General features: G+C 64.4%; 48 protein-coding genes and 1 pseudogene (1 of these 49 running past the window's edge). 24 read left to right on the top strand and 25 right to left on the bottom strand.

Annotated elements, in window-relative coordinates; all coding sequences use genetic code 11:
* The 7 genes from GXB81_RS11745 to GXB81_RS11715 form a co-directional block, all read left to right on the top strand.
* A protein-coding gene (locus GXB81_RS11745) for a nicotinate-nucleotide adenylyltransferase (RefSeq protein WP_167048004.1) crosses the window boundary here: on the top strand, nucleotides 1-571 show its 3' portion. The gene continues 206 nt to the left of window position 1, outside the view; only the last 571 of its 777 coding nucleotides appear in the window; its start codon lies off the left edge, out of view; its stop codon occupies nucleotides 569-571.
* A gap of 4 nt (nucleotides 572-575) precedes the next feature.
* The gene (gene rsfS, locus GXB81_RS11740; RefSeq protein WP_205989199.1) at nucleotides 576-1,028 is read left to right on the top strand and encodes a ribosome silencing factor; all 453 of its coding nucleotides are present in this window, start codon (nucleotides 576-578) and stop codon (nucleotides 1,026-1,028) included.
* Between the two features lie 45 nt (nucleotides 1,029-1,073).
* Nucleotides 1,074-1,544, top strand: coding sequence for a 23S rRNA (pseudouridine(1915)-N(3))-methyltransferase RlmH (rlmH, locus tag GXB81_RS11735; RefSeq protein ID WP_008919684.1), 471 nt, complete (start codon nucleotides 1,074-1,076; stop codon nucleotides 1,542-1,544).
* Between the two features lie 340 nt (nucleotides 1,545-1,884).
* A complete protein-coding gene (locus GXB81_RS11730) occupies nucleotides 1,885-2,514 on the top strand; it encodes a Maf family protein (RefSeq protein ID WP_205989198.1) in 630 nt (209 codons plus the stop codon).
* 9 nt (nucleotides 2,515-2,523) lie between these two features.
* Complete coding sequence (gene rng / locus GXB81_RS11725) at nucleotides 2,524-3,993, top strand: ribonuclease G (protein WP_205989197.1); 1,470 nt, start codon at nucleotides 2,524-2,526, stop codon at nucleotides 3,991-3,993.
* 334 nt (nucleotides 3,994-4,327) lie between these two features.
* On the top strand, nucleotides 4,328-5,629 hold the full coding sequence (locus tag GXB81_RS11720) for a serine hydrolase (RefSeq protein WP_345889862.1): 1,302 nt from the start codon (nucleotides 4,328-4,330) through the stop codon (nucleotides 5,627-5,629).
* A gap of 339 nt (nucleotides 5,630-5,968) precedes the next feature.
* Nucleotides 5,969-8,239 (top strand): SdiA-regulated domain-containing protein, encoded by a 2,271-nt coding sequence (locus GXB81_RS11715; protein WP_241016316.1) that lies wholly within the window; start codon nucleotides 5,969-5,971, stop codon nucleotides 8,237-8,239.
* Between the two features lie 118 nt (nucleotides 8,240-8,357).
* On the opposite strand, the gene GXB81_RS11710 is transcribed toward GXB81_RS11715, so the two are convergent.
* The 11 genes from GXB81_RS11710 to GXB81_RS11660 all read right to left on the bottom strand — a co-directional run bounded on the left by GXB81_RS11710 (nucleotide 8,358) and on the right by GXB81_RS11660 (nucleotide 21,342).
* Nucleotides 8,358-9,830 (bottom strand): NAD-dependent succinate-semialdehyde dehydrogenase, encoded by a 1,473-nt coding sequence (locus GXB81_RS11710; protein ID WP_205989196.1) that lies wholly within the window; start codon nucleotides 9,828-9,830, stop codon nucleotides 8,358-8,360.
* 63 nt (nucleotides 9,831-9,893) lie between these two features.
* Nucleotides 9,894-11,276 carry an aspartate aminotransferase family protein gene (locus GXB81_RS11705; RefSeq protein WP_167047881.1) on the bottom strand — a complete coding sequence of 461 codons (1,383 nt, stop codon included), beginning with the start codon at nucleotides 11,274-11,276 and terminating at the stop codon, nucleotides 9,894-9,896.
* A gap of 134 nt (nucleotides 11,277-11,410) precedes the next feature.
* Complete coding sequence (locus GXB81_RS11700) at nucleotides 11,411-12,976, bottom strand: PucR family transcriptional regulator (protein ID WP_205989195.1); 1,566 nt, start codon at nucleotides 12,974-12,976, stop codon at nucleotides 11,411-11,413.
* A gap of 93 nt (nucleotides 12,977-13,069) precedes the next feature.
* Nucleotides 13,070-13,489, bottom strand: coding sequence for a DUF126 domain-containing protein (locus GXB81_RS11695; RefSeq protein WP_167047887.1), 420 nt, complete (start codon nucleotides 13,487-13,489; stop codon nucleotides 13,070-13,072).
* A gap of 10 nt (nucleotides 13,490-13,499) precedes the next feature.
* Entirely contained in the window at nucleotides 13,500-14,738 is a 1,239-nt protein-coding gene (locus GXB81_RS11690) for an aconitase X catalytic domain-containing protein (protein WP_167047890.1), read from the bottom strand.
* Nucleotides 14,739-14,773: 35 nt separating this feature from the next.
* Nucleotides 14,774-15,610, bottom strand: coding sequence for an ABC transporter permease (locus tag GXB81_RS11685; protein ID WP_240159220.1), 837 nt, complete (start codon nucleotides 15,608-15,610; stop codon nucleotides 14,774-14,776).
* Complete coding sequence (locus GXB81_RS11680) at nucleotides 15,607-16,464, bottom strand: ABC transporter ATP-binding protein (protein WP_240159221.1); 858 nt, start codon at nucleotides 16,462-16,464, stop codon at nucleotides 15,607-15,609. Before GXB81_RS11680 ends, GXB81_RS11685 begins: the two co-directional genes overlap by 4 nt.
* Nucleotides 16,421-17,425, bottom strand: coding sequence for an ABC transporter substrate-binding protein (locus GXB81_RS11675; RefSeq protein ID WP_205989194.1), 1,005 nt, complete (start codon nucleotides 17,423-17,425; stop codon nucleotides 16,421-16,423). Before GXB81_RS11675 ends, GXB81_RS11680 begins: the two co-directional genes overlap by 44 nt.
* A gap of 25 nt (nucleotides 17,426-17,450) precedes the next feature.
* On the bottom strand, nucleotides 17,451-19,010 hold the full coding sequence (locus tag GXB81_RS11670; RefSeq protein ID WP_205989193.1) for an amidohydrolase: 1,560 nt from the start codon (nucleotides 19,008-19,010) through the stop codon (nucleotides 17,451-17,453).
* 68 nt (nucleotides 19,011-19,078) lie between these two features.
* Nucleotides 19,079-20,545, bottom strand: coding sequence for a sulfatase-like hydrolase/transferase (locus GXB81_RS11665; protein ID WP_205989192.1), 1,467 nt, complete (start codon nucleotides 20,543-20,545; stop codon nucleotides 19,079-19,081).
* Nucleotides 20,542-21,342: an IclR family transcriptional regulator gene (locus GXB81_RS11660; RefSeq protein ID WP_167047902.1), complete on the bottom strand. Its 801-nt coding sequence runs from the start codon at nucleotides 21,340-21,342 to the stop codon at nucleotides 20,542-20,544. Before GXB81_RS11660 ends, GXB81_RS11665 begins: the two co-directional genes overlap by 4 nt.
* A gap of 56 nt (nucleotides 21,343-21,398) precedes the next feature.
* On the opposite strand from GXB81_RS11660, the gene GXB81_RS11655 reads away from it, so the two are divergent.
* Both GXB81_RS11655 and GXB81_RS11650 read left to right on the top strand, forming a co-directional pair.
* Nucleotides 21,399-21,581, top strand: coding sequence for a hypothetical protein (locus GXB81_RS11655; protein WP_167047905.1), 183 nt, complete (start codon nucleotides 21,399-21,401; stop codon nucleotides 21,579-21,581).
* On the top strand, nucleotides 21,575-21,751 hold the full coding sequence (locus GXB81_RS11650; RefSeq protein ID WP_167283340.1) for a hypothetical protein: 177 nt from the start codon (nucleotides 21,575-21,577) through the stop codon (nucleotides 21,749-21,751). The genes GXB81_RS11655 and GXB81_RS11650 overlap by 7 nt, the downstream gene beginning before the upstream one ends.
* A 123-nt stretch (nucleotides 21,752-21,874) precedes the next feature.
* On the opposite strand, the gene GXB81_RS11645 is transcribed toward GXB81_RS11650, so the two are convergent.
* The gene (locus GXB81_RS11645) at nucleotides 21,875-23,578 is read right to left on the bottom strand and encodes a GGDEF domain-containing phosphodiesterase (protein WP_205989191.1); all 1,704 of its coding nucleotides are present in this window, start codon (nucleotides 23,576-23,578) and stop codon (nucleotides 21,875-21,877) included.
* Between the two features lie 426 nt (nucleotides 23,579-24,004).
* The gene (locus tag GXB81_RS11640; protein WP_167047914.1) at nucleotides 24,005-24,505 is read right to left on the bottom strand and encodes a GAF domain-containing protein; all 501 of its coding nucleotides are present in this window, start codon (nucleotides 24,503-24,505) and stop codon (nucleotides 24,005-24,007) included.
* 373 nt (nucleotides 24,506-24,878) lie between these two features.
* Between GXB81_RS11640 and GXB81_RS11635 the strand changes: the two genes are divergently transcribed.
* The 3 genes from GXB81_RS11635 (at nucleotide 24,879) to GXB81_RS11625 (ending at nucleotide 26,394) form a co-directional block, all read left to right on the top strand.
* A complete protein-coding gene (locus tag GXB81_RS11635) occupies nucleotides 24,879-25,406 on the top strand; it encodes a DUF1493 family protein (protein ID WP_205989190.1) in 528 nt (175 codons plus the stop codon).
* A gap of 134 nt (nucleotides 25,407-25,540) precedes the next feature.
* Nucleotides 25,541-25,906, top strand: a complete 366-nt coding sequence (locus GXB81_RS11630; RefSeq protein WP_167047917.1) for a tlde1 domain-containing protein — start codon at nucleotides 25,541-25,543, stop codon at nucleotides 25,904-25,906.
* Nucleotides 25,903-26,394, top strand: coding sequence for a hypothetical protein (locus GXB81_RS11625; RefSeq protein WP_205989189.1), 492 nt, complete (start codon nucleotides 25,903-25,905; stop codon nucleotides 26,392-26,394). Before GXB81_RS11630 ends, GXB81_RS11625 begins: the two co-directional genes overlap by 4 nt.
* Nucleotides 26,395-26,543: 149 nt before the next feature.
* Here GXB81_RS11625 and GXB81_RS11620 read toward each other — a convergent pair whose 3' ends face one another.
* Nucleotides 26,544-26,966 (bottom strand): TOBE domain-containing protein, encoded by a 423-nt coding sequence (locus GXB81_RS11620; RefSeq protein WP_167047923.1) that lies wholly within the window; start codon nucleotides 26,964-26,966, stop codon nucleotides 26,544-26,546.
* Between the two features lie 208 nt (nucleotides 26,967-27,174).
* On the opposite strand from GXB81_RS11620, the gene GXB81_RS11615 reads away from it, so the two are divergent.
* The 4 genes from GXB81_RS11615 to GXB81_RS11600 all read left to right on the top strand — a co-directional run bounded on the left by GXB81_RS11615 (nucleotide 27,175) and on the right by GXB81_RS11600 (nucleotide 31,611).
* Nucleotides 27,175-28,908, top strand: a complete 1,734-nt coding sequence (locus tag GXB81_RS11615) for an SH3 domain-containing C40 family peptidase (protein ID WP_205989188.1) — start codon at nucleotides 27,175-27,177, stop codon at nucleotides 28,906-28,908.
* A 194-nt stretch (nucleotides 28,909-29,102) separates the two neighbouring features.
* Nucleotides 29,103-29,588, top strand: coding sequence for a VOC family protein (locus GXB81_RS11610; protein WP_167047929.1), 486 nt, complete (start codon nucleotides 29,103-29,105; stop codon nucleotides 29,586-29,588).
* 226 nt (nucleotides 29,589-29,814) lie between these two features.
* Nucleotides 29,815-30,288 carry a VOC family protein gene (locus GXB81_RS11605; protein WP_167047932.1) on the top strand — a complete coding sequence of 158 codons (474 nt, stop codon included), beginning with the start codon at nucleotides 29,815-29,817 and terminating at the stop codon, nucleotides 30,286-30,288.
* Nucleotides 30,289-30,402: 114 nt separating this feature from the next.
* Complete coding sequence (locus GXB81_RS11600) at nucleotides 30,403-31,611, top strand: MFS transporter (protein WP_205989187.1); 1,209 nt, start codon at nucleotides 30,403-30,405, stop codon at nucleotides 31,609-31,611.
* Between the two features lie 317 nt (nucleotides 31,612-31,928).
* Here the strand turns inward: GXB81_RS11600 and GXB81_RS11595 are convergent, their stop codons facing one another.
* Nucleotides 31,929-32,861 (bottom strand): recombination-associated protein RdgC, encoded by a 933-nt coding sequence (locus GXB81_RS11595; RefSeq protein ID WP_205989186.1) that lies wholly within the window; start codon nucleotides 32,859-32,861, stop codon nucleotides 31,929-31,931.
* A gap of 154 nt (nucleotides 32,862-33,015) precedes the next feature.
* On the opposite strand from GXB81_RS11595, the gene GXB81_RS11590 reads away from it, so the two are divergent.
* On the top strand, nucleotides 33,016-33,336 hold the full coding sequence (locus GXB81_RS11590; protein WP_167047941.1) for a hypothetical protein: 321 nt from the start codon (nucleotides 33,016-33,018) through the stop codon (nucleotides 33,334-33,336).
* Between the two features lie 250 nt (nucleotides 33,337-33,586).
* Here GXB81_RS11590 and GXB81_RS11585 read toward each other — a convergent pair whose 3' ends face one another.
* Nucleotides 33,587-34,432, bottom strand: a complete 846-nt coding sequence (locus tag GXB81_RS11585) for a glycosyltransferase family A protein (RefSeq protein WP_167047944.1) — start codon at nucleotides 34,430-34,432, stop codon at nucleotides 33,587-33,589.
* A gap of 254 nt (nucleotides 34,433-34,686) precedes the next feature.
* Between GXB81_RS11585 and GXB81_RS11580 the strand changes: the two genes are divergently transcribed.
* On the top strand, nucleotides 34,687-35,964 hold the full coding sequence (locus GXB81_RS11580) for an O-antigen ligase family protein (protein ID WP_205989185.1): 1,278 nt from the start codon (nucleotides 34,687-34,689) through the stop codon (nucleotides 35,962-35,964).
* 75 nt (nucleotides 35,965-36,039) lie between these two features.
* On the opposite strand, the gene GXB81_RS11575 is transcribed toward GXB81_RS11580, so the two are convergent.
* A complete protein-coding gene (locus GXB81_RS11575) occupies nucleotides 36,040-37,143 on the bottom strand; it encodes a glycosyltransferase family 4 protein (RefSeq protein ID WP_205989184.1) in 1,104 nt (367 codons plus the stop codon).
* A gap of 436 nt (nucleotides 37,144-37,579) precedes the next feature.
* Here GXB81_RS11575 and GXB81_RS11570 point away from each other — a divergent pair, with 436 nt between their 5' ends.
* Entirely contained in the window at nucleotides 37,580-38,584 is a 1,005-nt protein-coding gene (locus GXB81_RS11570; protein ID WP_205989183.1) for a glycosyltransferase family 2 protein, read from the top strand.
* Nucleotides 38,585-38,941: 357 nt separating this feature from the next.
* Here the strand turns inward: GXB81_RS11570 and msbA are convergent, their stop codons facing one another.
* Nucleotides 38,942-40,735, bottom strand: a complete 1,794-nt coding sequence (gene msbA / locus GXB81_RS11565) for a lipid A export permease/ATP-binding protein MsbA (RefSeq protein ID WP_205989182.1) — start codon at nucleotides 40,733-40,735, stop codon at nucleotides 38,942-38,944.
* A gap of 386 nt (nucleotides 40,736-41,121) precedes the next feature.
* Between msbA and GXB81_RS11560 the strand changes: the two genes are divergently transcribed.
* Nucleotides 41,122-41,883 (top strand): glycosyltransferase family 2 protein, encoded by a 762-nt coding sequence (locus tag GXB81_RS11560; protein WP_205989181.1) that lies wholly within the window; start codon nucleotides 41,122-41,124, stop codon nucleotides 41,881-41,883.
* A gap of 263 nt (nucleotides 41,884-42,146) precedes the next feature.
* On the opposite strand, the gene dnaE is transcribed toward GXB81_RS11560, so the two are convergent.
* Nucleotides 42,147-45,731 carry a DNA polymerase III subunit alpha gene (gene dnaE / locus GXB81_RS11555; protein ID WP_205989180.1) on the bottom strand — a complete coding sequence of 1,195 codons (3,585 nt, stop codon included), beginning with the start codon at nucleotides 45,729-45,731 and terminating at the stop codon, nucleotides 42,147-42,149.
* 390 nt (nucleotides 45,732-46,121) lie between these two features.
* Between dnaE and GXB81_RS11550 the strand changes: the two genes are divergently transcribed.
* Nucleotides 46,122-46,976 (top strand): sulfurtransferase, encoded by an 855-nt coding sequence (locus GXB81_RS11550; protein ID WP_205989179.1) that lies wholly within the window; start codon nucleotides 46,122-46,124, stop codon nucleotides 46,974-46,976.
* Between the two features lie 231 nt (nucleotides 46,977-47,207).
* Nucleotides 47,208-48,104 carry a tRNA glutamyl-Q(34) synthetase GluQRS gene (gene gluQRS, locus GXB81_RS11545; RefSeq protein ID WP_205989178.1) on the top strand — a complete coding sequence of 299 codons (897 nt, stop codon included), beginning with the start codon at nucleotides 47,208-47,210 and terminating at the stop codon, nucleotides 48,102-48,104.
* 147 nt (nucleotides 48,105-48,251) lie between these two features.
* Here gluQRS and GXB81_RS11540 read toward each other — a convergent pair whose 3' ends face one another.
* The 6 genes from GXB81_RS11540 to purT form a co-directional block, all read right to left on the bottom strand.
* Complete coding sequence (locus GXB81_RS11540) at nucleotides 48,252-49,718, bottom strand: DEAD/DEAH box helicase (RefSeq protein ID WP_167047971.1); 1,467 nt, start codon at nucleotides 49,716-49,718, stop codon at nucleotides 48,252-48,254.
* A gap of 451 nt (nucleotides 49,719-50,169) precedes the next feature.
* On the bottom strand, nucleotides 50,170-51,606 hold the full coding sequence (locus GXB81_RS11535; protein WP_205989177.1) for an aldehyde dehydrogenase family protein: 1,437 nt from the start codon (nucleotides 51,604-51,606) through the stop codon (nucleotides 50,170-50,172).
* A gap of 71 nt (nucleotides 51,607-51,677) precedes the next feature.
* Nucleotides 51,678-53,330 (bottom strand): acetolactate synthase large subunit, encoded by a 1,653-nt coding sequence (locus GXB81_RS11530; protein WP_167047977.1) that lies wholly within the window; start codon nucleotides 53,328-53,330, stop codon nucleotides 51,678-51,680.
* A 448-nt stretch (nucleotides 53,331-53,778) separates the two neighbouring features.
* The gene (locus GXB81_RS11525) at nucleotides 53,779-54,156 is read right to left on the bottom strand and encodes an MliC family protein (protein ID WP_205989176.1); all 378 of its coding nucleotides are present in this window, start codon (nucleotides 54,154-54,156) and stop codon (nucleotides 53,779-53,781) included.
* Between the two features lie 135 nt (nucleotides 54,157-54,291).
* Nucleotides 54,292-54,504 carry a DUF6726 family protein gene (locus GXB81_RS11520; RefSeq protein WP_205989175.1) on the bottom strand — a complete coding sequence of 71 codons (213 nt, stop codon included), beginning with the start codon at nucleotides 54,502-54,504 and terminating at the stop codon, nucleotides 54,292-54,294.
* Between the two features lie 212 nt (nucleotides 54,505-54,716).
* Entirely contained in the window at nucleotides 54,717-55,931 is a 1,215-nt protein-coding gene (gene purT, locus GXB81_RS11515; RefSeq protein ID WP_205989174.1) for a formate-dependent phosphoribosylglycinamide formyltransferase, read from the bottom strand.
* 241 nt (nucleotides 55,932-56,172) lie between these two features.
* On the opposite strand from purT, the gene GXB81_RS11510 reads away from it, so the two are divergent.
* The gene (locus GXB81_RS11510; RefSeq protein ID WP_205989173.1) at nucleotides 56,173-56,712 is read left to right on the top strand and encodes an META domain-containing protein; all 540 of its coding nucleotides are present in this window, start codon (nucleotides 56,173-56,175) and stop codon (nucleotides 56,710-56,712) included.
* 435 nt (nucleotides 56,713-57,147) lie between these two features.
* Nucleotides 57,148-57,671 (top strand): annotated as a pseudogene (locus tag GXB81_RS11505) (DNA translocase FtsK 4TM domain-containing protein); the annotation flags it as partial.

The raw sequence follows: 57,671 nt of genomic DNA, 5'->3' as shown, positions 1-57,671 counted from the left end.
TGCGGCGGCCGCCTCGCTCGCGCTGCCCGGCGCGAGCGTGCGCGTCGCGACCGACGAGATCGATCACGACGGCCCGACCTACACGGTCGACACGCTGCGCCGCTGGCGCGAGCGCGAAGGCGAGGACGCGTCGATCACGCTGCTGATGGGCGCCGACCAGCTCGTGCATCTCGATACGTGGCACGGCTGGCGGCAGTTGTTCGACTTCGCGCACATCTGCGCGGCCACGCGGCCCGGCTTCGACCTCGCGTCGATACCGCCCGCGGTCGCACAGGAAATCGCCGCACGCGAAGCCGGCGCCGACGTGCTGCAGGCGACGCCGTGCGGGCATCTGCTGATCGACACGACGCTCGCGTTCGACGTCTCGGCCACCGACATTCGCGCGCATCTGCGCGACCAGGTGAGCCGCGAACTCGCGCTGGCGGACGACCCGACGGGCGGCAACGCGGACAGGAAAGCGGGTCACCAGGCGCAAAACGAGGCCCACGGCGCAACCCACGACAAGGCCGCGAGTCATGTCCCGGCCGCGGTGTGGGACTATATTCTTCAACATCATCTGTACCACCGGTAACTCCATGGATATTCGCAAACTGCAACGCGTGATCGTCGACGCTCTCGAAGACGTCAAGGCGCAAGACATCAGGGTGTTCAACACCACCCACCTGACCTCGCTGTTCGATCGCGTGATCGTCGCGAGCGGCACCTCGAACCGGCAAACCAAGGCGCTCGCCTCGAGCGTGCGCGAAGGCGTGAAGGAAGCCGGCGGCGAGATCGTCAGCACCGAGGGCGAGGATATCGGCGAATGGGTGCTGGTCGATTGCGGCGACGCGATCGTCCACATCCTGCAACCGGCGCTGCGCCAGTACTACAACCTCGAAGAGATCTGGGGCGACAAGCCGGTGCGCATCAAGCTGTCGACGCCGAATCCGTTCGGCGGCGCGCGCGCGAGCGAGTCCGACGAGGAGGACGAAGACGAGGAAGCCCCGGTCGCGAAACCCGCGCGCAAGACGGCGGCACGTCGCAAGTAAGCCGGCCCTATCCGGCACACCGGGCACCCCGCTACCTTCCTCGCGATGAAACTGCATATCCTCGCCGTCGGCCACAAGATGCCGGACTGGATCGCCACCGGCTTCGACGAATACGCGAAACGCATGCCGCCCGAGCTACGCATCGAGCTGCGCGAGATCAAGCCCGAGCAGCGTTCGTCGGGACGTTCGGCCGAGAGCGTGATGGCCGCCGAGCGGCAGAAGATCGAAGCCGCGTTGCCGAAGAACGCGCGCATCGTCGCGCTCGACGAGCGCGGCAAGGACTGGACCACGATGCAGCTGGCGGGCGCACTGCCCGGCTGGCAGCAGGACGGGCGCGACGTGGCCTTTCTGATCGGCGGCGCGGACGGGCTCGATCCCGAACTGAAGGCGCGCGCCGACATGATGCTGCGCGTATCGAGCCTCACCTTGCCGCATGCGATGGTGCGCGTGCTGCTTGCCGAACAGCTTTACCGCGCGTGGACCATCACGCAGAATCACCCGTATCATCGCGCGTGAGCGTGTGAGCGCATAAGGCGTGTGCCGCGTGCTGATGCGCGGCGATGCGCGATGTCCGTGCCCGTGTCCCTGCGTATTGCAGATCAGGCATTGCCGGGCGACGACTCACGGGGCACCGGCCACCGATACTCGTCGATGCGCCGAACGATGCGTTTCGACGTAGCGTGTCCAGACATTTGCTCCGCGCCCCGCTTGATGTAATGATCGCTGCGCGGCTCGTTGCGGCGCGCCGATGCAACGCTCAGTCTACCCGCTCACCCTGCCCGCTCATCTCCCTCTGCTACCGTCACCGCGCCCACCGCCTCCACGCCATCCGAATCCCCTCCTTCGAGACCCGTTCATGCCCACGCCCGCCGCTTCGCTGCATCCGTTCGTCTACCTCGCCTCGCAAAGTCCACGCCGCCAGGAGCTGCTGCAACAGCTCGGCGTGCGTTTCGAACTGCTGCTGCCGCGGCCCGACGAAGATGCCGAAGCGCTCGAAGCCGAGTTGCCCGGCGAGCACGCGCGCGACTACGTGCAGCGCGTGTGCGTCGCGAAAGCGCATGCCGCGCGTGCCCGGCTCGTGGCCGGCGGTCATGCGAGGCGGCCGATCCTCGTGGCGGACACGACCGTCACGATCGACGACGCGATTCTCGGCAAGCCCGCCGATGCCGACGACGCGGTCGCGATGCTCACGCGCCTCGCGGGCCGCACGCACGAGGTGCTGACCGCCGTCGCGGTGATCGACGCCGACGGTGCCTTGCTGCCCGCGGCGCTGTCGGTGTCGAAGGTGTGCTTTGCTGCGCCGCACGCCGACGCGATCCGCCGCTACGCGGCCAGCGGCGAGCCGCTCGGCAAGGCCGGCGCTTATGGCGTGCAGGGACGCGCGGCGGAGTTTATCGAGCATATCGACGGGTCCTATTCGGGTATCATGGGTTTGCCGCTTTTTGAAACTGCTGCCCTCCTGCGCGCAGCGCGCATCGACTTCTAGAACAACACTATGAATGAAGAAATCCTGATCAATGTCACGCCGCAGGAAACGCGCGTCGCGCTCGTTCAACAAGGCGCCGTCCAGGAACTTCATGTCGAACGAACGCTGTCGCGCGGGCGCGTCGGCAATGTCTATCTCGGCAAGGTCGTGCGCGTGCTGCCGGGCATGCAATCGGCGTTCATCGACATCGGCCTCGAACGCGCCGCGTTTCTTCATGTCGCCGACATCTGGCATCCGCGCATGGCCGGCGAAGCGCAACATCAAGCACCGCATCAGCCGATCGAAAAGATCGTCTTCGAAGGTCAAACGCTGATGGTGCAGGTCGTCAAGGACCCGATCGGCACGAAAGGCGCGCGGCTGTCCACGCAAGTAAGCATTGCCGGGCGCACGCTCGTGTATCTGCCGCAGGAGCCGCATATCGGCATCTCGCAGAAGATCGAAAGCGAAGCCGAGCGCGAGGCCGTGCGTGCGCGCCTGACCGCCGTGCTGCCCGCCGACGAGAAAGGCGGCTACATCGTGCGCACGATCGCCGAGGATGCGACGAGCGAGGAGCTTGCTGCCGACGTCGCCTATCTGCGCAAGACGTGGGCGACGATCCTGTCGCAGGGGCAGCGCATGCCACCCACGAGCCTGCTCTACCAGGACCTGAACCTCGCGCAGCGCGTGCTGCGCGATTTCGTCAACGACGAGACCTCGCGCATCCAGGTCGACTCGCGCGAGACGCATCAGATGCTGGCCGATTTCGCCGCGGAGTTTACGCCGGCGGTATCGTCGAAACTGCATCACTACACCGGCGAGCGGCCGCTCTTCGATCTCTACAACATCGAGGCCGAAATTCAGCGCGCGCTGTCGCGCCGCGTGGATCTGAAGTCGGGCGGCTACCTCGTGATCGATCAGACCGAGGCGATGACGACGATCGACGTCAACACCGGCGGATATGTCGGCGCGCGCAATTTCGACGATACGATCTTCAAGACCAACCTCGAAGCCGCGCATACGATCGCGCGGCAATTGCGGCTGCGCAACCTGGGCGGCGTGATCATCATCGATTTCATCGATATGGAAAACGCAGAGCATCGCGACCAGGTGCTGGGGGAACTGAAGAAGGCGTTGTCGCGCGATCGCACGCGCGTGACCGTGAATGGCTTCTCGCAACTCGGGCTCGTGGAGATGACCCGCAAGCGCACGCGTGAATCGCTCGCGCATGTGCTGTGCGAACCGTGTCCGGTGTGCCAGGGCAAGGGGCAGGTGAAAACGGCGCGCACCGTTTGCTACGACGTGCTGCGCGAGATTCTGCGCGAGTCGCGGCAGTTCAATCCGCGCGAGTTTCGCGTGGTGGCGTCGCAGCAGGTGATCGATCTGTTTCTCGAAGAAGAGTCGCAGCATCTGGCGATGCTGATCGATTTCATCGGCAAGCCGGTGTCGCTGCAGGTGGAGTCGAATTTGAGCCAGGAGCAGTACGATATCGTGTTGATGTGATGCATGACATGTGCCGCAGCTCGATCAGGGCCGTCGTCGTGCTGCACGACGGCTGCAATGCAAGCGTCGGGGAGCATACATAGCCCTACGTACAGCCAGCAAGGCAAGCCTCGCCTTGCTGGCTCCCTTCCCAAGCTCAGGCATGCCAGGCGGTTATCACCTTATGCCTGACGCAGCCTTGACGCCACTGCCCGCGTCTTTCAATCTCCGTCAGGAACGCGCTGCTTTACGCCCCGCTTTACGCCTGTTATGCACGCCGACAGCGTAGTCGACATTGCCAATGCGCGCCGGAACAATCAATCACATCGGAGACTGCATCGACATGAATTGCCTCGTGCCTCGTTCAAAGGGCGCGTCACGCGCGCTGCTCGCGTTTCTGCTGGGCGCGGCGTGCGCATTTGCACCCACCACGCGCGCAGACACCCCACACGCCGCCGACGCCCAGGCCGGCAGCATGACGCCCGCCGCCTCGCAAACCGCAACCACGTTGAGCTGGAAGCTGCGCAATACGCGCATGATGATCCCGACCGCGAACGTCGAGCGCTCGCGCGAGCCCCTCGCGCTGCCCGATGGCCGCCCGCTCGATCCCGATGCGATCACGTTCACGGTCGACGGCACGACGCTCACGCTGAGCGACTATCTGCGCCGCACGCAGACCGACGGCTTCATTGTCGTGCGCGATGGACGCGTGGTGCTCGAGCGCTACTTCGACGGCTTCGGTCCGCATCAGACGCATATGTGGGCATCGATGACGAAATCGGTGACGGGCCTTCTCGCCGCGCAGTTGATCGTCGCCGGCAAGCTCTCGCCCGACGCGCCGCTTTCGAGGTATGTGCCGGAACTCTCGGGCACGCCGTTTGGCGACGCGACGCTCCAGCAGAACCTCGACATGGAGGTTGCCGTGCGCTATCCGGCCGCGCTGCCACCCGACCTCGGGCTGTTCGCGGCGGTCGGCTTCGTGCCGCGAGCGAGCGGCGCGCCCGACAGCATCCATCGTTTCCTGCGGGTCGCGCTGGCGTCGCCGGATGCGCATGCGGACGGGCTGTGGTACTACCAGAACGGATCGCCCGAAGCGGTGGCGTGGGCGATCCGCAACGTAACCGGCGAATCGTGGAGCAAGCTGGCATCGCGTGAAATCTGGAGCAAGCTCGCCGACGACGATGCCGACATCGTGGTCGATCACACCGGCACCGAGATGGCCAGCGGCGGTCTCAACACCACGCTGCGCGACGCGGCACGCTTCGGCGAACTCGTGCGCATGAGCGCGGCCGGCGACGGCACGCGTTTTCCTTCGAACGTTACGCATCTCGCGCTGCAACCGGCCACTAACAGCGCGGCCTTCGCCAAGGGCAATCTCGCGCCGGGCCGGCCGGGCTACGGCTATCGCGACTACTGGTATCAGTTGAAGGATGGCGACGGTTCCTTCGCGGCGAGCGGCCGCTTCGGCCAGGCGATCATCGTCGATCCTCGCGAGCGGCTCACGGTCGTGAAGCTCTCGTCGTCGCCCGATCAGGCCGCGCGGCCGACGAGCGCAACAGGTGGCGCGATCGGCCACGCGCCGCTCGATACCGCCGACGCGCTGCATCAAGCCGTCGTAGCCATCGCAAAAGCGGCCGCGCAAGGCGGCACGCGATAGAGCGCCCGTTCATACATGCCACGTCCGCGTGACTGGCGTGCCACAGGCCGTTGCAGGCGAGGCGCAGCGCCCCGGCTTTTCCTGCAACGGCCGGACTCATCGGCCGACTTGCGATCGACCCGCGATTGACCCACGGCCCAGTCTGAATCCTGCGGAAGTTCACGATAACTTTCTCTTCTCAAACAAGCGAGCTTGCAAGAAAAATACAGATCCTTTCACGAAGCTGAAATACAAGACCGATAGTGTCGCGGTTCCTGTCAACTGCCCGACGTTTCTGTCAATCAGCCAACTTACAACAATATCGTGAAGACCAAAAACTCGACCCGCACCTATTCAATCTTGCTTTCCGCAATTCTGGCAGCCAGTCTCAGCGCATGTGGCGGTGGTGACAGCAACATCGGCGCCGCGGGCGGCAACAACGGCAGCAATGGTGGCAACGGCAACACAGGCGGCAATAACGGCGGCGGCACGGTTGACAGCAAGATTCCCGTGCTGACGTTCACCGATCCGCAAAGCACCTACGATCTGAACAACTATACGCAGACAGATAGTTTCCCTCTGCAATACGCGACGAGCGGCACCAATCTGCTGAATGCCGAGGCATCGGGCGTGGCCTACGATAAGGATACCGATTCGCTGTTCGTCATCGGCGACGGCGGCACCGCGGTCGTGCAGGTCGCGAAGAGCGACGGCCATGTTCTCGATTCCATGACGCTCAATGCCGGAGATTTCGAGGACACGGAAGGCATCACCTACGTCGGCGGCGGCAAGTTCGTGCTGGTGGAAGAGCGCCTTCGCCAGGTCGATATGTTCACTTATACCGCGGGCGGAACGCTGAAAAGAGCCGACGTGCAGTCCGTCAAACTGGGCACGACGGTTGGCAACGTCGGTATCGAGGGCGTGAGTTTCGATACCAAAACGGGCGGTTATATCGCCGTGCGCCAGTCGCAGCCGACCAGCATTTTTCAGGCTGCGATCAATTTTGCCGGCGGCTCGGCGACGGCGTCGGACGGTACGCCCATCCTGCCGAGCACGGACAATCCGCCCGTGTTGTTCGATGCGGACAAGACCGGCCTCTCCGCATTCAATGACGTGTTCTCGCTCTCGAACATCGTCCCGGGCACCGCGCCGGACTACGACAACGTCATCATCATCGGCGCACCGGATGGCAAGATCGTCAAGATGGATCGTACCGGCCGGTTGCTGAGCAGCCTGTATATGAGCGCCACCGCCCAGAACGAAGGCGTCACCATGGGCTCGGACGGCATCATTTATGCGGTCGGCGAGCAGGCAGCGGGACCGAGCCTGCCGGGCCTGACCATCTTCAAGCCCACCACCGACAAGACCAACGTCGGCATCGGCAGCAACCTGTACCTGAAGTTCGATCAGGCGGTGCAGGCCGGAGCCGGCAATATCGTTCTCAGCAACGGCGCCGACGATACGCGCACGATTCCGGTCACCGACCCCACGCAGGTGACGTTCAGCGGCGGCGTGATGAAGATTCATCCGAAGTTCTTCATGGTCGCCAATACCGCGTACAACATCACGTATCCGGCAGGTACGGTCAAGACCGCGACGGGCAGCAATCTCCCCGCCGTGTCCGATGCGTCCACATTCTCGTTCAAGACGATCGGCACCGTCGACAAGACCGCTCCGACCTTGAGCAGCAGTGCGCCGGTCGATGGCGCGACGGGCATTATCGGCAATCACCTCACGCTGTCGTTCAGCAAGGTCGTTCAGGCCGGTACGGGCAACCTCGTCATCAGCAACGGCTCCGATACGCGCAATGTTTCGATCGACGATACGACGCAAGTCAAATTCAACGGCGGCCGGGTCACCGTCACGCTCGCGACACCCTTGCAGGATAGTTCGCGCTACAGCGTGAAACTGGCTAGCGGCGTGATCACCGACCTGTATGGCAACGCCTATGCCGGTCTGACACAAAGCTTCACGACCGCGGCCGCCGGTGCGCCCGTGCCGACCGTGCTGATCTCGGAAGTGAATTCGAATGCCGACGGCGGCCAGGACTTCTTCGAGCTCTATAACTACGGCAGCACGGCAATCGATCTGACCGGCTGGAAGTGGGGCGACAGTCATGCCGACGTCAACGATGCCAACAATAGCGCGGCCTTTGCGGCCGGTACGATCCTTTCGCCGGGCGAGCATCTGGTCGTGGTTCCGGGTGTGCCGGGCACGGACGAAAATACGTTCCGCACGACCTGGGGGCTGGCAGGCACGGTGCCGGTCATGGCGATGCTGAACGTCAATAACGATCCGGCGAATCCTATCGGCCTGGGCAAGGGCGATGCGGTGATCGTCTATGACGCGAATGGCAATGTCGTGGCCGCGATGAACTACGGCACGCCCATCGAGGCCACGCAGGGCGATGGAACGCTGAAAGCGATTCCGTCGGCCCTGGGTACGGATGCCACGCTCGTTGCCGCCGGCAATCATGCGGGTGCCGTCTTCGTCGGCGGCAATGCGAAGGTGTCTGCGGTGTGGGATACCGTTTCCACCTCGGCGCCCAACTATGTCGAAGCCGTGGTGGGCGTGAACGGCGGCAAATCCGAGCCGGCTAAAGCGGCGTCGATCGGCTCGCCTGGGCAGTAACTCCTGGGCCATCACTGCCCGCCGCGTCGCGGTACGAGTCTCGTGAAAAACCGTCCGACTTTCTGTCGGGCGGTTTTTTTTGCCTCTGTTTTTTCCTCAAGCTAACCGTCACCGCACATCAGTCGAGATTGCCCTGACAGACGTACTTGATGGTCAGGTAATCGTCGAGACCATATTTCGAGCCCTCGCGGCCGTAACCGGACTCCTTGACGCCGCCGAATGGTGCGGCCTCACTCGACACGGCCCCTTCGTTCAGGCCGACAACGCCAGCTTCGAGTCGCCGCGCCACACGCTCGGCCCGCCGCATGTCGCGAGTGTAGAAATAGGCGGCGAGCCCGAATGGCGAGTCATTGGCCAGGCGCACTGCTTCTTCTTCCTGATCGAACCGATAAAGCGGCGCGACGGGCCCGAACGTCTCCTCGCACGTCACGAGCATATCGTTCGAGGCATGGGTGAAAACGGTCGGGGCATAGTAGTTCGGTCCCAACTCGGTCAGCCGTTTGCCGCCCGTCAGCACGATCGCGCCTTTCGATACGGCGTCTTCGACGTGGCGGGCAATCTTGTCGATCGCCTTCGCGTTGATCATGGGGCCGATCTGTGCCTCGGGGTCGGTGGCCGAGGCCACTTTCAACGCGCCGACACGAGCGGCAAGCAGTTCGGCGAATCGGTCGAATACGCCCGCCTGCACATAGATCCGATTCGGACAAACACAGGTCTGTCCGCCGTTGCGGAATTTGGCGGCCATCAACCCGGCGATTGCCGCGTCGAGGTCCGCGTCGTCGAAAACGATAAACGGCGCATTGCCGCCCAGTTCGAGAGAGAGCTTCTTGAGCGTGCCCGCCGATTCGCGCGCCAGATACTTGCCGACCGCCGTCGATCCGGTGAACGTGACCTTGCGTACCCGGTCATCCGCGAGCCAGTCCGCCACGGCTTCGATGCCCTGCTCCCGCGACGCGCTCAGCATGTTCAGCACACCGGCCGGCACGCCGGCTTCCCCGGCGAGTGCAGCCAATGCCAGCGCGGTAAGCGGCGTGTCTTCCGCGGGTTTGCCGACTACCGTGCAGCCCGCGGCCAGAGCGGGGGCGATTTTCCGCGCGATCATCGCAAGCGGAAAATTCCATGGCGTGATGGCCGCGACGATACCCACGGGCTCTTTCATCGCCCGCATCTGTTTGCCACGCTGCTGTTGCGGAATGAGGTCGCCGTAAGTGCGCGTGGCTTCTTCCGCGAACCATGCGACATACGACGCGCCATAGGCGACTTCGCCCCGGCTTTCGGCCATTGGCTTGCCCTGCTCCATCGACATCAGCGTGGCCAGGTCTTCGCTGTTCTCCACGAGAAGTGCATGCCAGCGGCGGAGTATCGCGGCGCGCTCGCGTGGCAGGCGATTGCGCCAGCTTTCGGCGGCCTGGTATGCCGCGTTTGTCGCGGCACGCGCGTCGGCGGGACCGCTATTCGCCACTTCCGCAATGATTTCGCCGGTGGCCGGATTCGTCACCGGATAGCGTGCGCGGGATACCGCCTCGCTCCACTCGCCGCCGATCAGGTTCCGGGTTCTGACCAGTTCTTCGCGCTTGAGCTTTAAAGCCATGATGCGTGCCTCTGATAATGGGTGTGCCCGGATCGACGCATGCCGGGCCATACAGAGTTTCTGTCAGCCCTTCAGTGCATTGCGCACGTCGACGTGCTCGAGCATTTCGTCGAGCGTCTTGCGCACGCGTGTCACCAGCTCGTCGATCTCGCCTTCGGAATAGCAGAGTGCCGGCGCGAAGCCGAGGATGTTGTCGCCAAACGCGCGAAAGATAATCCGGTTGCGATATGCGGCATCGGCGATACGCTCCGGCAGTTTCAACGACGGATCGAAACGGGCTTTCGTCTTCTTGTCCGCAACCAGTTCGACGGCGCCGAGCAGACCGCGGTGGCGCGAATCGCCGACGAGCGGATGATCGAGCAGACTGTCGAGTCCGCGCGCGAAACGGGCGCCCTGCTTCTGACCGTTGGCAAGCAGTCCGCCTTCGAGATAAAGACGCAGGACTTCGAGGGCGACAGCGGCGCTGACCGGATGTGCCGAATAGGTTTGCCCGTGGCCGATTGCCTCGCCCGCTTTGGCGCCGTCGGCGATTCCCTGATAGACCTCGTCGGACAGGAGCAGCGCGCCCATCGGCGCATAGCCTGCCGTTAGTCCCTTGGCTACCGTCATGAGGTCGGGTTCGACGTGTTCCGCCTCGCAGGCGAACAGCGGGCCCGTGCGACCGAAACCGGTGATGACTTCATCCGCGACGAACAGAATATCCAGTCGACGACACGCGTCGCACATCGCCTTCAGCCAGCCTTTCGGCGGAACGATCACACCGCCGGACCCTTGCACCGGCTCGCAGAAAAACGCCGCGACATTCCCCGCGCCGAGTTGTTCGACTTTCGCTTCCAAGGCGCGCACGGAAGCCGCGATGATTGCCTCGGGATCGTCAGGCGTTTCGCTACGGTAAGGATATGACGAGGGAATGTGATGCTGCGTCGCCAGCGGCACGTCGAAGTTGCGATGAAAACTGGCGATCGCCGTCATGCCCGCCCCCATCGACGACGAACCGTGATAGCCGCGTTCGAGTGCGATGAACTGCTTTTTCGATGGCTTGCCAATGGCGTTGTAGTAGTGCGTGATAAAGCGGATCGCGGAATCTATTGCGTCCGAACCGCCCAGCGAGAAATAGACATGGCGCAATGACGCGGGGGCAAGATCGATGAGGCGTTGAGCCAGCTCGATGGCCGGCTCCGAGCCGAAATGGAAGTACCCGGTGGCATAAGGCAATTTCGACATCTGCCCGGCTGCCGCCCTGACAATGCTCTCGTGCCCATAGCCTGTGTTCACGCACCAGAGGCCGGCGAAGGCATCCAGCAGCTCGTTGCCGTCGGCGTCGTAAAGCCACGCGCCCTTACCGGATTTCAGCACGGTGACGCCGCGCGCTTCGTGGGCGCGATAGCTGACTACGGGGTGAATAAGATGTTGACGGTCTGATTCGATAAGCGAGGTGAGCGACATTTTCGGGCTCCTTGATAAGCGCTTCTATCGGATAAGCAACAGGGAAACTGCCTGCACCCATTTGTACCCATTTGCACCCATTAAACCGCGACACTCGTGCACAGTCTTCCTATCAAAAGTAGTAAAACCGGCCACTAATTTTCCCGGAGACGATAGAGCGCTATGGCAACCTGAAGCTGAAAGCGCACGTTCGGGTCGTCGAGCGTGACGCCGAGAATCTGCTCGATGCGCTCCAGCCGATAGCGCAGCGTGCTGATATGAATACCCAGGGCACGTGCGGCGTGTACAAGCTGGAAACCTTCGTCGGCGAGCGTGTAGAGCGTATCGAGCAGCGATTCGCCGCGCGGACGATGGACGAGCGGCACGACCAGCCGCTCGATCAGCATCTCGCGCGCATCGGCATCCCCGAGCAATGCCCGCGGAAAAAGAATTTCCTCGAAACGGTGCAGCCTTCCGGGACGAAGCATCGGAAGCAGTGCGTCGACGTCTTTCGAGCCGACCGCCATGCCGTCGATGCCCGTATGCGCGCGACTGACGGCCATCGCCGCGTGCCGGTCTCCGATTGCCGCCCACAGGGTCTCCACGGACGCCTCGGCAGGCAGGATGAACTTGATCTGATTCAGCCACACCGCAATCAACGCGGACTGCCTCTGCGCTCTCAATTGGCATTTCAGAAGCTCGACCCATCGCTCCCTGCATTCGAGTGCTTCTGTCGTCAAAGGAACGGGTTCGCCGAGCAGCACGAGACAGATGCGATACGACGCGGTCTGACTCCAGCCGCATACGCGCGCGCGCTCGAGCGCACTCGCAGTCGCGGTGAATTCGCCATCGAGCAGCGCGGTAACGAGCGCATACCCAAGGCGATCCTCCTGCTGCGCGAGTTGCTGTTGATGCGTCAGATGCAAAGCGGCGACGACGCTGGCATGCTCCATTGCACGCCTGTCGAGTTCGTCGACGTCCGGGTTGTCCAGATCGAGCCAAAGTATTGCGACAATCGTGTCGTGCAGGCGAACGGCCAGTTGCATCCGATGCAATACGCGATCGCTTGCGAGCTTGAAGCGTACTGTCGCGGGTCGCCGGACAGTACTGGCATCGACGGGGGCATCCGAAAGAGAACGCGTAAACTGCGCCTCCAGCATGGTGATGTCCGAGGCCGGCGCGGAGCTTCCCAGGATATGTCCGGACGGATTCGTGAACGAGACCGCGCGGCCCACCAGCGTTTGCAGCGTGGTGGCAATGTCGGAAAGGCTGCTTGCGGACACGGCGGCATTCGTCAGTGCCCGATGCAACTGGTCTGCTCGCGCGATGATCTCGGACTGGAAGTTGATGATCTTCGCGAGGATTTCATGCGTGATCTGGCTGAACGGCACCGCCCACGGCATTTCGAGCAACGGCAGACCAACCGCGCTAGCTTCCGCTATGGCCTCCGGCGGAAAGTGATCGCGGAAATGCGGCACGGCCAGCACGACGCCGGCAAGCCCCGCATGGCTCAGTTCACGGACGAGCTGCCGCGATGCCTCGCCGCGCGCGGGCCAGTTATAGCCGGTAGTCAGCAGTAGTTCGCCGGGCTTGACCCACTGGACGATGTCCGGGTGGTCGACCATATGGACCCAGGTGATGTCCCGGCCAAGCTGTTCGCTTCCGGCCACGACTTCCGCTTCGCGAAGAACGGTCTCCCGGATGGCAGTGTCAAGTTTCATGGCGGCAACGATCACGCGCGGCGGCATCGGGCAAGACACCGCGACGTCAATCAGTCCTCCTTCGGCCGGCAACGACTCCGCTTGTTTTTCCGCTCAGGCGCGTGTCTTCAGCGACAGAATGCGGCGCGCGCCGTCGAACAATACGCGGTCGCCCGATTTGAGGTACTTGCGCGGCGAGTCGGTAAACCCGTCCATGATCGGAATGCCCGCCAATACCGCGCCTTGAACGAAAACGGGATTGGTCATATCGCAAACCAGGGCGGCGGGACAGGTGCCGCGCTTCCTGAGATTCAGCAGCGCCCAGCCTGTCGATACGCCGCCCTTCGTCGATTTGAATACGATGATCTTATTGACCACGCTCATGCCGTAGAGATCATGGTCGGGTCGAGCGATAACGCCAAGGTCGGGGTCGATATCGTATCGAACGCTCAAACCATGATTCGACACGATGACTTCGCCTTCGAGGCTCATTGTCATGCTCTGGCTTGCATTGAAAAAAGTGCGCTCAAGCATAGTGTCCTCATTAAGCCAGCGTACCCAGCGTCGCCGCCCGGATGCAATCGTCGAATCGCCGGAATTTCACCTGATAGCCCTGCCCCGCCATGATGTTCGCGAGTTTCGCCGAGTTCGTGACGAGCCGGCTGAAGCCATTCAACTCGGACAATTGCCGGGGCGTCATGAGGTAAAAGCAGACGCCGGCGATCAGTTCCGCGCCGGACGCTTCGAGCCGCGCACGAATACCGAGTTGCTCGGTGGAAGCCGCGATCTGCGAATTCGTCGTGACGATCAGCTTGACTGTCGGGTGAACCTTCTTGCCTTCCAGAGCCTCGGCAATGGAAACGATCTCGAAGAGCGAGAGTTGAGGCGCGCTGAAAACCACCAGATCGGCCTCCGTGAAATCGCCGCTCCAACCGTGGTAGACACTATCGAGTGCGCCTTCGGGCACCTGAAGATGACGGATTTCTCTTTGGGTCGACATAGCCGCTTCCAGCGACCGGGCCTCAGGCGTCACGCCGACTATGTGAAACATCGCCGCCGAGCCATAGCTCGCGAGTGCGGCGCCGAGGTGTTTGAGCGCGTCGCTGTCGGGTTTCGACGTCAATCCCTCGAATACCGGCACATCCCAATAGCCGTTCAGTTGCCGGCCGACACAACAGCCGAGCGCGCCCCAGTCGGCCAATTCCTTCGGCTGATCTTCGACATGCACGACGACATTGGCTTTCCGGCATTCGTCCAGATGAAAACCGTATCGGGGCACGCGCCCTGTCAGCGACGCGGCCAATGCCGCAGGACCCGACTCGTAATTCGATCGGGCGCCGAATACGGAGTTGGCATAGATCACGGACCCGGTATCTCCCCACGCTACATGCTCGCCAAAATGCGGTTGCAGCGTGGTTTGATACACGATGCAGTTACTGCAATTCAGAAGACCGATCTTCTCGAATGCGGCGACGGTCCGCGTTTCGATTTCCTTCGTCGTTTCCAACTGCTTCAACGTGCATCGAGGCTCGAACGCATAGCCTCGCGGGTCGGTGACCGCTTTCACGGCACAGCGGGCGCCGCTGCGCGCGACCTGCTCCAGATATTCGACGCCGGCCAGACCCAATTCCTCGACGTCGCCCGAAGCATGCACCGAGCTGATCTTCACCATATCTTCGGCGCCGAAGTATTCGCCGACTTCGACCTGCATCTTCAGCGCTACGCGCATTACCTCGCCGTGCTCTCCATTGAGCATGGCGATTTCTTCGTCCGTCAGCTTCATCGAGGTCAGCTCCCGTCAGAACAGATTCGTACCTGCTATCTCTTCGCGTTGGAATCGAAACGCCGGCCAAACCTGTGGATCGCCACTTCCAGAATTTTGTCGGTCAGATAGCCGAGGATGCCCAGAGTGAAAATACCCACGAAGATTTTGTCGGTTGCCATCCAGAGCCGGGCATTGAGAATCGAATAACCTATCCCCGCATTGGCCGCGAGCATCTCGGCGGCGATGACCGTCATGAAGGCGATGCCCATGGCAATGCGCATCCCCTGCAGAATCGGCGTCACGGCGGCCGGCACGATCACCCATCTGAAGATCTGCCATTCCGTGGCGCCGAACATCTGGGCCGCGCGAATCTTGTTGGTGTGAACACCGGCTACGCCAAGCGCGGTACTCAGCGATACGGTAAAAACCGTGCCGTAGATGATGATGAAGATCTTCGATTCCTCGCCGACGCCAAACCAGATCATCGCGGGCGAGACCCAGGCGATAGGCGGAATGAAACGGAAGAACTGCAGATACGGATTGAACAGCGAGCGGACTATCGGGAAAAAACCGACCAGCAGGCCCAGAACGATGCCGATCACGGAGCCGATTAAAAAGCCGGCCAGAATACGGAACATGCTCGCGCCGATGTCGACGAAGATACTGCCGCTCTGGATCTCCGCGATGGCCTCGGTGCCGACCTGCAAAGGCCCCGGAAACAGGATCGAGGAGAACATATAGGTACTCACCAGATGCCAGATGAGCACACCGGCCGACAACGAGGCGAGCAACATGATGGTCGAAGCCAACGTGGAACGACGCTTCGACGCCCGCTTCTTTTTCAGTGATCCGAAGGGGGTTTGCATAATACCGGAGGTCTCTGGGCTCATGATGTCACGCGATCGGTTTGAACACCAAGCACTTCGTCGGCAATCAGGCTCGAAATGCGGGAATAAAGCTCGCCGAACCTGGGGTTGCTGCGGTCCCGGGGGCGGTCGAGATCACAGTTCACGATCTCCTTGACGTTGGAACGCGGTCCGCGCTTCAAGACAACGATCCGGTCGGCGAGCGTGATCGCCTCGGCAATGTCATGCGTGACGAAAAACACCGTGCGCTGCGTCTTTTGCCAGATGGTCGCCAGTTCGTCTTGCAGCACGATTCGGGTCTGCGCATCGAGCTGGCCGAATGGTTCGTCCATCAGCAGAACTTTCGACTCGCAGGCCAGTACTCGTGCGACATTCACGCGCTGCTTCATGCCGCCCGACAGTTCAGCCGGATATTTGTGCTCCTGTCCGCGCAGACCGACGAGTGCCAGATATTGCCGCGCCTTGGCCGCGCGCTCGGTTTTTTTCATTCCCGACACGCGCAGGCCGAATTCGACATTGGCCTGCGCGGTAAGCCAGTGATAGAGAGAATCGTCGCCCTGAAATACGACGCCGCGCTCCACACCCGGGCCGTCGATCGGGCGGCCGTCCATATGGATGCTGCCCGCCGTGGGCGACTCGAATCCGGCGATCAGATTCAGTACGGTCGTCTTTCCGCAACCGCTCGGACCGAGAATGCACATGAACTCGCCGCGCACCAGCGACAACGATAAATCCCGCAGAATGTCGGGGCTATCCGCCGGCAAGGAAGCATGTTTGAACGACACATCTCGAATCGATACCAGGCTCGCATTGCTCATGGCTGCACCTGCTCCATCACGATTTCGGTTGAGAATTCGCCTTTGACGACGCGTCGGCATTCGAGCGGTCGATGAGAACAGGGGTGATCAATTTGTCGATCAGCGCCTTCGGATCGAAGGGCTGCACCGTTCCCTGCTGTTTCACCCATTCGGCGATGCTCACCATGTCCTTTGGAAAGGCAGGCGGCATGTCGACGACGAACTGCACGCTATCCATCATCTGTTCGGCATCCGCCGTGGAAATCCGGAAGGCTTTCGACATCAAGGCCACCGCAGCCGGACGGTTCTTCCTGTCGTTCAGCCAGGCCGTCGCATTCCTGATGGCGGTAAAGGCTTTTCTCGCATCCTCAGGACGCTGATTCAGCAATTCGTCCGAAAACATCAGGAAGAATTGCATCGTATAGATGCCGTTATCGCCCGACCATCCGATCACCTTCGTGTTCGGCATCACCGCCTTCAGGCGGGTGAACCACGGGTCCCACGAAAACATGGCCTGAATGTCGCCGCGCGCCATGGTCGCGACCAGTTCAGGCGGAGCGACATTCACGAGCTTCAGTTTCTCCCGGGCGATACCGTAATGGTCGAGGTAGCGATTCAGGTAGTAGTCGCTGGCCGTGCCCTTCGAGTAGCCCACGCTCTTACCGACGAGATCGCCCGCGTTATTGATGCCGTTTATCGCAGCGAGGCCAATCAGGTGATTGCTGTAGACGCCGCGGGCGACGGCCTTGACTTTGGCGCCCTTCGCCGCCGCGATGATCGCCGGTAGTTCGGCGACGAGCGCGATATCCGAATCGCCCGCCACGACCGATTCCAGAGCCAGCCCCCCTGCGGGGAATTGCTTGATCGTGGCATCGAGGCCCTGATTTTTCATAAACCCCTGATCCACGGCGACGATCAGGGACATGAAGCTTCCGTCCGCTCCGGTGGCGAGGCGAATCGGCGCGGCAACCGCGCTGCCGGCAAAAGCCCCGGCCATCAGCGTTACAGCAAGAAGTGCTAGATTGAAGAAATGGCGTTTCATGCTTTTCTCCTATCAAATATTGCGTTCACCGCACCGAGTAAACCACCTCACCGTTTTTCATCGTTGTCGTGACGTTGGTCTGTCGCAAGTCCTTCGGAGGACACGTCAGAGGATTCCGATCGACGATGATCAAGTCCGCGAATTTCCCGGCTTCCAGAGAACCTTTTTTTTCTTCTTCGAAGGCGGCCCAGGCTCCATTGCTGATGCACATCCTGAGTGCATCGTCCATCGAAACGCTTTGGCGCGGATCGACGGGATTCTCGACCAGCAATTGAAGCCACAGGAAAGGATCGGCCGGATAGACAGGCAGGTCGGCTCCGCACGCGACGACCACACCGGCGTTCAGAATATCCTTGTACGTGTCGATCCGTTTATAGCGTTCCGCGCCGTAGCGCTCGAAAAAGATGCCATCGGTGCCGCCCCACAGGTAGGTGAAAACGGGCTGCATGCTGAGCACGACGCCGAGATTCGCCGCACGCTCGATCTGCTCGGTGGTCGGAACGTGAAAATGCTCGATGCGATGGCGCCGTGAGCGGCCCTGCGCGATTCCCTCCGCGTTTTCGAACGCATCGAGCAGCTGGTCGATCGCGGCGTCGCCCATCGCGTGTACGCCCACTTGCAACCCCGCGGCGCAGGCTTCGTTCACCAGGGTATTAATGTCGTCCTGCGCATGCAGCAGAACGCCATGATTCGAGCAGCAGTCGGCATAACCGCTGTGCAGCGCGGCACCGAAAGTATTCGGCATGCCGTCGAGACAGGACCGTCCGCAGCCACCGACACCGTGTACCCCGAGCGCCTGCGCGCGCGGGATATCGAAAGTCTCGTAGTACGGCACGATATGAATGGGCAGCGAATCCTTGATTCGCATCATGATGTCTATATCCCGGTCACCGTCCATCTTGCTGCCTTCGAATGCATGAATGGTGGTAATGCCGCGTTCGATGGCACGATCGGCCATGAGACGGATCATCCGTTCGGCGTCGGAGTCCGAAATGAAGCCGAATACCTTTTGCCGCGCCGGAACATGGGCCACGTCGCCCGCATACGCACCGGTCGGATTGCCGGCCGCGTCGACCTCGAGACCCGGCGTTCCCTTCCCGATGCCGATTGCCTCGAACCCCAGCGTGTTTGCGGTACTCGAATGAAACGAATCCGAAGACATCCAGATCTTGTGCCTCGTCGACGCACGATCGAGATCGGCCATGCCCGGGTGACGCTTTTCGCGAAGTTTGTCGGGGTCATAGCCCGAGGCGCGAATCCACTCGCCCTCGGGTGTTTCAAGCGCGCGTTTGGCAACCTTGTCGACAATCTCGTCTATGGATTCGGCGCCCAGCAGATCCACCGCTTCGCTGACCAGCCCGCCGAACATCACATGGGAATGCGCGTCGACGAATCCCGGCAAAACGGTCTGCCCCCCGGCGTCGATTACCACGGCGCCGTCATGCTTTAGCGCCGCCACGTCGGCGTTGGTGCCGACGGCGGCAATGAGCCCATTGCGGACCAGAACGGCCTCCGCGATCGTATTGTTGGCGTCCAGCGTAAGGACGTTTGCGTTGATGATCAACGTTTCCTGCTGTTCGTTCACTGACACGGAGTCCTCCAATCGGAAATCGTCTCTATTAAGCGTACTAATTAATTCATACGTCAGTAAGATCAACTGGCCTTTTCGAAAACCGCTGCTGTTCCCGGTGCCGGAGAAAACGAAAAGTCGCCTTTCTCGAGTACCTTCTCCCGTCCGCCATGCTGGATCAGCAATGCTTTCTGCACCGCCTTTGCTTTTGCATCGACGGCTTCGGGATCGCAGTACGTTCTGAGCTTCTTTTCGAACGCGATCAGGCGTTCGCGCTGCTCAGGTAGCGCGGCAAGGTCGTGCTTCTCTTCCGGGTCGAACGTCAGATCGAAAAGCTGCGCGGGATAACCGACGTAATAGATGTATTTGTATTGATCGTCCCGCAGCATATAGGCAGCCGTTTTAGAGCCCATGCCGTGGAATTCGGCGAATGCGGTTCTGCCGTTCTCCATCTTCCACACGTCGAATAGCGACTGCCCCGGCAGATCCGCTTCGGACGGCAAACGCTCCACGCCAGTGGCTTCGAGAAACGTAGGATAAAGATCGACGTGCGAAACGGGTGTCGTGCAGACGTGGCCGACGCCAAAGCCTGCGCCGGCAATAATCAATGGCACGCCCGCCGATTCTTCGTACATCGTGGTTTTACCCCACAAACCTCGGGCGCCGAGGTTTTCGCCATGATCGCTCGTATAGACGATGCGGGTCTGGTCGGCCAGTCCGCAACGCTCGAGGCATGACATGACCTGGCCGATCTGCTCGTCCAGAAACGAGCAGAGTCCCAGATATCCGGCCAGCCCCGCCCTCACCTTTTCTGGCGAGTCGAAATAATCGTCGTAGGGAAGACTGTGTGCGTAATCCCGCAGATAAGGATGATTCGGGCGCTCGGACTCGCCGTAAAGCTTCGGCCACGGCAGATCGGGGTTGTTGTAGAAGCGGAAAAAATGTTCGGGGGGCGCGGTCAGCGGGAAATGCGGGGCGACGAACGAGACGAAAAGCACCCACGGCTTCGTCGAGGCTTCCGCCGACTTGTTCTTCAGCCAGGCTTGGGCCCGCGCCGCAATGTCCCGGTCGTATGCGGTATAGGACGACTCCCCCGGTCCCGCGCTCATCGCCATCTGGGCGACGCCCCCGCGTACGGGCAATTCGTCGCGAATCAGATCGCCCAGATCGCCGACGCCATCCACGACATGCATCGGGACGATCTCCTCGGTGAAGCCGTTGTCGTCGTCGCTGGAGCGGAAGTGCAATTTCCCGATCGCGGTCACGTCGGACCCGCTATCGCGAATCCGCCTGTGCCAACTCATCGCCGAACCGTCGAACGGCTGCGCATTGTCCCAGTTGCCGAGATCCTGCACGTATCGCCCGGTGGCCAGGACGGCACGGGCCGGCACGCAGGCCGGCGAATTGCAATACGCGGCGGAGAAACGGGTGCCGCGCGCCGCCAATGCGTCCAGATGCGGCGTCACGGCAATGGACGAACCGCTGCAGCCCATGATCTTCGGGTTATGTTCGTCGGAGATGAATACCAACAGGTTCTGGCTAGCGGTCATGGCTCTTCCTCGGAGTTTCCTCTCGCCGCGAGGCTGCCGGATAAAGCATGGGCAACAAAACCCATGGCAGCGGATATTTCGGTGGCGGCCTTCTGCGACTCAATCGCAAGCATCTCTAACCGTTCAGGCGACAGACGGGAAATCGGTGCCGCCGCGCCGAAGGTTGCAATGACGCGTCCCTGCTTGTTGAAGATCGGTGCCGCGCCCCCGCCGGTGTCGGGCTTCCAGCTCCCCACGGAAATGGCATAGCCGCGAGCCCGAATCCGTCCGAGTTCGGCGAGCAGTTTCGCTTTGTCGACGATCGAGTCCGGCGCGGTTCCTTCCAGGTGTTCGGGAAGAATCGCCTGAAGCTCGTGGTCGTGCAAATTCGCCAGCATGGCGAGACCGCTAACAGTGCAATTCGCCGGGGCACTCGCGCCGACGGGCATATGTACCCGGATCGTCTGTGTCGGCTCGACCGTGTGAATCGTCACCATCGAAAAACCGGTTAACACCGAGAGGTAAGTACTTTCGTTGGTGCTGGCCGTCACCCTTTCCATGAGTGGTGTAGCGATTGTCAGCAATTGCTTCTGCGGCATGCTGGCCCCCAATTCGAACAGACGGGGGCCGATTTCGAAATTGCCGCTCTCGTTCTTGAGAACGTAACCGCGGCTTTCGAGGGTTGCGAGTATGCGGAAAACGCCGGATTTGGAGAACTCCAGATCGCGCGCAATAGCGGACAAGGAAGAACCGGAGCGCGGACGCGCGACCGCTTCCAATACGTCCAGAGCATTCAGCAGATAGGCGAGTTGTTTCACTGTAGAGAACGATGTGCTTGTCTGGAGAACAAATTGTCCCACCGATATTTTTCGCAATGGATCGGGACAAACCCTTCACGGATACCCAGGACAAACCCTTCATCGGGCAGGCGGCGCGGAATCCGCCGGGTTCGGCGGCACCGGCAAACGGCACGGCGCTGTTCTGGTGTCGCGGCATGTTGCTGCATCAGGCCGCCAGGCGTCGGCAACTCTTCAAGGATGACGATTCAATTTGCTGACGGAGTCGCAAGACATCCGGCACAAGAACATCGCCATGCTTGTTGCCACACAGTTCGGCGATACACGGCCGTTCGAACCCACCCCGAACGCCGTCAACGGCGGTGCAGAAGAATTGGAGAAATCGGTGGGAACGACAAATGGCGCGCTCGAGATCGACGAGTGCCGGTAAATCGGCAACGACAACGCGAGAAGGCGAGAAGACGAAAAAGCAAGAAAGGATCGCTTTTGCACTGCATCGATCGACTGACGAAACTAACGAAACTGGCGAATGCGCAAACGGGCACCGCGCCCCTCAAACCGTCCCCAACGGCTTCAGCACATTGCGCAGCATCGCGATGGTCAGCGGACGCGAGAACCAGAACCCCTGTGCTTCATCGCACCCGAGCGCTTCGAGTTGCGCGGCCTGGTCGGCCGTTTCGACGCCCTCGGCGGTCACGCGCAGCTTGAGCGCATGTGCCATCGCGATGATCGCGCCGACGAGCGCCGCGCTTTGCGGATCGGTGCTCATGCCGAGCACGAACGAGCGGTCGATCTTGATACGGTTGAGCGGAAAACGCGTCAGATAGGCGAGGCTCGAATAGCCGGTGCCGAAGTCGTCCACCGCGACCTCGACGCCCAGTTCGCGCAGCGCATGCAGCGTCTGCAAGGCCTGATCGGTATCGCCGAGCAGCACGCCTTCGGTGATTTCGACTTCGAGACAGGACGGATCGAGCGCCGCGTCTTCGAGCGCCTCGCGAATCGTGTTGAACAGATTCTGCCGCTGGAACTGCTGCGGCGACACGTTCACCGCAAAACGCGGCAACGTGCCGGTCTGCCGTAGCAGAAGACCGGCGTCGCGGCACGCGGTGCGAATCACCCATTCGCCGATGCGCTCGATCAGCCCCGCCTCTTCCGCGACCGGCACGAACTCGACCGGGCTGATCAGGCCGCGCTGCGGATGATGCCAGCGCAGCAGCGTCTCGACCTGCGCGATGCGGCCCGTCGCGAGCGTCACCTGCGGCTGGTACACGAGGTGCAGTTGCTGACGCTCGAGCGCGTCGCGCAGCATCGTCTCGAGTTCGAAGCGACGCGCGGCCTGCCCTTCGAGCGCGGTCGAAAAACGCCGCACGGCGTTGCGGCTCACCGCCGATGCCGCCGACAACGCCACGCCGGCGCGGCGCATCAGCGTCGGCGCATCGGCGCCGTCGGCCGGATACGCGGCGATGCCGATGCTCGCGGTGATGTTCAGCGCGGTCCCCGCGTAATCGATCGGTTCGGCGAGGCGGCCGAGCGCTTCGGCAGCGAACGCATCGGCGGCCGCGCCGCTTTCGTTGATGAGCAGCGCGAACTGCGTGCCGCCGACCGACGCGATCGTGCCGTCGTGCGGAAACAGGCCGCGCAGCCGCTCGCCGACGATCTGCAGCACGAGTTCGGCCGCATGCAGACCGAGTGCATCGCGCAGCTTGCGCAGGTGATCGAGTTCGGCGATCAGCACGGTAAAACCATGACCGTTGCGCTTGCAACGTGCGATCGTCAGTTCGAGCCGTTCGATGAACAGCGTCTGATTCGGCAGACGGGTCACGCCATCGTGATGCGCGACGTACCAGAGACGCGCCTCGGATTGCGCATAGCGCGTCATGTCGACTGCAATGCCGACGTAGCGCTCCGGCGCACCATTCGACGCATCGGCTTGAGCTGCGCTCAGGGGCGCGAGGGCGAACGCGACGCGAACCCGCGAGCCATTGCGCCGCAGATAAGTCCACTCGCCTTCGTAGCGCGAACGGAGCGCCGCGAGCTGCGGCCATTCCGCGCGGCGCTTCAGCAGTTCGGCCGGATCGTGCAGCGACTCGAGCGAGCGCCAGCCGATCAGTTCCTGCGCCGTGTAGCCGGTCAGTTTCTCGAAGGCGGCGTTGACGGTCTCGAAGACGCCGCCCGCTGTGCAGATGAACATGCCATACGGCGCGCACGCCAGGGCGGCGTCGCGCGTGCGCGCTTCGACGTTGATGGGGTCGTGCATTGCGCCGGCCTTATGGTCCCGAGTCCTCAAGACGATTGAATGTATGCGTTACGCGCGGGGCGCAAACGGTCATGCCGGCGCGTCCTGCTCCACGCCGCGCGCGGCAACCATGCGCATGATAGCGGCTTTCGCATGCGATCCGGCGGACCGGCGCGGCGAAAAACACCGCTGGCGAAGACCGGAATGAAATAAACACCGGTAGCGTCGGGTAGCCGATGACCGTGGTTTAAAACGGAAGCCAGGCGAATGCCGGCGGATACGTCGGCGCGATGCGGGCCGTTGCGCTTCGCCGTGTCGGGCCGTGTTGCGCCGCATTGGCGCGCCTGTCATGCACATTCATGCGGATAAATGAAACGCCTGTGGCGGGAACCCTCGCGGCAAATGCCGGCGCACCTCGAATTGCACGCGGGAAAAAACGTGCAAAAACTACACGCCGCGCGGCAGCGCCGCTTCGATGAACGCCGCGCACAGCGCTTCCATGCCCTTCGCGTCCTCTTCGTCGAAGCGCGCGACGAGCGGGCTATCCACGTCCCACACGCCGATCAGCGTGCCGTCGGGTGCGACGAGCGGCACGACGATTTCCGATTGCGACGCCGAATCGCAAGCGATATGGCCGGGAAACTCGTGCACGTCGCGTACGACCTGAGTCTGCCGGGTTTGCGCGGCCGTGCCGCAGACGCCCTTGCCGAGCGGAATGCGCACGCACGCGGGCTTGCCCTGGAACGGACCGACAACCAGCTCGCGGCCATCGTGAAAGTAGAAACCGGCCCAGTTCAGATCGCTCAGCGAATGAAACACGAACGAGGAAAAATTCGCCGCATTGGCGATCCAGTCGGTTTCGCCGGCGAGCAGCGAGCGCGCCTGCGCGACGAGTTCTTCGTATTGCGCGGCTTTGGGCAGATGCGAGGTGGCGGAAACTTCGAACATGACGGCATCCGTGATGAAAGCGGGAAAGAAAAACGGCAAGGGGTGCAGTGTAAAGCAAGCGGCGTGTTCGGGCAGTGCGCGGCGATGTGGAGCGGGGCGGCGGTGGGACGGTATGGCGGTCGTGCCCGGCAGGCTTATTTTCATCTTTGTCTGATGTCGGATTGCCGTGGCTTTGTGAAGGATTGACGTCGGGTTTGCGTGTCCATCCGGAGTATGCAAACGGGCCGCTGAGAGGCGCTTGTACCGTATCGGCGGCTGACGCTTCGAATTTGATATCTAGCGATATTTGATAAAAATCGCCGTTCTAGCGATGCTTCACTATAACGATGCAACCATGAAAAGTGTCAGTTAAATATCTCCCTGCGATAAAAATATGGACAGTCATGACGCTTCAGTTGAGCTTACTGAATTTATCCGGAAAAAAATTCTATATCCTGAAAGACTTCCTATAAACCCAGAGACCAGCGTGGAAGACCATCTCGGCGTGACCGGAGATGACTCCCCCGAATTCATGGACGCATTTTTCGACCGGCTCAATGTTGGTCCTGGCGATTTTGATTGCAATGGATATTTCGAAGGGGAAAGAGTATTTGATCCGTTTACGTCAATTGTACGTTTTCTATTTCACAGGATTAAGAAGGAACCGAAGCGAGAGCCGCTCACCGTCGCCATGCTTCAACATGCCATCGAGCTTGGCGTACGGGATAGCGAACGCTTGAAGGAACTGAATAGTCAGCACACTAAAGAGTGTGCCCAAAGGCCCGCTATGCGGGCCTCTCTTTACCTGATTGCAACCGAATCAGTTCCATCAAAAAACGTGCCGCGCTCAGGAATCCATCAACGCGCGGCGACGAAAATACCCGCGCATCGTACTGCCCCTGCTCCTTCAGAGCCCCGATGATTACAAGCACCGAAGTCGGGAGCGGTACACCGCGCAGCATTTTCGCTTTCATCCGTATTTGGGCCACGGCCCATATTCACCGCCCCCCCATTCGACTAGCCTTATCTTTTTGGCACTTGGGAGACAAACAGAAAATGCCGTGGTCCTATCAGCAAAGCACCGGAAACCTCTCGTTTAATGGAGAACTCGTCGAACGTGGTTACTCCGGCGCGGCAACCGGTAAAAACAATCCCGCCATGCAGGCGATTTCCAACATCGGCCCCATCCCGCGCGGCAATTACCAGATAAGCTCGCCTCACACGTCCCCCCACACCGGGCCCGGCACGCTCAATCTGTCGCCGCTGCCCGGTACCAATACGTTCGGACGAAGTGCTTTCCGCATTCATGGCGATAGCCGGAATCATCCGGGTACGGCGTCCGAGGGCTGCATTATCCTGGGTCCCCAGACTCGTCATCGCATATGGGCGAGCGGCGATCATCGGCTCGAGGTTGTTCAATGAAACGTGCATCCGGTTTCGCTTTCGCATTCACGTTCGCCCTGGCCTGCGCCGCGGCAAACGCAAGCGCCGAAGCAAATCCCTCCGCCCTTGCCAGGCAAATCAACGACCAGGGCGCAAAAGCGGTGGTGAATGGAATGTCTGAATCGGAATGGGACAACGTGCTCACCCATATCGATTCCGGCAGCACGGCGTGGATCGCACTGGTCCCCAAGCTGGCAGAGGGAGCGGACAGCGGCAACGCCGAAGACCTTGGCATCGGATTAGCGTACGCGCTCCCCAAAAGTCCGCGCGCGGTTCTCAAGGCCATCGATCCCGGCAACGGGCCGGTGCTGGGTGTCAATCGCGTTTGCTCCGCGCCGTTCATCGAAGACACCGTTCCGGATATCCCTGCCTATGTCAAACGCGCTAAAGCTGCGCTCGGCAAGGTCCATGACCGTTCGTTGCGGGACGTCAAAAAGGCCTGTCTAGCGGAACTGGCGAGGCTGTAAGCGGCGTGTTACGGCACAAACGCCAAGCCACGGTGAACCGGCCCCTTGCCGTCCGCTGGGCGCCCGGCACAATCAGGGCAGCCGTCAGGCAAGGGGCTCGGCAAGCAAAACAGCGAGCCTTGCCCAACAAGACTCAGCGGGTTGCAAGCTCACTCGACGCCGACGATCACGCTCGACGCCTTGAAGATCGCGGTCGCCGGCTTACCGCTCGCGAGCCCGAGGCGCTCGACGCTGTCGTTCGTGATGATCGCGGCAATCTGCGCACCGTCGGCGCTGATCGTCACTTCCGAGTTGACCGCGCCCTTCGTGACCGACGCCACGCTCCCCGCGATGCAGTTGCGTGCCGACACCTGGTGCTTCGCCACGTCGACCATCACGATCACCGACGAAGCCTTCACGAGCGCAAACGCCTTCTTGCCGGCCGCCAGTCCAAGCGACTGCGCGCTGCCATGCGTAATGATCGCGACGATCTCGAGACCGTCCCCGGTACGCAAGATCACTTCATCGTTGACGGCGCCGTGCTTGACGCCGGTCACTTCGCCGCTGAACTGGTTGCGTGCGCTGGTTTTCATATCGTGCTCCTTGTCGGTCGGCATGCCTCGCATGGGTATTCGGTGTTGCGGCGCAACGTTGCGAGGCACGGTGTTGATAGATAAGGCGAGTGTAATGGACAACAACGTGGACAACACGGGGCAAAACCCACAGGAAAGCCCCAGGAAGACCCGCGCGAATCGCCGAGCCCGTATCATCGTGCCCTTGGACCCCCTACGCCAGATCTCCATGCCCGTTGCCGTTCCGCCCCGCTCCGCTTTTTCGTGGCGCTGCGCGCGCCGCCTGTGCCGCGCCGCCGTGCTCGGCGCCGCCGTCACGACGCTCGTCGCGTGCAGCAATCCGACGCCGCCGCGCGACACGCACGCCTTCGTCGACAACCTCACGCTGTTCCCGCTCGACCACTACGACCAGAACGTCGATCACTGGCTCGATCCGCACAGCCCGGACTACGACCGGCCGTTCTTCAGCGCCGAAGATCAGCAGGCGCACTTTCACGCGCTCTATGCGCGCTATTTCGGCACCGGCGCGAACGCCCCGTCGCCATGGAACGCCGCTTACGTGACGGCGCGCGTCTTTCGCGAGCAGGGCGCCGACATCGTCGCGCTGCAGCAGCGCCGCATCGGTAAATTCGACAACACCGGCAAGCACGGTGCCGCGCTCGGCTATGGTGAGAACTTCCGTCCGCACGACAAGACTTGGATCGATGCGATCGCAAGCAACATGAACGTGGAGCAGTTCGCGCAGACGCCTGCCTATCAGCCCGAACGCCGCGCAATCGCCACCGGCAACCTGCTGGTGCGCGAGTTGCCGACCACCGATCCGTCGTTCTACGACCGCCATCTGGCTGGCGAAGGCTATCCGTTCGACAACCTGCAGATTTCGGCGGTACGGCCGGGCACGCCGCTTTACGTGCTCGGCAGCAGCGTCGACGGCGCGTGGCATTACGTGCAGACGCCCGATGTGCAGGGCTGGGTGCGCAGCGACGGCGTCGCATTCGCCGACGACCGTTTCGTCGACAAATGGCGCGCGGCGGCCGGGAAATCGCTTGGCGCGGTGATCGTGGCGTCGGCGGCGGTGCGCGACAGCCACGGCGTGTTCCGTTTCGACGCGCCGGCGGGAACGTTATTGCCGTTGGTGCCGGCTTCTTCCCCGGCGACGGCAACGACAGCGAAGGCGCATGGCACGGCCCGTGTCGCCGACGGCTCCGCTACCGGCGACAACGCACATGCAACCGCCAACAAAACCTTCAATGAGCCCACAACCGATGCCGAACGCGAATCGGCAAGCGCAACCACCAACGAATCCGCAAGCAAGGCCGCTACCGTCACATACACACTCCTCGCCCCCGCCCGCGACGTCGATGGCCGCGCGCTGATCCGCACCGCGTCGCTCGACGCCGCGCAGATCGCACCGATGCCGCTCGCCGCAACGCCACGCCATCTCGCGATGCTGATGAAAGCGCTGATCGGGCGGCCGTACGGCTGGGGCAATAGCGGGCTCTACAACGACTGCTCGTCGGAACTGCAAAGCATTTTCGCGGCGTTCGGCGTATGGCTGCCGCGCCATTCGTCGACGCAGATGAGCGCCGGGCGCATGATCGACCTGTCCGGGTCGACCCCCGCCGAGCGGCTCGACTATCTCGCCGGGCACGGCGAACCGCTGCGCACGCTGATCTACATCGGCGGTCACGTGATGCTCTACATCGGCAACACGACGCGCGACGGCGTGACGGTGCCGGTCGTCTATCAGGACGTGTGGGGGCTGCGTCCCGCCGACAACAGCCGGCGCGTGGTGATCGGCGGCTCGGTGATCCTGCCGCTCTACGCGCGCATCCCCGAGGACGCGACCCTGCAATCGCTCGCGGCCACTCCGACGTTCCAGATCAGCATTCTCGGCGCCCCGATGGGCAACGCGGCGCCATCGTCCGCACCGCCGCCGGACGAAGACAATCCGGCGGGTTAGCGGACCGGTTGGCACGCCGGCCATGAGGGCTAAGCGAGGGCGAAAACGGGGGCCACATAGCGCCCCTTCACCTCTCAAAAATATTTTTTCCAAAGTGTCGACTCAACGGTCACCGACTCGTCGTAACGTTGAAGACCTGGCTCGCACAGCCGGTCTTTCCATTGATCAAACCGTTACCCGAAGGAGTCGCCGTCATGACCAGCAGCACCGTCAAAGCCATCCCGGACGGGATGCACTCGCTTACGCCGTACCTGATCTGCGCGAACGCCGCCGAAGCGATCGCGTTCTATACGAAAGCCTTCAACGCCGTCGAGCAGATGCGTCTGCCGGGGCCGAACGGCAAGGTCATGCACGCCATGCTGAAAATCGGCGATTCGATGCTGATGCTGACCGACGAATGGCCCGAGCATCAGGCGTTCGGCCCGAACACGCTGAAGGGCACGCCGGTCACGATCCATCACTACGTCGAGGACGTCGACGCAAGCTTCAAGCAGGCCGTCGACGCGGGCGCGACCGTCACGATGCCCGTCACCGATATGTTCTGGGGCGATCGCTACGGCCAGGTCAAGGACCCGTTCGGGCATAGCTGGTCGCTCGCGACGCACAAGCGCGACCTGAGCGCCGAGGAAATCCAGCAGGCGATGACGACGATGCAGTGCCCGTCGGAAGAGCGGAAATAACCCTCGCCTTGCGGCCACGCCGCGCTCACTCAGTCGCCATCAACGGCCATAAGCCGCCATACAGCGACCACAGACCGGCCGCAAGCCGCCTCCGCCAGACGAACCATCGAGCGAGCGACCGTCAGGCACGCCCCGCGTGCCTGACGACACACTCGCCGATGCGCCCACGCCCCCACCTGACGCCAACCCAACGCTCAACCCGCAGCAATCCCCAAGGAGCAACGTCATGCAGAAAATCGCGCCGTGCCTGTGGTTCGACGGCAATGCGGAAGAAGCCGCGCAGTTCTACATCTCGGTGTTCTCCGAGTCCCGCATCGCCACCACCCTGCACTACACGGATGCCGGCCCCGGGCCGGCGGGCAAGGTCGTGGCCGTCACGTTCGAAATCGAGGGCCAGGAGTTCATGGCCCTGAACGGCGGCCCGCAGTATTCGTTCACGCCGGCGATCTCGCTGTTCGTGCATTGCGACTCGCAAGAAGAAGTCGACCGCTACTGGTCGAGGCTGCTCGACGGCGGCGAGCCGTGGGCGTGCGGCTGGCTGCGCGACCGCTTCGGCGTGTCGTGGCAGATCGCGCCCACCGTGCTGCTGAAGATGCTGCTCGACCCGGACCGCGAGAAAGCGAGCCGCGTCATGGCCGCGATGATGAAAATGGTCAAGCTCGATATCGCGCCGCTCGAACAGGCGTATCGCGGCGAGTAGCCCCCGCGCGGCATGGCGCGATGCCGTGTGGCACGGCGCGCCGCCGCGCCCGCATGATCTTTGATAGCATCGGTCTCGCCCCTTTATCCAACTATCAGCGGCGAGACATTCACGGTGCGCGTCAACCATTACGCCTTCTTCTGCTCGCTATTCGTCGCGCGCCTCGCCGATCAGATCCTGCTCTTTCTCGTGCCGCTCGTCGTATTCCAGACGACGCACGACGTCTCGTGGTCGGGTCTCGCGTTTTTCATCGAAACGCTGCCGCGCTATCTCGTGTTCCCGTTTTTCGGCGCGCTCTGCGACCGCTTTGCGCCGCTCAGGCTCATGCGCCTGAGCCAGGCGGTGCGCGCGCTCGCCTGCTTCGGCGGCATCGCCGCGTATGTGCTGTTCGGCGGCATCGGCTGGCTGATCGGGCTGTCGGCCGCGTGCGGCGTGCTGACGAGCCAGGGCCTCGTGGCGCGCGAAGTGATGCTGCCGCAGATTTTCAGCACGCAGCAGATCCAGCGCGTGCTCGCTTATTCGCAACTGGCCGACCAGCTAGGCTTCGTGCTCGGGCCGATGCTGGCCGCGCTGCTGCTCGGCCTGTGGCACTGGGAAAGCGTGGTCGCCGCGACCGGCGTGCTGTTTCTCGCCGCCGACGCCGCCCTGTTCCTGTGGCAGCGCCTGAGCGGCTTTCGCGCGCCCGCGCTCGCGCGTGCGCCGGCCGGCCACTGGACGCAGCCACTGCGCATCGCGCTGCATCATGTGTGGACACTGCCGGGCCTGAAGAAGGTCATCATGCTCGCGGCGGCGGAAAACCTCGTGATCGGCGTGACGCTCGCGACCTCGGCGGCGATGGTGACGGGCCTGCATGCGCAATCGAGCCGCTACTACGCGGGGCTGCAAACGGCCGGCGCGATCGCCACGGTGCTGGTGCTGCTGACGGTCGCGCGCGCCGGCTGGCCCGCGCGCGTGCTCGGCCTCGTCGCCTTCGTGACGATCTGCGCGGGCGGCGTGATCGCGGGCGCGAGCGCGGCGCCGTGGGGTTATGCGCTCGGCTTTCTGCTGATCGTCGGCTTCGACAAGATGTTCAACGTCTACATCCGCAGCGCGCGTCTGCAGATCATTCCGCCCGAGGACTACGGCAAGACGATCGGCGTGGCGATCCTGCTGAACAACATGACGCAGCCGCTCGCCGGCCTGCTCGTGAGCGTGTTCTCCGCGCGTACGCAAACCGGGCCGCTGATCGTCGCGCTCTCTCTGACGATGGGCGGCATCGGCGCGGCGGTTTCGCTCGGCGCGGCGCTGCTGCGGCGCAGGCGCGCGTTGCTGATCGAGGAATGACGGGACGGGCGAGGTGGCCTTGAACGCATCGCCCGCATCCCGAAGACGGACCCCGCGCAAAGTTACCCACAGATTTTGTTGGCAAATCTGTGGGTAACTTTCCGGAAAGATCCGCAAGCTGTTGATGCGGCAATCGTTTTTCCGCAGACGCTGATTTGGGCAGGGGCTGCGCGGGGCTTTATGTGCGCCGTGTCTGCGCTTTGCCCACTCGTTGTCCGCTTTTTGTCCGCGTATGAGCCACGCTGGGCTCACACCCAGGCCACACCCAGGCCGCCGCACTCAACTCAGGCGAGCCCACGCATGGCCCCGCGTTTCGCTCAAGCCGCCACAGCCCGCGGCAAGCCCAGCGCCTCATCCCCCGGCTCCCCGCCGAGCGCGTCGACGAGATCGCCCAGCATGCGGTCGAGTTCGGCCGTCATCAGCGCGACGTCGGAATCGAAGCGCTCGTCGTCGTCCTGCGCGGTCGGATCGCTCGCTTCCTTGAGCACGTCGAGCGGCGCGACACGCTTGATCGCGAGCGACGGCGTCAGCACGAACGACACGCGATCGTTCCACGTCATCGCGAGCCGCATGCATTGCTTGCCCGCTTCGATGTGGCGGCGCATGTCCTCGGCGTCGAGCGTGTGGCCGACGTAGCGCACCGTCGCATTGCCTTCGGTCGGCGAGCGCAGCTCGGTGTCCTGGTCGAGCGTGAAGCCGGCCGGGCCGTCGCCGTCGAGCAGCCAGCCCGTCATCGCCGCCACCGGCGACTGCGCGACGCGCACCGTGGCGAGCGGCAGCTGATCGATCGACTTCACGAGCAGCCCGCGCACTTCATCGGCCACCGCCTGCGAAGCCGCGTCGATCACGAGCCAGCCGTTCTTGCAGTCGATCCACACGCGCGTGTCGCGGCGGATGCTGAACGCGCGCGGCAGCAGTTCGTCGGTGACCTGCTCCTTGAGTTCGCGCATCTGCTTGCGGCCGGGCTTGAAGCCCTGCTGTTCCTCGAGTTCGAGCGCGCGCTCGCGCGTCACCTGGGTGACGACCGAGGCCGGCAGCAGCTTCTTTTCGGCACGAAACGTCAGCAGCATCTGGCCGTTGAGCGCGTAGACGAGCGAGTCGCCCTCGCGCGGCGGCGCCCAGCCCTGGTTTTGCGTTTCGAGACCGCCGCCCGGCGCGAACGCGTACGGCGCGAGCCACTTCTGCATCTGTTCGGGGGTGACGGACCACGGAGCGGGAAGACGGTGCAACTGAAGGTTTTTGAACCACATGGGCGAAGTCGAATCCGGGCAAAGCGCGCCATTTTATCTGACGGAAGCGCACGGGGCGCTCGCGCCGTCATGGTTTTGCCGTAGCCGCCCGCACGCGCGTTTTGGCGGCAAATCACCTAGACTTTCTGACAGGAAGATCAAGACGGAGGCGGCCATGGCCGATGACACCGCAGCCTGGCAGACGGTGGCCTACGAAGGCTTCGAAATACACGTCTCGCCCGTTCCAACGAGTCCGCCCGACCCGGCCCATGCGCAGGACGCGCGAGAGAGCCGCTACACGTATCTCGGTTACGTCTGCCATCCCGGCGCCGATCCGCATATCCCCGGCCACTCGGTGCCGTTTCATGCGGACGGAGAAGAAAGTTTCGCGAGCCAGGACGAAGCGCTCTACGAAGCGGTGCACGTGGGACGCAGTATCGTCGACGGCACGCATCCTGATCTGACAGTGCTGCCGCTCGTGACCGGCGGCGTTTGATGCGCGGTGATGCGCGGGTGCGAGGCGCTGCATGCGGCGTGTGACGTCCATATGCAGCGTCTGCATTCCATGTTGCAGCGCCTGCGTGCGGCGCAGTTGCGTACAGCTTAAGGCTGGCGCTGTCGTGCTAACGCGCCAGTTCGGGACCCGTATTACCGCGCGCCTCGTGCCGCAGCGCCGCACTGAGTCGCATGTAGTCGCGCATTCGCCCTTCGCGCCCGCCAGCCTCACCACCCCGCCCTTCCAGCCCCTAACCGAACGCCCGCTTGATGCGCGACTTCAGCAGCGCGCGCCGCAGACGCCCCGTGCGCTCAGGCTCGCTGACCGCCAGGCCGCCCTCGACCGCGCTGCCGCGACGCAGGTAGTAGCGGTCGAACGTCGCCTGCGTCATGCCCCACTTGTTGAGAAACTGCCGGCGCCCGTCGTTCTTGACGATCTTGCCGGTGCTTTTCTGCTGGAAGTGATAGACGAGGCTGTCGCCGACGCCGAGAAACACGCGGCACCCGGCATCCCAGAGTTTCATCGAGAAGTCGTTGTCGCTGCTCATGCCGGGGCTCAGCTCGCTGCTGTAGCCGCCGAGCTTGTGCCACCAGTCGCGATGCACGAGCGTGGGCGGCCACGTCGCGCCGCGCCAGTCGGCCCGCGCGAGCCGCGGCGCGGCGGCGACCAGCTCGTCGGCGCGGAACGTCTCGACGTCGCGGCCGAAGTTCTGCACGACCACGCAGGGATTGCCGGAATCGACCGGCTCGATCATCGTGCCCGACAGCATGAAGAGGTGATCGGCCGGCATCTGCGCGAGGCGCCGCGCGAGCGCGTCGTCCCAGCCGGGGCAGCAGTACATGTCGTCGTTCATGTAGACGACGTAGTCCGCGCGCGCGCGCGCCGCCGCGATGTTGACGGCATGGCAGATGCCGATATTGCCCGGCGACGCTGTGTGCTCGATGCCCTCGTCGCGCACCCAGGCGAGCGTGCCGTCCGAGCCGTCGTTCACGTGCACGATGATCTGGTGCGCGTGCGTCGAGTGACGCCGCAGGCTCTCGATCACGAGGCGCAGATACGGCAGGTTGTTCCAGGTCGGGATGATGATTGAGAACATCGATTCGGTCCGTTGAGCGGGGCTTGGGCGCGGCATGCGCCGCGCGCCGGCCATGAGTTTCGCGCGATTGTACCGCCGTCGCCCGCGCATGGGCGCGAGGCGGCGGCTGCCTTACCGCGTTCGGCAGCAAGCATTTTGCAAGGAGACGCATGGTTATAATCCGGATCGCTCTACCGTCTTGCAACGACTCGAAGGGTCCGGCGTCCCCGCAATTTCACCACCGGAACGGTAGTGTTCATTCATATCGTAGGCCTATGATTTTTGCTCCCAGTCTGGTCTGTCTCACTACGGCCCTGCTGTTTTTCGCCCCCGCGGTCAATCTGATGTGGCGCGGCGGCACCGGCTACTGCTTTTTCGTCATCGTCGCGCTCGCGCTGGGCGCGGCCGTCGTCAACCGGCGCATGCCGGGCTATTTCTCCGCGCTGCGCACCTACCGCTGGTTCACCGTCGGGATGTTCGCGCTCGTCGTCGCGATCGGCGCGCAGCAGCTCGTGCTCGGCTACTGGCTGCCCCGGCAGTTCGACGCGCTGTCGCGCTTCGTGCTCGCGCTGCCGGTGTTCCTGCTGCTGCGGCAATTGCCGTCGCGCAATCTGCGCATGATCGGCTGGGGCTGCGCGGCCGGCGCGCTCGCGGTCGGCCTGTGGGCGTTCCTCGACCAGCCGCCGGGCGGCTGGACCGATGCGAACCGGCTCAACAACTCCTACACGAACGCGATTCCGTTCGGCGACACCGCGCTGCTGCTCGGCTTCCTGTCGGTGTTTACGCTCGGCTGGGACAACCCGCGCGACTGGCGCATGCTGCTGCCGCGCCTCGCGGCGCTCGTCGGCGGCGGCTATGCGTCGTATCTGTCGGGCACGCGCGGCGGCTGGCTCGCGGTGCCGGTGTTCGTTGTGCTGCTCGGCATCCAGTACCGGTGGTTCGCGCAGAAAAAGCGTCTCGTGATCGTGACGCTCGCGATCGTGCTCGCGGCGGGCGCGCTGCTCTCGACCGGGCGGATTCACAAGCGCCTCGCCGAAGTGCCGAACGACGTGTCGATGATGCACAAGGGCGATGACGACACGGCCACCGGCTTGCGCCTGCAACTGTGGAACGCATCGCGGATGATCTTCGAGCGGCATCCGCTCTATGGCATCGGCAAGGGACATCTGGTCGATGAGCTCGGCGCGATGGCCAAGCGCGGCCAGGTGAAGGCCGAGATCGTCAACGAGCGCGCGCACAGCGACTTTTTCTCGACGCTCGCCGAAATGGGCGCGATCGGCGTAATCGCGCTGCTGCTGTTCTATCACGGCATGGCGGTGTATTTCTGGCGGCACCGGCACATGGCCGATCCGGTGATCCGCGCGGCCTCGTACACAGGTCTCGCGGTCGCGACGAGCACCGTGATCTTCGGGCTCACGATCGACGTGCTCGTGCCGATCATGGTGACGGTGCTGCTCGCACTGCTCGTCGCGACGCTGCTGGCGATGATCGACGCGAGAAAGCGGGAGCTGGCGGAAGTTGCGCGCACGACCACGGGCGCGCGACCGGGCTAAGGCGCCCGGCACGGCTCGGCGCAGGGCTGGGCTCACGCTTGAGCCCGTGATTGAGCCCATGTTTGAACCCTCTCATCAGCGTGTGAACAGTTCGTAAAGCGCCGCGACATGCGCATCGACGCCCGGGTCGTAGACGAGACTCGCGCGCGGCTCCGCGATCCGCGCATTGCCGCGCTTCACGCGCTCCACCGCCTCGCCGATCGCGCGCTCGAAGCTACCCGCCTCTTGCCGCGAAAACTCGATCTTCGCCGCGCCGGTCACGGTCTCGGCCGAGCCGACGTTATCCGCGATCACGAGCGGCGTGCCGCACATCACCGACTCGACGCCGACGAGGCCGAACGGCTCGTACGCCGACGCCACGACCGTAAAATCGGCGGCCGCAAACAGCTTGCCGATCTCCTTGCTGTAGCCCGCGTAGCGGATCGTGTCGCCGGTCTTCGGCACCGGCCGGCCGACGACCACGAGGCACACCGGCAGCGTCGTGCGCTCGAAAAACGCTTCGAGCAGCGGGTAGCCTTTGCGCTCATGACTCGTCGACGAGAACAGGAAAATCACGCGGTCCTCGGGCAGCTCGAACTGGCGGCGCACGGCGGCGCGCTCGGCCGCGTCGAGCGGCTTGAAGCGCGCGGTATCGACCGGCGGATAGAGCACGTCGATACGCTCCGCCGGCACGTCATAGAAACGCTGCAACTCGCGGCTCATCAATTGCGAATGCGCGACGATCGAGCGCGCGCGCGTGTAGACGCGCCGCTCCAGTTCGATCTGCCATGTGTCGCTGCGGCGCGGCACGCGGCCCGCGGCTTCGAGCGAACCCGGATGCGTGCCGCCGCACAGCGCGACGTCGGCATGCGTCGAGTGATTGATCGAGAACACGCAGGCGGGACGATGGCGCTTCAGGCGCTGCTTCAGGCGCCAGTCGAACGCGAGGTTACGCAGCTTGCGCGGCGCCCAGCGCACGTCGAGCGGCTGCGCGTCGATCCACGCCGCCTCGGGCAGCGCGCGGTCGATCTCGCGGGCGAACAGCGTCGGGCGCAGACCGAGCCGATGCAGACCGGCGATCACGTCGCGCGTGTAGCGCTCGGCGCCGCCGCTGTTCTTGAGCGCCTGGGCGGTCAGCGCGATGTCGGTGAGGGGCAGGCGGTGCGCGTCGCGGGACGGCTCTCGGGTTGACTCAGGCAAGGCTCGGGTCTCGGTGAGGCGCACGCTCACAGCAAGCCGCGCGCGGAGTTTCGGGGCAGCGGCAATTGTAAAGGATGGGTTTCGGGAGACTCATGTCGGGCGGCCTGCCGGGGCTCGGGCGGAAATCGGGTGCGGACCCGCTCAGGTTCGCGGCCACCATGCCGCAAGCCGCCCGCGTCGCGCGGCATGGCCGCCAACGGCTAGAATCTAGGCCAATCGCTTCCGCTTCGACTCCATGACCGACAGCCTGCCGCCCGCCTCGTTTTCCCTGTCTGATCCGCCAGACCCGTCCGACGCGCCCGCGCGGTTCGCGGCGTCGGGCATGGGTGCGTCAGATGGACCCGATGCGCCTGATACGCCCGACGTGCCCTCCGCGTCGGGTGCGTCCAACGCCGGCGTCCCGACCGGCGGGCCCGCCGGGGCAGATGAATCCGGCATGTCCGCCACATCCGCCTCCAACACCGCGCGCCCGCTCGTCTCGATGCTCGTGATCGCCTACAACCAGGCGCAGCAGATCGGCGATGCCGTGCGCAGCGCGCTCGCGCAAACCTACGAGCCGCTCGAAATCATCGTGTCCGACGATGCGTCCAGCGACGCCACCTTCGCCGCGATCGAAGCGGCGCTCGCCGGCTACGCCGGACCGCATCGCGTGATCGCCCGGCGCAACACGGTCAACCAGGGCATCAGCGCGCACCTGTCGCAGCTCGCCCTGATGGCGCACGGCGAGCTGCTGTTCGTCGCGGCGGGCGACGACATGTCCGCGCCCGAGCGCTGCGAGCGCGTGGTCGACTGCTGGCTCGCCCACGAGCGCCGCCCCGACCTGATCGCCACCGATCTCGCCGACATGGACGAAGCGGGCCACGTGCACGAGCGCGTGAGCCCGGACGAACTCGACCGCTATCGCAGCTTCGACGACTGGCTCGCCGGCCGCCCGTGGCTGATCGGCGCGGCGCACACGTGGTCGCGGCGGCTCTTCGAGCGCTTCGGGCCGATGCTGCCGGGCGCCGCGGCCGAAGACCAGATCATGGTGCTGCGCGCGATCCTCTCGGGTGGCGCGATCAGCCTGCGCGAGCCGCTCGTGCGCTACCGGCGCGGCGGGCTGTCGCGCAAACGCCGCTACCGGTCGGTCGATGAACTGATCGCGCGGATGCGCCAGAGCAATCGTTATGGCCTCGCCGAACTCGCGCAGTTGCAGCGCGACGCGGACGTCGCCGGCCTCGGCGAGCGCATGCGCGCCGCGATGGCGCCGAAGCTCGCGCGCGAACGGTTCATCGCGGCGATGTTCGAGGCGCGAAGCTTCGGCGAGCGTGTCGCGCTGCTGACACGCGGCGCCGGCGTGAAGCTCGGGCTGCGTATCCGTATGTTTCTGTATGCGAGCTGCCCAGCGGTGTATGCGCCGGGGATCTGGCTCAAGCGCGTCGTGCGTGGGAAGCGCGGCTGAATAGCGTGGCTGAACAGCGAGGCCGCACCATAGCGCCGAGGCCGAACGCCGCTCGATTCCCGGCGGCAGCATCTCGGCGCCGATGCCCGGCACGCTGCGCCGCAAGCGCCTCAGCATCTTCGCCGTGCGGATCAAGGCGAGGCTGAATAGCGGGGCTGAGTAGCAAGGCCACGCCATAGCGCCGAGGCCAAGCGCCGCTCGATTCCCGGCGCCTGCATCTCGGCACCGATGCACGGCACGCTGCGCCGCAAGCGCCTCAGCATCTTCGCCGCGCGGATCAAGGTCCCGCTGGCGCGGCGGTTCATCACGAATGCGACCAGCGCCACGCGAACACGCGCGCCGCTCAAACACCCTGGATCAGGCCGCGCTCTGCTGGAACTGGATGCGATGCAGATGCGCGTACAGCCCGTCCTGCGCCAGCAGTTCGCGGTGGCTGCCGCGCTCGACGATCCGCCCCGCTTCCATCACGAGGATGCGGTCGGCGCGCTCGATCGTCGAAAGACGGTGCGCGATCACGAGCGTCGTGCGGCCCTTCATCAGCGTTTCGAGCGCCGCCTGCACGTGGCGTTCGGATTCGGAATCGAGCGCCGAGGTCGCCTCGTCGAGAATCAGGATCGGCGCGTCCTTGTAGATCGCGCGCGCAATCGCAAGACGCTGGCGCTGGCCGCCCGAGAGCATCATGCCGTTGTCGCCGACCAGCGTTTCGATACCTTGCGGCATCGACTGCACGGTGTCCCACAGGTTGGCCGCGCGCAGCGCCGCCTTGACCTTGTCGGCGTCGACCTCCTGACCGTAGGCGACGTTGTGCGCGATCGTGTCGTTGAACAGCACGACGTCCTGGCTCACCATCGCGATCTGGCTGCGCAGCGCGTGCAGATCGTAGTCGGGCAGCGCGACGCCATCGACCAGAATCGCGCCGCCGGTCGGATCGAAAAAGCGCGGCAGCAGGTTCACGAGCGTGGTCTTGCCGCTGCCCGACGGCCCCGCGAGCGCGACCATCTCGCCCGGCGCGACTTTGAACGAGACCTGGTCGAGCGTGTGGCGGCTATGCGTGGCGTTCGCGCCGTACGAGAACGACACGTCGCGGAATTCGACCTCGCCGCGCGCGCGCTCGAGCGGCTGGCCGCCGCCATCCGGCTCGGCCGGCTCGTCGATCAGGCCGAAGATCAGCTCGGCTGCGGTCATGCCGCGCTGCAACGGCTGGTTCACGTCCATCAGATGCTTGAGCGGCGAGATGATCAGCAGCATCGACGTGACGAACGCGACGAAGCCGCCGACCGTGGTCTGATCCGACGACGACTGCACCACCGCGATCGTAATCACGACCGCGAGCGCGATCGAGGCGAGGAACTGCGTCAACGGCTGCGCGAGGCCGCCCGAGGCGGTCATGCGCATGGCGTAGCCGCGCAGGCGCTTGCTCATCGCCGTGAAGCGGTCTGTCTCGTATTGCTCGCCGTTATGCACCTTGACGACCTTGTAGCCGCCCACGGTCTCCTCGACGATATACGACAGCTCGTTGGTGAGCAGCTGATGCTCGCGGTTCAGACGCCGCAGCCGGCGATTGATCTTGCCGACCAGCCAGCCGATGCCCGGCAGCAGCACCGCGACAATCAGCGTCAGGCGCCAGTTCAGATAGAACAGATAGCCGAGCAGGAAGATCACGGTCAGCGAATCGCGCACGAGCGTGACCATCACACTCAGCAGCACGTTGAGAATCTGGTTGACCTCGAAGACGATCGCGTTGATGACGGTGCTCGCGGTTTCGCGCTGGAAGAAAGCGACGCTCGTATGGATCATGCGGTCGAACATCTTCAGGCGCAGTTCGAGCAGGATCTTGTTCGACACGTAGGCGAGCAGATAGCCCGATGCATATTGCGAGACGCCGCGGATCAGCGCAAGGCCGATCACGGCGACCGGCACGAGCCACTTGGTCTTGTCGATCGCATGGGAGCCGAAGCCTTTGTCGAGCAGCGGCTTGAGCAGCGCCGGAATGGCGGCGTCGGTGCCGGCGCTCACCGCCATCGCGACAATCGCGCCAACCACGACCCACAGCAGCGGCTTGATGAACGGCCACAGGCGGCGCATGACGACGGCCGGCGACGACGCATCGCCTGAACCCATGGGTTTGCTTAACGTTGGCTTCGCGCTCAAGGAATCCTCTGGAAATGCGGAACAGCGAACACGCGGCACAGGGCGTTGCCGCCGCGCGAAATATTAAAAGAGAGCATTGTAATCGCTCGCAGATGATGGCCGGTGCACCGCGCGCGACCGGATGCACGCAAGGGTTGACGGGCCGGTGCGCTGGTGTGGGGCCGGATGGGCTGTGTATACTCCTCGCTGCTCGTTGCTCCTCGTTGCCCGTCGGCGGGCTCGCGGATTCGCCCGAGGCTGTGTATCGTGCGCTGCCTCTCCGGCTCGGGTTCGGGCTCGCTCGATCCGGCAAGCACGGCCGTGCGCCGATACGGGTATGGATACGCGAACGCAACCGGCCCGCATGCGCAGCCCGCTCCGTCATGTCGTCCCTCACGAACTCAGGTATGCAAGAAACCACCCTCGGCGTCGCCATCATCACCCGGAACGCGGCGGCGCGGCTGGCCGAATGCCTGCGGGCGCTGGCCTTCGCCGACCAGATCGTCGTGATCGACGGCGGCAGCACCGACGGCACGGCCGGGATCGCCCGCGCGCACGGCGCCCGCGTAATCGAACAGACGGACTGGCCCGGCTTCGGCCCGCAGAAAAACCGCGCGGTGGATGCGCTCGCGACAGACTGGGTCCTGTCGATCGATGCCGACGAAATCGTCACGCCGGAGCTGGCCGCGTCGATTCGCGCGGCGCTCGCGGCACCCACGGCCGACGTCTATGCGGTGGACCGCCTGTCGAGCTTCTGCGGCCACTGGGTTCACCACAGCGGCTGGTATCCGGACTGGATTCCGCGCCTCTTCAAACGCGGCCGCGCGCGCTTCTCCGACGACCTCGTCCACGAGCGCCTCGTGTTCGACACGCCCGCGCAACGCCTCACCGGCAAGCTCATGCACTACTCGTACGAGGACTACGAGAGCGTGCTGCGCAAGCTCGACGCCTATTCGACGGCCGGTGCGCGACAGCGTTATGCAGCGGGACAGCGCGGCAGCTTCGGCAAGGCGCTCGGACGCGGCTTGTGGGCGTTCGTGCGGACCTACCTGCTGCGGCGCGGTTTTCTGGACGGCCGCGCGGGCTTCATGATCGCCCTGTTCAATGCCGAAACGGTGTACTACCGGTTTCTGAAGCTCGCGCACCTGGAGAAAACGGGCGGACGCTAGGCGGCGATAAAAAAGGCGGCCGCTGGATGACGGACCGCCTTTGGCCTTTGTGCCGATTCTGCGCGACGATGGCGGCTGCGTTTGCTTTTACTTTTGCTTGCCGCTGCTTTTCGCTGCCTGCCGTCGCAGGCACTCAACGCAATGCAACCGAGACTCGTCGCAGACAGATTCGCATCGCGAAGACCCGCCCGCCGTAGCCTGAGACCATCCAGTGAGGTCTTGCCCGCCCGGATAAACCGTACGCGCAAAACCACCACCATCGATCAATAAACGATCTCGATCGAGCTGCCCTCGAACTCGCCACGCAATGCGGCGAGCAGTTCGTCGGTCGGCTTCACGCGCCATGCGTCGCCGAGGCGCATTTCGCCTTGCGCATTCTCGCTGCGATAGACGACCTGCACCGCGAGTCCGTTCGGAATCTGCACCGGCTGCCGGCCGTTGTCGCCGCCGAAGCCGCCTCGTCCACCGTTGCGTCCACCGCCGTTGCCGCCGCCGTTGCCACGTGCGGCAGCCGCCGGCGCAGCGGCCGCGGCCGGCTCGTCCTTGCCCGCGCAGTGCGCTTCGAGCACCCGCCGCAACGCCAGCGCATCGGCGTTGCCGTTCATCTGCACCTTGACCGAATCCGCGTAACGGCAACGCGCGCGGCCGAGATCCATAACCGTGTCGACGGTAAAGCGGATGCCGCCCGTGAACGCGTCGTTGCGCGCCATGCCCTGCACGACGAGCAGTTCGTCTTCCTTGAAAAGCTGCTTGTGTTCTTCGAAGACTTCGTTGAACACCGTCACTTCGCACTGGCCGGTGCCGTCGTCGAGCAGCGCGATCAGCATCTTGCCGCGCTGGGTCATCTGCGTGCGCAGCGACACGATCACGCCGGCGACGAGCTTGTCGCGCCCTTCCTTCAGCTCGCCGATCTTCTGGCGCACGAAGCGGCGCACTTCGTCCTTGTACGCGTCGAACAGGTGGCCCGACAGGTAGAAGCCGAGCGCGGCCTTTTCTTCCTGGAGCTTTTTCTTTTCCGGCCACTCGGCTTCGTCGACAAGTTCATGGCCTTGCGACGGCGCGTCGCCCATGTCGAACAGGCCCGCTTGCAGCGCATTGGCGCTCGCCTGCTCGGCCGCTTCCATCGCGAGCGACACCGACGCGATAAGCTGCGCGCGATTCGCGTGCAGGGCATCGAACGCGCCGGCGCGAATCAGCGCCTCGACCGTGCGGCGATTGACGATGCGGCGATCGACGCGATTGCAGAAATCGAAGATGTCGATAAACGGGCTTTCCTCGCGCGCGCGCAGAATTTCTTCGATCGCGTTCTGGCCGCTGCCCTTGATCGCGCCGAGACCGTAGCGGATCGTGCGCGAGCGCTTGCCGTCCGCCTCGGCAACCGGCTCGAAGCGATACGCCGACAGATTCACGTCCGGCGGCAACACGGCCATTTTGTTCGTGAGGCAGTCTTCGAACAGGATCTTGACCTTGTCCGTGTCGTCCATCGCGAGCGACATATTGGCCGCCATGAATTCGGCCGGATGGTGCGCCTTGAGCCACGCGGTGTGATACGCGAGCAGCGCGTAGGCGGCCGCGTGCGACTTGTTGAAGCCGTAGCCCGCGAACTTCTCCATCAGGTCGAAGGTCTCGTCCGCCTTCTCGCGCGTGAGGCCGTTCTTCGCCGCGCCTTCCGCGAAAATCTCGCGGTGCTTGGCCATTTCCTCGGGCTTCTTCTTGCCCATCGCGCGGCGCAGCAGGTCGGCGCCGCCGAGCGAGTAACCGCCGATGATCTGCGCCATCTGCATCACCTGCTCCTGGTAGACCATGATGCCGTAGGTCTCTTTCAGAACAGGTTCGACGCGCGGGTCGGGATACTCCACCACCTCGCGGCCGTGCTTGCGCGCGCAGAAGCTCGGGATCAGGTCCATCGGTCCCGGACGGTACAACGCCACGAGCGCGATGATGTCCTCGAAGCGATCGGGCTGCGCGTCCTTCAGCATGCCCTGCATGCCGCGGCTTTCCAGCTGGAACACGGCGACCGTATTCGCTTTCTTCAGGATCGAGAACGACGCGGGATCGTCGAGCGGCACCTGGGCCAACGACCAGCCCTGCTTCGACGGATCGAGCCGGCGGATATAGCGCTCGGCCCAGTCGAGAATGGTCAGCGTGGTGAGGCCCAGAAAGTCGAACTTCACGAGGCCGACCGCTTCGACGTCGTCCTTGTCGTACTGGCTCACGACGCCGCTTTCGTCGCCCTGCGTGTAGAGCGGGCAGAAATCGGTCAGCTTGCCCGGTGCGATCAGCACACCACCCGCGTGCATGCCGACGTTACGCGTCAGGCCTTCCACGCGCTGCGCGAGTTCGAGCAGCTGATGCACTTCGTCTTCGTTGTCGAAACGCTCCTGCAGCAGCGGCTCTTCCTTCATCGCGTCGGCAATCGTGACGTGCTTGCCCGGCTTGAACGGAATCAGCTTCGCGACGCCGTCGGTGAACATATAGCCGAGATCGAGCACGCGGCCGATGTCGCGCACCGCCGCCTTCGCCGCCATCGTGCCGAAGGTGGCGATCTGCGACACCGCGTTCGCGCCGTATTTCTCCTTCACGTACTGGATCACGCGATCGCGGCCGTGCTGGCAGAAGTCGATATCGAAGTCGGGCATCGACACCCGCTCCGGATTCAGGAAACGCTCGAACAGCAGGTTGTAGCGCAGCGGATCGAGGTCGGTCACGCCGAGCGCGTAAGCGACCAGCGAGCCCGCGCCCGAGCCCCGGCCCGGGCCCACCGGCACGCCGTTGTTCTTCGCCCAGTTGATGAAGTCCGCGACGATCAGGAAGTAGCCCGGAAAGCCCATCTTGATGATCGTGCCGCACTCGAATTCGAGGCGCTGGTAGTACGTGGCACGCTGCGCGTCGCGCTCGGCCTCGTCCGGATAAAGCTGTTCGAGGCGCTTTTCGAGGCCCTCTTTCGAGAGCTGCACGAGGTAGTCGTCGAGCGACATGCCGTCGGGCGTCGGAAAGAGCGGCAGCTTCGGCTTGCCGAGTTCGAGCGTGAGATTGCAGCGCTTTGCGATCTGCACCGTGTTGGCGAGCGCCGAGGGAATGTCCGCGAACAGCGCGGCCATGTCTTCTTGCGTGCGGAAATACTGCTCGTCGGTAAACCGCTTCTGGCGGCGCGGATTCGCGAGAATATCTCCTTCCGAGATACACACGCGCGCTTCGTGCGCGGTGAAGTCGTCCGGCGTCATGAACTGCATCGGGTGCGTGGCGACCACCGGGAGTTTCAGCGACGCCGCAATCGCGACCGCCTGCTGCACGTACTGCTCGCCGCCCGGCTGGCCGCAGCGCTGCAACTCGATATAGAAACCGTCGGGGAACACCTTCGCCCAATGCTGCGCGTTGCGTTTCGCCGCTTCCACGTTGCCGGCCGCGAGCGCGAGACCGATGTCGCCCTGCTGCGCGCCCGACAGCGCGAGCAGCCCTTCGCCGAGCCCGGATTCGAGCCAGCCGGCTTCGATTTCCGCGCGACCGCGGTACTGGTTCGTGAGCGACGCCTTGCTGAGCAGTTCGCAGAGGTTCAGGTAACCGCCGCGGTCCTTGACCAGCAGCAGCAGACGCGAAGGCTTGTCGCGGTCGTCCGGATTGGCGATCCAGACGTCGCAGCCGGCAATGGGTTTGACCCCCTTGCCACGCGCTTCCTGGTAGAAACGGACGAGGCCGAACGCGTTGCCGAGGTCGGTGAGCGCGAGCGCGCCCTGACCGTCTTTGGCCGCCGCCGCGACGATGTCGTCGAGACGCACGATGCCGTCGGCAATCGAGAATTCGGAGTGAACGCGGAGATGAACGAAGCGGGGATCTGACATGGGCGACATTGTAACTCCACCATTCCGCAGATTTCAGCCCAAAGCGGCGCGTTAGCCATTCGGCCAAGGCATGGCCGGCAGCATGGGCGCGCGGGCGCGGCGCCGTGGCGCTTCGGGCCGCCCAACGACCACGCTCGTGACGATACGCGCGGGATTTTGCAGTGCCGCTCGCCATAACGCGCGGCGTTTGCGCCAAAGCAAACACCTGGCCATTCGGCCAGGTCGGGGAAACCGCCGGCTTGAGGGATAATAGCGGTTTCGCCTCATTCGACGTGGCTGCCAGCGCGCGAGAACACGGGCCCGATCCGGCACGCCGCCGGCCCGACAACGCCCGCGGCGCAACCCACCGCCAGCCGCTCCGCCCTTTGCCACGCCGGCCATTTTTACCGCTGAACACACATGAGTATCGTCAATCTCGCCGCGTATCAATTCGCGACCATCGAAGACACCGCCGCCTGGCGCCCGCTCGTCACCGAACGCTGCAATGCGCTCGGCCTGCGCGGCACCATCCTGCTCGCGCCGGAAGGCATCAACCTGTTCGTCGCGGGCACGCGCGAGCACACCGACGCGTTCATCGACTACCTCCGCCACGACGCCCTCTTCAAAGGCAAGTTCGCGAATCTGCAATTCAAGGAAAGCCTGTCGGACAAGCAGCCGTTCACGCGCATGCTCGTCAAGCTCAAGCGCGAAATCATCACGATGAAAAAGCCGGCAATCCGCCCGGAGCTCGGCCGCGCGCCGTTTGTCGACGCGCCCACGCTGAAAAGCTGGCTCGATCGCGGTCACGACGACGCAGGCCGTCCGGTCGTGATGCTCGATACGCGCAATGCGTTCGAAGTCGACGTCGGCACGTTCGACAACGCGCTCGACTATCGCATCGCGAAATTCAGCGAATTCCCCGAGGTGATCGAAAAAAATCGCGCCGTCCTCGAAGGCAAGACGGTCGTGTCGTTCTGCACGGGCGGCATCCGCTGCGAGAAAGCGGCGATCCATATGAAGGACGTCGGCATCGAGAACGTGTACCAGCTCGAAGGCGGCATCCTGAAGTACTTCGAGGAAGTCGGCGGCGCGCATTATCACGGCGACTGCTTCGTGTTCGACTATCGCACCGCGCTCAATCCGCAACTGGAACCGACCGCGACCGCGCAGTGCTTCGGCTGCCGCGCGGTGGTCACGCCCGAGCAGCAGCAATCGCCGCTGTACGTGGCGGGCAAGACGTGTCCGGCGTGCCATCCGGACGGCACGGCCGCGTAATCGATGCGGATCGCGGATGTCAATGGCAAACACGAACGGCAAAGCGCGCATGGCAGACGCGAATCGCCGCAAACGGCGTGCGCCGTCGGGCATGGGCCTGGCCACTGCCCGCGCGTGCGCCGCGGCATGTGCCGACCGGTCACGCTGTGTCCCAACGTGCCCTGACGTCCCCGCCAGCGGCCGCGCCCGGGCGCTGACGCCGTCATCCGCCAACCCCTTGCCCCGCTCATCATGACCTATCGCGGACGCTTCGCGCCGTCGCCGACCGGCCCGCTGCACTTCGGCTCGCTGGTCGGCGCGCTCGCCAGCTGGCTCGATGCGCGCGCGCATCGCGGCGCGTGGCTCGTGCGCATCGAGGACATCGACGGCCCGCGCACCGTGCCCGGCGCCGCCGAGGACATCCTCGCGACGCTCGAACGCTTCGGCATGCGCGCCGACGAAACGCCGATCTGGCAAAGCCGGCGCATGGCGCGCTATCAGCAGGCGCTCGACCTGTTGAAGTCCAGCGGCCTCGTCTATCCGTGCGGCTGCACGCGCAAGGAAATCGCCGATTCGCTGCTCAACGCGCACGCGCGCAACACGACGCTCGCCTATCCGGGCACCTGCCGCGCGGGGCTGCACGGCAAGCCGGCGCGCGCATGGCGTCTGCGCGTGCCCGACGGCAAGGCCGCCGTGATCGAATTCGACGACCGCTGGCAAGGCCGGCAGACGCAGAATCTCGCGACCGAAGTCGGCGATTTCGTGCTGCGTCGCGCCGACGACCAGTGGGCCTATCAACTCGCGGTGGTAGTGGACGATGCGGACGCGGGCATCACGCACGTCGTGCGCGGCGCGGACCTGCTGGATTCGACGGCGCGGCAGATCTATCTGCAACGCTGTCTCGGTGTGGCGACGCCCGGGTATCTGCATGTGCCGGTCGTCGCGAACGAACACGGCGAGAAACTGAGCAAGCAGAACGGCGCGACCGCGCTCGACAGCGCCAACCCGCTCGAAGCGCTAGGCGCGGCGGCGCGGCATCTGGAACTCGACCTCGGCGGCGAACCGCCCACGACGCTCGAGCAGTTCTATCGTGCCGCGACGGCGGCATGGGTCAAACGGATGAAGGTGGGGGTGAGGGCATCGGCCTGAGGCACGCGTAACATGCGTCGCACGCGGGAGCACGGGATTCGAAGCACAGCCGCTGCAAACGCTTGCAACATGCTGCCGGTCACTCACGGGATTCGCGAGATTCGCGCAACGGCAAGCCCCGGTACGGCAGCGCAAGCGCAACTCGCCTTACGACGACGAAGGCGTCTTCCGCGGCATCCCGAAGCCGCCGAGCAGCGCCGCCAGTTGCCGCTTCGGCGCCTGCTTCTGCGGCGCCGCATCGGACGCCGCGCTCTCTTCGACCTTGCGCACCGAAGCCGGCGACGGCTCATACGGCTTCAGGAAAAAATCGTCGACCGGTTGCGCGCGATGATGATGCGGCCGGTCGTACGAACCCGACGCACCACCCGTGCGGCGGCGGCTGCGCTCGTCGCGTGCCTCGCTGCGATCGCGGCGCGGCGGGCGGTCTTCGTGATGATGGCGCACCGGCGCATCGACGGTCAGGCGCTGCAATTCGAGCGGACGCTTGATGAGCTTCTCGATGTCGGCCAGCTGCTTGCGCTCGTTCGGGCTGCACAGCGAAAGCGCGTCGCCCGACGCGCCCGCGCGGCCCGTGCGGCCGATCCGGTGCACGTAGTCTTCGGCATTGAACGGCAGGTCGAAGTTGATGACGGCCGGCAACTCGGCGATGTCGAGACCGCGCGCCGCGACGTCGGTCGCGACGAGGGCCGCGACTTCGCCGCGCTTGAACGCATCGAGCGCCTGCATGCGTTCGCTCTGCGAGCGGTCGCCGTGAATCGCGGTCGCCACCACGCCGTCGCGTTCGAGCGAGCGCGCGAGCCGGCTCGCGCCGATCTTGCTGTTGCAGAACACGATCACCTGCTTGAGGCTGCGCTCGCGGATCAGCTGCACGACCGCGCCGGTCTTGTCGCCCTCGGCGACCTCGTAGACGATCTGCGTGACGTTGGTGGCGGTCGAGTTGCTGCGCGCGACTTCGATGGTCTGGGGGTTGCGCAGGTAGGTCGCGGCCAGCTTCTTGATTTCGCCCGAGAACGTGGCCGAGAACAGCAGCGTCTGACGCTCCTTCGGCAGCAGGTTCAGGATGCGCTGCAGGTCAGGCAGGAAGCCCATGTCGAGCATGCGGTCGGCTTCGTCGAGCACGAGCATCTGCACCTGGCCCAGGTTGGCGGTTTTCTGCTGCACGTGATCGAGCAGGCGGCCCGGCGTCGCGATGAGGATTTCGACGCCGCGGCGCAGTTGCTCGGACTGCGGGTTCATGTCGACGCCGCCGAACACGACCGCGCTGCGCAGCGCCGTGTGCTTCGCGTACGCGTGCACGTTCGCGGCGACCTGGTCGGCGAGTTCGCGCGTCGGCGTGAGGATCAGCGCGCGCACCGGATGGCGCGCCGGCGAAGCGCTGGTATTGGCCTGCGGCAGCAGGCGCTGGATGATCGGCAGCGAGAAGCTGGCGGTCTTGCCGGTGCCGGTTTGCGCCGCGCCCATCACGTCGCGGCCCGCCATCACCACGGGAATCGCCTGCGCCTGGATCGGCGTGGGCGTGGTGTAGCCCGATTCCTTGATGGCTTTCAGGATGTCGGGCGCGAGGCCGAATTGATCAAAAGTCTCGGTGCTGGGCGTGACGGCTGTGTCGGACATGGTGGCTTTCGCTAAAAATGCGCCTGGCGCAATGCGCGCGGCAGCGGTCGCAACCGCGGCGGGCATCAGGATGAAGGCGGAGCCACGGCGTTCCGCACGGGACCCGTCAGAGTTCGGACAATGCGGCCGGCTCCGGCCGGCGGGAACCCCCGCCGAAAGGCCGGTATTGTAGCACTTCAGCAAAAACACTCATGGCGCGAACGGCGGATTTCTGCTCAGGCGGCGGGAGCCTGCGCTCCTTGCAGGCACCGCGCGCGCCCATCTCGCCTGCCGTTTCGCGAGCGGCGCGCGGCGGAAATCGCTGCGCCGGAAACCACCGAAAACGATACACACTGCAAAATCGCCCGTGCCCGCCGCGCTCGCAGCGTAACGCGCGCGGGCGACAGTTGCATGACAGCGCAACCGCCCCCGCGCCCCCGCGCCCATCGTCCTCGCGCCGGCTGCGTTCGGCTCACCACGTCTCGCGCATCACCATCAGGCGCAGCTCGGTCATGTCCTCGATCGCGTAGCGCACGCCCTCGCGCCCGAGCCCCGAATCCTTGACGCCGCCATACGGCATATTGTCGACGCGGAACGACGGCACGTCGTTGATGACCACGCCGCCCACTTCGAGCGCATCCCACGCGCGATGCGCATGCGCGAGCGAATCGGTAAATAGGCCGGCCTGCAGGCCAAAGTCGCTGTCGTTGACCTGCGCGAGCGCCGCTTCGAAGTCGTCGAAACGCTCGAGGATCGCGACCGGCCCGAACGCTTCCTTGCGATACAGATCGGTGTCGCGCCGCACGCCTTCGAGCAGCGTCGCCTCGAACATCGCGCCGTCGACCTTGCCGCCCGCGACGATCTGCGCACCCGCCTGCACGGCGCCCTCCATCCAGCCGGCGAGCCGCTTCGCTTCCGACTCGGAGATCATCGGCCCGACGAAGGTCTTCTCGTTCTTCGGGTCGCCCATCACGAGCGACTTCGTCTTCGCGATCAGCTTCTCGCGCAGCGCGTCGTAGACGCTCGCATGCGCGAGAATCCGCTGCACGCCGATGCAGCTCTGCCCCGACTGGTAGAACGCGCCGAACGCGAGCCGCTCGACTACGTAGTCGAGCTTGCCGCCCTGATCGCCGTCGACGATCGCGGCCGCGTTGCCGCCCAGTTCCAGAATCACCTTCTTCTTGCCGGCCTTGCGCTTCAGTTCCCAGCCGACCGCCGGCGACCCTGTGAACGACAGCAGCTTGAAGCGCTCGTCGGTCGTGAACAGGTCGGCGCCATCGCGATGCGCTGGCAGGATCGAGAACGCGCCTTTCGGCAGATCGGTTTCCGCGAGAATCTCGCCCATGATCAGCGCGCCGACCGGTGTGCGGCTCGCCGGCTTCAGCACGAACGGCACGCCCGCCGCGATCGCCGGCGCGACCTTGTGCGCGGTCAGGTTCAACGGGAAATTGAACGGCGAGATGAACGAGCACGGCCCGATCGGCACGCGCTTCACATAGCCGTGATAGCCCTTCGCGCGCGGCGAAATCTGCAGATTGACGATCTCGCCGTCGATCCGCACGCTTTCCTCGGCGGCCACCTTGAACGTATCGATCAGACGCGTCACCTCGCCGCGCGAATCGTTGATCGGCTTGCCCGCCTCGATGCACAGCGCGAGCGCGAGTTCGTCGTAGCGCTCGCGAAAGCGCGTCACGCAGTGTTCGAGCACCGCCTGGCGCTTGAACGGCGGGTAGGCGCGCATGGCCGGCATCGCCTCGACCGCGAGGCCGATCGCCTTGTCGATCGCGGCCGCGTCGGCCATCGCCACGCGCGTGGCGACTTCGCCGCTGAATTTGTCGGTGACGTCGAGATCGGTGTTGGCGGCCACCGGCTCGTTAGCGAGGTAGTACGGGTAGGTCTTCTGCAACATATCGGGTTCTCCTGGAGTCGATACACAGTGCCGGCACGCGGCGTCGATGCGCGGCCTGGCTGCACCGCGGCTTACAGCCGCGCGGACAGCCGCTTGATCTCGCGATTGAGCACGCGCTCGTTGTCCGAGTAGTCGATCGGCACGTCGATCACATGCACGCCCGGCGTCGCGAAGCACTCGCGCAGAAGCGGCGCGAACTGCTCGGCGGCCTCGATGCGATGCCCCTGCGCGCCATAGCTCTGCGCATAGGCGACGAAATCCGGGTTCGCCAGCGTCATGCCGTAGTCGGGGAAGTTCATGTTCTCCTGCTTCCAGCGGATCATGCCGAACGCGTCGTCGCGCAGAATCAGGATCACGAGATCGAGCTTCAGGCGCACCGCCGTTTCGAGCTCCTGCGAGTTCATCATGAAGCCGCCGTCGCCGCACACGGCGATCACCTTGCGGTCCGGATGCACGATCTTGCTCGCGATCGCCGACGGCAGCCCCGCGCCCATCGAGGCCAGCGCGTTGTCGAGCAGCAGCGAATTCGGCTCGTGCGCGCGGTAGTAGCGCGCGAACCAGATCTTGTACATGCCGTTGTCGAGACAGACGATGCCGTCCACCGGCGTGGTCTCGTAGACGTCGTTGACGATCCGCACCGGGTACATCGGAAAGCGGTCGTCGTGCTGGCCCTTCACGAGATGCGCCTCGAAGTGCTCCTTGATCTCCTTGAAGCGCGTGAAGTCCCAATGCTCCTGGCGCTGCCTCAGGCGCTCTTTCAACTGCCACACCGCGTTGGCGATATCGCCGACCACTTCGATCTGCGGGAAATACACCGGATCGACTTCGGCGCCGAGGAAGTTCACGTGGATCACGGTCTTCTCGCCCGCCTCGCCGCTGCGCATGAAGAACGGCGGCTTCTCGATCACGTCGTGGCCGACGTTGATGATGCAGTCCGCGTGCTCGATCGCGCGGTGCACGAAGTCGCCGTCGGAGAGTGTCGCGTTGCCGAGCCACATCGGATGCGATTCGTCGATCACGCCCTTGCCCATCTGCGTCGTGAAGAACGGAATGCCGATCTGGTCGACGAATTCGCGCAGCATCTTGGTCGTGGTCTTGCGGTTGCCGCCCGCGCCGATCATCAGCAGCGGATGCTGCGCGGCCGTGATCGCCTCGACCGCGCGCGCGACCGCCTTTTCCTCGGCAACCGGACGGCGGCTGTAGCTCTTCGGAATCGGCTTGCCGTCGCCCTCTTCATGCGCGACGTCCTCGGGCAGTTCGAGGTGCGTGGCGCCGGGACGCTCCTCCTCGGCGCGGCGCACGGCCTCGCGCACCGTCGCCGGAATATTGCCGATCGACACGATCTGCCGCGTGTACTTGGTGAGCGGCTCCATCATGCGCACCACGTCGACGATCTGGAAGTGCCCCTGCTTGCTCGACTTGATCGGCTTCTGGCCCGTGACCATCAGCATCGGCATGCCGCCGAGCTGCGCGTAGGCGGCGGCAGTCACGAAGTTGGTCGCGCCGGGGCCGAGCGTCGACAGGCACACGCCCGTGCGGCCCGTGAGGCGCCCGTAGGTGGCGGCCATGAAGCCGGCCGCCTGCTCGTGGCGCGTGAGGATCAGACGGATTTTCGAGCGCCGCAGCGACTCGAGCAGATCGAGATTTTCTTCACCGGGAATGCCAAACACGTACTCGACACCTTCGGCTTCCAGCGACTTGACGAACAGGTCCGATGCTTTCATTAAGGGTCTCGCTTGATGGAACGGCGACGGGCCGCAGGCCGGGCCCAGCGGGCTCAGCAGTTGGCTCCGCGGTTAGGGGCCGAAGTTCGGGGCCAAAAACGGACGATCGAAGACGACAACGACGGCCGCGTACAACACGCACAACGTGCATGCCGCACAGCGCCTCGCGCGCGGCATGGCGAACGGCATGGCGAATGCCACGCCGGACAGCTTACTACTCGAGAGGCAATGACGCGCGCGTGCAGGCAAGGCCGCGCGGGACGGCAAGGCGGGACAACAGGGATGAGGGCCGCGAAAGCCCGTAGCGGGAAGACGCCATGGGCGCGCGCGAAGCAATCGGCGAAGCCGTGCGCGCAGGCGCGCAGCGGGCAACGCGCGAGACGACCGCGGACGGCCCGGCCCGAACGGAAACGAGCGCCGCATGCCGTCCACGGTCAGCACACCACGTTCAGCGCACCACGGTCACACAGTCGGACAGCACCGGCGGCGCGTTTTCACCGTTCATTGCGTCATACAGATCGGCACGCGGGCCCTTGGTCCACCACGTATAGCTGCCGGCCTGATATTTCGCGCCGGACCCCGAGAGCGTGTTGACGAAGAGCATCGGCGTGCCCTTCACGGGCAGCACGGCGAAGCTCTGTCCGTTCTGCGCGTTCCAGTAGGTAACCTGCAGAATCTTGCCGGTCGCGCACGTGTATTTGTTCGTCTGATGGTTCTTGCCCTCGATCTGGCCGAACCGCAGCGGCGCGGCCCATGCGCCGCCATGAGGCGCGAGCGCGAAGGCCGTCGATGTCAGCGAGAGAACCGCAACGAGCCATGTCTTCATCGAACACCTCGATTGTTGCCGTGAAGTTGCCGTGGATGTTGCCGCGAACCCGGCACGGCCTCAAGCGGACCACGCCAGGTTCGTGTTTCGGACCCGCACCGACCGGTGCAGCGCGGCTCGACGGCCGCGGCCTGCTCAGGGATCGATCGCGTCGGCGCAGGCGTCGGTCGGCGCGGCGGCGACGTGCCCGACCAGCGGCACGATCTTCAGCCCCGCCGATGCGACGCGGCACGGCGCGGCCGCGAGACCGCAGCCGCTCATGCCGGCACACAGCGCGAACAGCACGCCGAGCGCACCGAGTCGGCGTGCCCTGCTGCGCCATGGAGTACTGCGCGATTCGACTGCCATGTGTTCCTCTGCTTCGGATTTTCCACGTCGACGAGCCCGGGCCATGCGACGAGCCTGCTTACGTCGATCATTCGGATCGCGCACGGCGAACATGCCGCGCACCGTGTTCGATCGGGCATCCCGGGGGTTTTGCAAACCGCCGCGCCGCGCTTCGAAACCTGGCTTCAAAACCTCACCTCGCAGCAGCCCGCCTCGATGCCCCGCCTACCCCTCTACTTCGCCGACACCGGCCGCACCGCCGCCGCAGCCTGCTTCGCGCGCGAACGCGCCTCGTCGATCGTCTCGCCGGTCGCGAGCGCAACGCCCATGCGGCGCTTGACGAAGCTCTCGGGCTTGCCGAACAGGCGCAGGTCCGCATTGGGCACCGCCAGCGCCGCCGCGACGCCTTCGAACGCGATGCCGGCTTCGTCGCGGCCGCCGTAGATCACCGCCGACGCACCCGGCGCGCGCAGCGACGTATCGACCGGCAGACCGAGAATCGCGCGCGCATGCAGCTCGAACTCCGAGAAGCGCTGCGAGCACAGCGTGACGAGCCCCGTGTCATGCGGACGCGGGCTCACTTCCGAAAACCATACGTCGTCGCCACGCACGAAAAGTTCCACGCCGAACAGGCCGCGGCCGCCGAGCGCCGCCGTCACCTTGTGCGCGATCTCGCGCGAGCGTTCGAGCGCGAGCGCGCTCATCGGCTGCGGCTGCCACGATTCGACATAGTCTCCGGCAACCTGCACGTGGCCGATCGGATCGCAGAAATACGTGCCGACCGCACCGCTCGCGGGGTCAATCGCGCGTACGGTCAGCTGCGTGATCTCGTATTCGAAGTCGATGAAGCCCTCGACGATCACCCGGCCGTGATTCACGCGACCGCCTGCCATCGCGTACTGCCAGGCCGGCTCGACGTCGGCGTCGCTCCTCAGCACCGACTGCCCCTTGCCCGAGGACGACATCACCGGCTTCACGACGCACGGATAACCGACCTTCGCGATGCCCGCGCGCAGTTCGTCGAGCGAGTCGGCGAACGCATACGGCGAAGTCGCGAGGCCCAGTTCCTCGGCGGCGAGGCGGCGGATGCCTTCGCGATTCATCGTCAGTTGCGTCGCGCGCGCGGTCGGGATCACCTCGGCGAGCGCTTCGGCTTCGATCGCGGCGAGTTCGTCGGTGGCGATCGCCTCGATCTCGGGGACGATCAGATGCGGGCGCTCCTGTTCGACCAGCGCGCGCAGCGCGGCGCGGTCGGTCATGTCGATCACGTGCGCGCGATGCGCGACCTGATGGCCCGGCGCATTCGGGTAACGGTCGACGGCGATCACCTCGACGCCCAGCCGTTGCAGCGCAATGATCACTTCCTTGCCGAGTTCGCCGGCGCCGAGCAGCATGACGCGCGTCGCGGATTCAGAAAGGGGCGTGCCGATCCGTTGGCCGATCTGCATGGGGTCTCCAGAAAAAGTCGGATGAGGGTGGGATTGAACAGGACGCGATGTTAACATGCGGGCCCCTTGCCGCGCGGCGCTCGCGGGGCTGCTGCCGCGCGACGGGAACCGCGGTGCGGGCGTCCGGCGCGGGCGAGGCGCCGCCCTATCGATCCGGCGCCTCGCCGCGCGTCTTTGCTCGCGCACGGCCAGCTTAGTACGTTACCCTTACGCCTTCGCCTGTTTGAAGAGAACGACGCCCATGCTCACCCGCTCCAGCCCGCGACGGCTTGCGCGCTTCACCCCGTGTCTGCGCACGGCCGTTGCCACGTTGAGCATTGCCGCGCTGCTCGGCGCGTGCGCGATGCCGAAGCATCCCGACACGTCGGCGCCGCCGCCCGATCCGTTCAATCCCGCCGCCGCCCAGCTGCTCGACAACACGAGCTGGACGCTCAGCGCGTGGAAGCAGGCGGACGGCACGGCGCGCGCAATTCCGTCGCAGGATCAGGGGCCGCTCACGCTGACGTTGTCGACCGAAGGCGGCAAGCGGCACGCAAGCGGCTTTTCCGGCTGCAACCGCTTCATGGGCCCGTACATGCTGAAGGACGGCAAGCTGAGCTTGGGTCCGCTCGCGGGCACGCGCATGGCGTGCGCCTCGCCGGGCGGCGAGATCGAACGGCCGTTCCTCGACGCGCTCGCGCACATCGATCGCACCGGCGTGCAGATGCGCCCGCCGCAACAGATGCAGTTGATCCTCGATGACGGCGCGACGCTCGTGTTCGATCGCAGCGACGGCAAGTGACGGTGCGAGCAAAGCGCGCCTCGTTCGCGCGATGGATCGCCTGATGGATCACGTCACGGTTCGTGTTGCAGTTTGCCTTACGGTGCGCGTTGCGCTTTGCCGCGCGGTTGGTGCCGTCGTTCATGCCGTAGTTGGTACAGCGGTTCGTCTCGCGATCGACGCGATGGAACGCATCGCCGCCGCGCGGATCGAACGGCGTTGCCTGGCCAGGCGCCGGCCACCCCAGGCCGACATGCATGCGGAGCCGCGACGCTCCTTGCGAGGCGCGAAGCTCGCCGCAGCCGCAACAGTATTTTCCCGATCGCGGACCGCTTGCCGGTCCGCGATCCCGTTCGACGCAAGCAGACTTGCGCCGGCCTTCGAAGCCGCGGGCTTCGCCGGTTTAAACTCGACGGGTTGCGCTTGCGCGCGCTCCGTCATACGTAGATGTCTGGTATGCACACGGTAGTTTTCGGCTGGTTCGGCGGGTCGGCCGTCTGGTTTCTTCCTCTTCTGTGGCGCCTCGTGAAGTCGGTGCTGCCGGGCGGCGTGGGGCTGCGCGGCCCCGGCACGATCCGCCTGTGGCTCGGCTTCGTTTGCGTGCTGATCGCCAGCTGCACGCTCGAGGCGTCGCTGATCGGCATGGATGGCGTCAACGGTTTCGGCCATGCGTTGGCTGCGGGGCCCGGCCGTCTGCTCGGCCATATCGGCACGCCGCTCGCGGCACTCGCGCTGTTCGTGGTGAGCCTGCCGTGGCTCGTCGATTTCCGCTGGCGCGACGTCGTCGAATGGGCCGACGGCGCGTTCGGCCTCGGCCTGTCGCGCGGACTCGCGAAGCGCGACGAGGAAGCGCGCCGCCACCGCAGCGTCGACGAGGCCGCGCCCTCGCATGCGTCGCCGGCCACCAACACGATGGCGCCGAAAACCACGCGGGGCCGCTACGCGCGACCGACGATCTGGCGTCCGCCCGCGAGCGGCCG

Origin of the sequence: Paraburkholderia sp. Ac-20336, from assembly GCF_017105025.1 — a bacterium.
Taxonomy (GTDB): Bacteria; Pseudomonadota; Gammaproteobacteria; order Burkholderiales; family Burkholderiaceae; genus Paraburkholderia.
Note: the sequence above shows the minus strand (reverse complement) of the source record. Positions and strands in the feature narration are given on the sequence as shown.

Bases quoted from the DNA above. Each gene is read 5' to 3' on its own strand.
- GXB81_RS11700 (WP_205989195.1), bottom strand. From the start codon at position 12,976: ATGAAACTTGACACTGCCATCCGGGAGACCGTTCTTCGCGAAGCGGAA.
- dnaE (WP_205989180.1), bottom strand. From the start codon at position 45,731: ATGTCGCCCATGTCAGATCCCCGCTTCGTTCATCTCCGCGTTCACTCC.
- GXB81_RS11590 (WP_167047941.1), top strand. From the start codon at position 33,016: ATGGCCGATGACACCGCAGCCTGGCAGACGGTGGCCTACGAAGGCTTC.
- GXB81_RS11620 (WP_167047923.1), bottom strand. From the start codon at position 26,966: ATGAAAACCAGCGCACGCAACCAGTTCAGCGGCGAAGTGACCGGCGTC.
- GXB81_RS11710 (WP_205989196.1), bottom strand. From the start codon at position 9,830: ATGGCTTTAAAGCTCAAGCGCGAAGAACTGGTCAGAACCCGGAACCTG.
- GXB81_RS11730 (WP_205989198.1), top strand. From the start codon at position 1,885: ATGCCCACGCCCGCCGCTTCGCTGCATCCGTTCGTCTACCTCGCCTCG.
- GXB81_RS11665 (WP_205989192.1), bottom strand. From the start codon at position 20,545: ATGACCGCTAGCCAGAACCTGTTGGTATTCATCTCCGACGAACATAAC.
- rng (WP_205989197.1), top strand. From the start codon at position 2,524: ATGAATGAAGAAATCCTGATCAATGTCACGCCGCAGGAAACGCGCGTC.
- GXB81_RS11635 (WP_205989190.1), top strand. From the start codon at position 24,879: ATGGACAGTCATGACGCTTCAGTTGAGCTTACTGAATTTATCCGGAAA.
- GXB81_RS11560 (WP_205989181.1), top strand. From the start codon at position 41,122: ATGCAAGAAACCACCCTCGGCGTCGCCATCATCACCCGGAACGCGGCG.
- GXB81_RS11610 (WP_167047929.1), top strand. From the start codon at position 29,103: ATGACCAGCAGCACCGTCAAAGCCATCCCGGACGGGATGCACTCGCTT.
- purT (WP_205989174.1), bottom strand. From the start codon at position 55,931: ATGCAGATCGGCCAACGGATCGGCACGCCCCTTTCTGAATCCGCGACG.
- rsfS (WP_205989199.1), top strand. From the start codon at position 576: ATGGATATTCGCAAACTGCAACGCGTGATCGTCGACGCTCTCGAAGAC.
- GXB81_RS11675 (WP_205989194.1), bottom strand. From the start codon at position 17,425: ATGAAACGCCATTTCTTCAATCTAGCACTTCTTGCTGTAACGCTGATG.
- GXB81_RS11705 (WP_167047881.1), bottom strand. From the start codon at position 11,276: ATGTCGCTCACCTCGCTTATCGAATCAGACCGTCAACATCTTATTCAC.
- GXB81_RS11525 (WP_205989176.1), bottom strand. From the start codon at position 54,156: ATGAAGACATGGCTCGTTGCGGTTCTCTCGCTGACATCGACGGCCTTC.
- GXB81_RS11520 (WP_205989175.1), bottom strand. From the start codon at position 54,504: ATGGCAGTCGAATCGCGCAGTACTCCATGGCGCAGCAGGGCACGCCGA.
- GXB81_RS11535 (WP_205989177.1), bottom strand. From the start codon at position 51,606: ATGTTGCAGAAGACCTACCCGTACTACCTCGCTAACGAGCCGGTGGCC.
- rlmH (WP_008919684.1), top strand. From the start codon at position 1,074: ATGAAACTGCATATCCTCGCCGTCGGCCACAAGATGCCGGACTGGATC.
- GXB81_RS11530 (WP_167047977.1), bottom strand. From the start codon at position 53,330: ATGAAAGCATCGGACCTGTTCGTCAAGTCGCTGGAAGCCGAAGGTGTC.
- GXB81_RS11690 (WP_167047890.1), bottom strand. From the start codon at position 14,738: ATGAAGCTGACGGACGAAGAAATCGCCATGCTCAATGGAGAGCACGGC.
- GXB81_RS11615 (WP_205989188.1), top strand. From the start codon at position 27,175: ATGCCCGTTGCCGTTCCGCCCCGCTCCGCTTTTTCGTGGCGCTGCGCG.
- GXB81_RS11540 (WP_167047971.1), bottom strand. From the start codon at position 49,718: ATGTCCGACACAGCCGTCACGCCCAGCACCGAGACTTTTGATCAATTC.
- gluQRS (WP_205989178.1), top strand. From the start codon at position 47,208: ATGACCTATCGCGGACGCTTCGCGCCGTCGCCGACCGGCCCGCTGCAC.
- GXB81_RS11595 (WP_205989186.1), bottom strand. From the start codon at position 32,861: ATGTGGTTCAAAAACCTTCAGTTGCACCGTCTTCCCGCTCCGTGGTCC.
- GXB81_RS11645 (WP_205989191.1), bottom strand. From the start codon at position 23,578: ATGCACGACCCCATCAACGTCGAAGCGCGCACGCGCGACGCCGCCCTG.
- GXB81_RS11685 (WP_240159220.1), bottom strand. From the start codon at position 15,610: ATGAGCCCAGAGACCTCCGGTATTATGCAAACCCCCTTCGGATCACTG.
- GXB81_RS11585 (WP_167047944.1), bottom strand. From the start codon at position 34,432: ATGTTCTCAATCATCATCCCGACCTGGAACAACCTGCCGTATCTGCGC.
- GXB81_RS11695 (WP_167047887.1), bottom strand. From the start codon at position 13,489: ATGCTTGAGCGCACTTTTTTCAATGCAAGCCAGAGCATGACAATGAGC.
- GXB81_RS11550 (WP_205989179.1), top strand. From the start codon at position 46,122: ATGAGTATCGTCAATCTCGCCGCGTATCAATTCGCGACCATCGAAGAC.
- GXB81_RS11510 (WP_205989173.1), top strand. From the start codon at position 56,173: ATGCTCACCCGCTCCAGCCCGCGACGGCTTGCGCGCTTCACCCCGTGT.
- GXB81_RS11630 (WP_167047917.1), top strand. From the start codon at position 25,541: ATGCCGTGGTCCTATCAGCAAAGCACCGGAAACCTCTCGTTTAATGGA.
- GXB81_RS11570 (WP_205989183.1), top strand. From the start codon at position 37,580: ATGTCCGCCACATCCGCCTCCAACACCGCGCGCCCGCTCGTCTCGATG.
- GXB81_RS11655 (WP_167047905.1), top strand. From the start codon at position 21,399: ATGGATCGGGACAAACCCTTCACGGATACCCAGGACAAACCCTTCATC.
- GXB81_RS11580 (WP_205989185.1), top strand. From the start codon at position 34,687: ATGATTTTTGCTCCCAGTCTGGTCTGTCTCACTACGGCCCTGCTGTTT.
- GXB81_RS11680 (WP_240159221.1), bottom strand. From the start codon at position 16,464: ATGCCGACGCGTCGTCAAAGGCGAATTCTCAACCGAAATCGTGATGGA.
- GXB81_RS11625 (WP_205989189.1), top strand. From the start codon at position 25,903: ATGAAACGTGCATCCGGTTTCGCTTTCGCATTCACGTTCGCCCTGGCC.
- GXB81_RS11640 (WP_167047914.1), bottom strand. From the start codon at position 24,505: ATGTTCGAAGTTTCCGCCACCTCGCATCTGCCCAAAGCCGCGCAATAC.
- GXB81_RS11605 (WP_167047932.1), top strand. From the start codon at position 29,815: ATGCAGAAAATCGCGCCGTGCCTGTGGTTCGACGGCAATGCGGAAGAA.